The 54386-nt window shown below is 64.7% G+C and carries 56 protein-coding genes, 2 tRNA genes, 1 riboswitch and 1 other annotated feature (2 of these 60 running past the window's edge); of the genes, 31 read left to right on the forward strand and 27 right to left on the reverse strand.

All coding sequences use genetic code 11. The features are described from left to right. The 3 genes in view from argC to argF are tightly spaced (at most 4 nt apart) and all read right to left on the reverse strand, a layout consistent with a single transcriptional unit that may run on beyond the window. Nucleotides 1-270 carry the 5' portion of an N-acetyl-gamma-glutamyl-phosphate reductase gene (argC, locus tag C2847_RS06345; RefSeq protein WP_208619938.1) on the reverse strand. The gene continues 771 nt to the left of window position 1, outside the view, so only the first 270 of its 1041 coding nucleotides appear in the window; the start codon lies at nt 268-270; its stop codon lies off the left edge, out of view. Between the two features lie 2 nt (nt 271-272). Further along, on the reverse strand, nt 273-791 hold the full coding sequence (locus C2847_RS06350; protein WP_105317601.1) for a Uma2 family endonuclease: 519 nt from the start codon (nt 789-791) through the stop codon (nt 273-275). 4 nt (nt 792-795) lie between these two features. After that, the gene (argF, locus tag C2847_RS06355) at nt 796-1701 is read right to left on the reverse strand and encodes an ornithine carbamoyltransferase (RefSeq protein WP_105317602.1); all 906 of its coding nucleotides are present in this window, start codon (nt 1699-1701) and stop codon (nt 796-798) included. 79 nt (nt 1702-1780) lie between these two features. Beyond that, a riboswitch (molybdenum cofactor riboswitch) is annotated at nt 1781-1904 on the forward strand. Here argF and modA point away from each other — a divergent pair. The 3 genes from modA to C2847_RS06370 all read left to right on the forward strand — a co-directional run bounded on the left by modA (nt 1895) and on the right by C2847_RS06370 (nt 4436). Then, nucleotides 1895-2782 carry a molybdate ABC transporter substrate-binding protein gene (gene modA / locus C2847_RS06360; RefSeq protein WP_105317603.1) on the forward strand — a complete coding sequence of 296 codons (888 nt, stop codon included), beginning with the start codon at nt 1895-1897 and terminating at the stop codon, nt 2780-2782. (Overlaps the previous riboswitch by 10 nt.) Continuing rightward, nucleotides 2782-3453: a molybdate ABC transporter permease subunit gene (modB, locus tag C2847_RS06365; protein WP_105317604.1), complete on the forward strand. Its 672-nt coding sequence runs from the start codon at nt 2782-2784 to the stop codon at nt 3451-3453. Before modA ends, modB begins: the two co-directional genes overlap by 1 nt. Beyond that, nucleotides 3435-4436 carry an ABC transporter ATP-binding protein gene (locus C2847_RS06370; protein WP_105317605.1) on the forward strand — a complete coding sequence of 334 codons (1002 nt, stop codon included), beginning with the start codon at nt 3435-3437 and terminating at the stop codon, nt 4434-4436. Before modB ends, C2847_RS06370 begins: the two co-directional genes overlap by 19 nt. A gap of 477 nt (nt 4437-4913) precedes the next feature. Here C2847_RS06370 and C2847_RS06375 read toward each other — a convergent pair whose 3' ends face one another. Continuing rightward, nucleotides 4914-5258: a hypothetical protein gene (locus C2847_RS06375; protein ID WP_105317606.1), complete on the reverse strand. Its 345-nt coding sequence runs from the start codon at nt 5256-5258 to the stop codon at nt 4914-4916. 41 nt (nt 5259-5299) lie between these two features. Between C2847_RS06375 and hisS the strand changes: the two genes are divergently transcribed. The 8 genes from hisS to C2847_RS06415 all read left to right on the forward strand — a co-directional run bounded on the left by hisS (nt 5300) and on the right by C2847_RS06415 (nt 14507). Further along, nucleotides 5300-6556, forward strand: coding sequence for a histidine--tRNA ligase (gene hisS / locus C2847_RS06380; protein WP_105317607.1), 1257 nt, complete (start codon nt 5300-5302; stop codon nt 6554-6556). A gap of 24 nt (nt 6557-6580) precedes the next feature. Beyond that, nucleotides 6581-8326 carry an aspartate--tRNA ligase gene (aspS, locus tag C2847_RS06385; protein ID WP_105317608.1) on the forward strand — a complete coding sequence of 582 codons (1746 nt, stop codon included), beginning with the start codon at nt 6581-6583 and terminating at the stop codon, nt 8324-8326. After that, on the forward strand, nt 8319-9212 hold the full coding sequence (locus C2847_RS06390; RefSeq protein ID WP_105317609.1) for a PhzF family phenazine biosynthesis protein: 894 nt from the start codon (nt 8319-8321) through the stop codon (nt 9210-9212). Before aspS ends, C2847_RS06390 begins: the two co-directional genes overlap by 8 nt. Next, the gene (locus C2847_RS06395; RefSeq protein ID WP_105317610.1) at nt 9212-10027 is read left to right on the forward strand and encodes an HAD family hydrolase; all 816 of its coding nucleotides are present in this window, start codon (nt 9212-9214) and stop codon (nt 10025-10027) included. Before C2847_RS06390 ends, C2847_RS06395 begins: the two co-directional genes overlap by 1 nt. Before the next feature lie 12 nt (nt 10028-10039). Then, a complete protein-coding gene (gene asnS / locus C2847_RS06400) occupies nt 10040-11356 on the forward strand; it encodes an asparagine--tRNA ligase (RefSeq protein ID WP_105317611.1) in 1317 nt (438 codons plus the stop codon). 227 nt (nt 11357-11583) lie between these two features. Then, nucleotides 11584-12666: a TRAP transporter substrate-binding protein DctP gene (dctP, locus tag C2847_RS06405; protein ID WP_105317612.1), complete on the forward strand. Its 1083-nt coding sequence runs from the start codon at nt 11584-11586 to the stop codon at nt 12664-12666. A gap of 19 nt (nt 12667-12685) precedes the next feature. Next, nucleotides 12686-13204, forward strand: coding sequence for a TRAP transporter small permease subunit (locus C2847_RS06410; RefSeq protein WP_164835663.1), 519 nt, complete (start codon nt 12686-12688; stop codon nt 13202-13204). After that, nucleotides 13194-14507, forward strand: coding sequence for a TRAP transporter large permease (locus tag C2847_RS06415; protein WP_105317614.1), 1314 nt, complete (start codon nt 13194-13196; stop codon nt 14505-14507). The genes C2847_RS06410 and C2847_RS06415 overlap by 11 nt, the downstream gene beginning before the upstream one ends. Before the next feature lie 28 nt (nt 14508-14535). Here C2847_RS06415 and pdxT read toward each other — a convergent pair whose 3' ends face one another. The 8 genes from pdxT to fsa form a co-directional block, all read right to left on the reverse strand. Next, nucleotides 14536-15111: a pyridoxal 5'-phosphate synthase glutaminase subunit PdxT gene (gene pdxT / locus C2847_RS06420; RefSeq protein WP_105317615.1), complete on the reverse strand. Its 576-nt coding sequence runs from the start codon at nt 15109-15111 to the stop codon at nt 14536-14538. A gap of 7 nt (nt 15112-15118) precedes the next feature. Further along, complete coding sequence (gene nhaA, locus C2847_RS06425; RefSeq protein ID WP_105317616.1) at nt 15119-16354, reverse strand: Na+/H+ antiporter NhaA; 1236 nt, start codon at nt 16352-16354, stop codon at nt 15119-15121. A 14-nt stretch (nt 16355-16368) separates the two neighbouring features. Further along, nucleotides 16369-18462: a heavy metal translocating P-type ATPase gene (locus C2847_RS06430; RefSeq protein ID WP_105317617.1), complete on the reverse strand. Its 2094-nt coding sequence runs from the start codon at nt 18460-18462 to the stop codon at nt 16369-16371. Nucleotides 18463-18493: 31 nt separating this feature from the next. Next, complete coding sequence (locus C2847_RS06435) at nt 18494-18853, reverse strand: ArsR/SmtB family transcription factor (protein WP_105317618.1); 360 nt, start codon at nt 18851-18853, stop codon at nt 18494-18496. A 4-nt stretch (nt 18854-18857) separates the two neighbouring features. Beyond that, on the reverse strand, nt 18858-19739 hold the full coding sequence (pdxS, locus tag C2847_RS06440) for a pyridoxal 5'-phosphate synthase lyase subunit PdxS (protein ID WP_164835656.1): 882 nt from the start codon (nt 19737-19739) through the stop codon (nt 18858-18860). 87 nt (nt 19740-19826) lie between these two features. Further along, the gene (locus C2847_RS06445; protein ID WP_105317620.1) at nt 19827-21023 is read right to left on the reverse strand and encodes a LysM peptidoglycan-binding domain-containing M23 family metallopeptidase; all 1197 of its coding nucleotides are present in this window, start codon (nt 21021-21023) and stop codon (nt 19827-19829) included. Nucleotides 21024-21143: 120 nt separating this feature from the next. Then, a complete protein-coding gene (gene rho, locus C2847_RS06450; protein WP_015717442.1) occupies nt 21144-22427 on the reverse strand; it encodes a transcription termination factor Rho in 1284 nt (427 codons plus the stop codon). After that, nucleotides 22424-23095, reverse strand: a complete 672-nt coding sequence (fsa, locus tag C2847_RS06455) for a fructose-6-phosphate aldolase (protein WP_105317621.1) — start codon at nt 23093-23095, stop codon at nt 22424-22426. The genes rho and fsa overlap by 4 nt, the downstream gene beginning before the upstream one ends. A 137-nt stretch (nt 23096-23232) precedes the next feature. Next, nucleotides 23233-23470: a binding site (T-box leader), on the forward strand. 35 nt (nt 23471-23505) lie between these two features. Here fsa and ileS point away from each other — a divergent pair. The 5 genes from ileS to nfo are packed head-to-tail and all read left to right on the forward strand — an operon-like array spanning nt 23506 to nt 29593. After that, nucleotides 23506-26637 carry an isoleucine--tRNA ligase gene (gene ileS, locus C2847_RS06460; protein ID WP_105317622.1) on the forward strand — a complete coding sequence of 1044 codons (3132 nt, stop codon included), beginning with the start codon at nt 23506-23508 and terminating at the stop codon, nt 26635-26637. A 4-nt stretch (nt 26638-26641) separates the two neighbouring features. Then, the gene (locus tag C2847_RS06465; RefSeq protein WP_105317623.1) at nt 26642-27196 is read left to right on the forward strand and encodes a Uma2 family endonuclease; all 555 of its coding nucleotides are present in this window, start codon (nt 26642-26644) and stop codon (nt 27194-27196) included. A gap of 23 nt (nt 27197-27219) precedes the next feature. Next, nucleotides 27220-28251, forward strand: a complete 1032-nt coding sequence (locus C2847_RS06470) for a M24 family metallopeptidase (protein WP_105317668.1) — start codon at nt 27220-27222, stop codon at nt 28249-28251. Next, nucleotides 28252-28761 (forward strand): septal ring lytic transglycosylase RlpA family protein, encoded by a 510-nt coding sequence (locus C2847_RS06475; RefSeq protein WP_105317624.1) that lies wholly within the window; start codon nt 28252-28254, stop codon nt 28759-28761. It abuts the gene before it with no gap. A 1-nt stretch (nt 28762) separates the two neighbouring features. Beyond that, entirely contained in the window at nt 28763-29593 is an 831-nt protein-coding gene (gene nfo / locus C2847_RS06480) for an endonuclease IV (protein ID WP_105317625.1), read from the forward strand. Here nfo and C2847_RS06485 read toward each other — a convergent pair. From C2847_RS06485 to C2847_RS06500, 4 genes are read right to left on the reverse strand one after another with little or no spacing between them, the layout of a single operon-like run. Further along, complete coding sequence (locus tag C2847_RS06485; RefSeq protein ID WP_105317626.1) at nt 29561-29779, reverse strand: hypothetical protein; 219 nt, start codon at nt 29777-29779, stop codon at nt 29561-29563. The genes nfo and C2847_RS06485 overlap by 33 nt on opposite strands. A gap of 9 nt (nt 29780-29788) precedes the next feature. Continuing rightward, complete coding sequence (locus tag C2847_RS06490; protein WP_105317627.1) at nt 29789-30448, reverse strand: site-2 protease family protein; 660 nt, start codon at nt 30446-30448, stop codon at nt 29789-29791. Continuing rightward, a complete protein-coding gene (locus C2847_RS06495; protein WP_105317628.1) occupies nt 30445-31050 on the reverse strand; it encodes a zinc metalloprotease in 606 nt (201 codons plus the stop codon). Before C2847_RS06495 ends, C2847_RS06490 begins: the two co-directional genes overlap by 4 nt. Continuing rightward, nucleotides 31025-33511, reverse strand: coding sequence for a CBS domain-containing protein (locus C2847_RS06500; protein ID WP_105317629.1), 2487 nt, complete (start codon nt 33509-33511; stop codon nt 31025-31027). Before C2847_RS06500 ends, C2847_RS06495 begins: the two co-directional genes overlap by 26 nt. Nucleotides 33512-33567: 56 nt before the next feature. Here C2847_RS06500 and C2847_RS06505 point away from each other — a divergent pair. Further along, nucleotides 33568-33661 (forward strand) — tRNA-Ser (locus C2847_RS06505). 15 nt (nt 33662-33676) lie between these two features. On the opposite strand, the gene C2847_RS06510 is transcribed toward C2847_RS06505, so the two are convergent. After that, a complete protein-coding gene (locus C2847_RS06510; protein ID WP_164835658.1) occupies nt 33677-34708 on the reverse strand; it encodes a Gfo/Idh/MocA family protein in 1032 nt (343 codons plus the stop codon). A gap of 76 nt (nt 34709-34784) precedes the next feature. Next, a tRNA-Ala gene (locus C2847_RS06515) sits at nt 34785-34859 on the reverse strand. 164 nt (nt 34860-35023) lie between these two features. Between C2847_RS06515 and rpsB the strand changes: the two genes are divergently transcribed. From rpsB to C2847_RS06555, 8 genes are all read left to right on the forward strand, one after another. Continuing rightward, entirely contained in the window at nt 35024-35812 is a 789-nt protein-coding gene (rpsB, locus tag C2847_RS06520; protein WP_105317631.1) for a 30S ribosomal protein S2, read from the forward strand. Then, nucleotides 35809-36399, forward strand: a complete 591-nt coding sequence (gene tsf, locus C2847_RS06525; protein WP_105317632.1) for a translation elongation factor Ts — start codon at nt 35809-35811, stop codon at nt 36397-36399. Before rpsB ends, tsf begins: the two co-directional genes overlap by 4 nt. A 75-nt stretch (nt 36400-36474) precedes the next feature. Beyond that, entirely contained in the window at nt 36475-37179 is a 705-nt protein-coding gene (gene pyrH / locus C2847_RS06530; RefSeq protein ID WP_038029605.1) for a UMP kinase, read from the forward strand. Nucleotides 37180-37189: 10 nt separating this feature from the next. Beyond that, nucleotides 37190-37747 carry a ribosome recycling factor gene (gene frr, locus C2847_RS06535; RefSeq protein WP_105317633.1) on the forward strand — a complete coding sequence of 186 codons (558 nt, stop codon included), beginning with the start codon at nt 37190-37192 and terminating at the stop codon, nt 37745-37747. A gap of 93 nt (nt 37748-37840) precedes the next feature. Continuing rightward, entirely contained in the window at nt 37841-38671 is an 831-nt protein-coding gene (locus tag C2847_RS06540; protein ID WP_105317634.1) for a phosphatidate cytidylyltransferase, read from the forward strand. Continuing rightward, nucleotides 38668-39771, forward strand: a complete 1104-nt coding sequence (gene dxr, locus C2847_RS06545; RefSeq protein WP_105317635.1) for a 1-deoxy-D-xylulose-5-phosphate reductoisomerase — start codon at nt 38668-38670, stop codon at nt 39769-39771. The genes C2847_RS06540 and dxr overlap by 4 nt, the downstream gene beginning before the upstream one ends. Then, a complete protein-coding gene (locus C2847_RS06550) occupies nt 39768-40778 on the forward strand; it encodes a M50 family metallopeptidase (protein ID WP_105317636.1) in 1011 nt (336 codons plus the stop codon). Before dxr ends, C2847_RS06550 begins: the two co-directional genes overlap by 4 nt. Then, complete coding sequence (locus C2847_RS06555; protein WP_105317637.1) at nt 40779-41408, forward strand: glycosyltransferase family 2 protein; 630 nt, start codon at nt 40779-40781, stop codon at nt 41406-41408. On the opposite strand, the gene C2847_RS06560 is transcribed toward C2847_RS06555, so the two are convergent. The 6 genes from C2847_RS06560 to C2847_RS06585 all read right to left on the reverse strand — a co-directional run bounded on the left by C2847_RS06560 (nt 41405) and on the right by C2847_RS06585 (nt 45211). Then, entirely contained in the window at nt 41405-41977 is a 573-nt protein-coding gene (locus tag C2847_RS06560; protein WP_105317638.1) for a hypothetical protein, read from the reverse strand. The genes C2847_RS06555 and C2847_RS06560 overlap by 4 nt on opposite strands. A gap of 4 nt (nt 41978-41981) precedes the next feature. Then, nucleotides 41982-42767 (reverse strand): pyrroline-5-carboxylate reductase, encoded by a 786-nt coding sequence (gene proC / locus C2847_RS06565; RefSeq protein ID WP_105317639.1) that lies wholly within the window; start codon nt 42765-42767, stop codon nt 41982-41984. Continuing rightward, a complete protein-coding gene (locus C2847_RS06570; protein ID WP_105317640.1) occupies nt 42764-43963 on the reverse strand; it encodes a transcription antitermination factor NusB in 1200 nt (399 codons plus the stop codon). The genes proC and C2847_RS06570 overlap by 4 nt, the downstream gene beginning before the upstream one ends. Next, on the reverse strand, nt 43960-44232 hold the full coding sequence (locus C2847_RS06575) for a stage V sporulation protein S (RefSeq protein ID WP_014515944.1): 273 nt from the start codon (nt 44230-44232) through the stop codon (nt 43960-43962). Before C2847_RS06575 ends, C2847_RS06570 begins: the two co-directional genes overlap by 4 nt. Before the next feature lie 91 nt (nt 44233-44323). Then, on the reverse strand, nt 44324-44761 hold the full coding sequence (locus C2847_RS06580; RefSeq protein WP_105317641.1) for a type II toxin-antitoxin system RatA family toxin: 438 nt from the start codon (nt 44759-44761) through the stop codon (nt 44324-44326). A 9-nt stretch (nt 44762-44770) separates the two neighbouring features. Next, nucleotides 44771-45211: a regulatory protein RecX gene (locus C2847_RS06585; RefSeq protein WP_105317642.1), complete on the reverse strand. Its 441-nt coding sequence runs from the start codon at nt 45209-45211 to the stop codon at nt 44771-44773. Nucleotides 45212-45228: 17 nt separating this feature from the next. Here C2847_RS06585 and C2847_RS06590 point away from each other — a divergent pair, with 17 nt between their 5' ends. The 6 genes from C2847_RS06590 to C2847_RS06615 all read left to right on the forward strand — a co-directional run bounded on the left by C2847_RS06590 (nt 45229) and on the right by C2847_RS06615 (nt 52501). Next, nucleotides 45229-45915, forward strand: coding sequence for a metallophosphoesterase (locus tag C2847_RS06590; protein WP_105317643.1), 687 nt, complete (start codon nt 45229-45231; stop codon nt 45913-45915). A gap of 4 nt (nt 45916-45919) precedes the next feature. Continuing rightward, nucleotides 45920-46198 (forward strand): Lrp/AsnC family transcriptional regulator, encoded by a 279-nt coding sequence (locus tag C2847_RS06595; RefSeq protein ID WP_105317644.1) that lies wholly within the window; start codon nt 45920-45922, stop codon nt 46196-46198. Between the two features lie 11 nt (nt 46199-46209). Next, a complete protein-coding gene (locus C2847_RS06600; RefSeq protein WP_105317645.1) occupies nt 46210-46758 on the forward strand; it encodes a CPBP family intramembrane glutamic endopeptidase in 549 nt (182 codons plus the stop codon). A 122-nt stretch (nt 46759-46880) separates the two neighbouring features. Continuing rightward, the gene (locus C2847_RS06605) at nt 46881-50081 is read left to right on the forward strand and encodes a serine/threonine protein kinase (RefSeq protein WP_105317646.1); all 3201 of its coding nucleotides are present in this window, start codon (nt 46881-46883) and stop codon (nt 50079-50081) included. Further along, the gene (locus tag C2847_RS06610) at nt 50078-51121 is read left to right on the forward strand and encodes a DUF444 family protein (protein WP_105317647.1); all 1044 of its coding nucleotides are present in this window, start codon (nt 50078-50080) and stop codon (nt 51119-51121) included. The genes C2847_RS06605 and C2847_RS06610 overlap by 4 nt, the downstream gene beginning before the upstream one ends. Before the next feature lie 3 nt (nt 51122-51124). Then, on the forward strand, nt 51125-52501 hold the full coding sequence (locus tag C2847_RS06615) for a SpoVR family protein (RefSeq protein ID WP_105317648.1): 1377 nt from the start codon (nt 51125-51127) through the stop codon (nt 52499-52501). A 98-nt stretch (nt 52502-52599) separates the two neighbouring features. Here the strand turns inward: C2847_RS06615 and C2847_RS06620 are convergent, their stop codons facing one another. The 3 genes in view from C2847_RS06620 to pdo are tightly spaced (at most 1 nt apart) and all read right to left on the reverse strand, a layout consistent with a single transcriptional unit that may run on beyond the window. Beyond that, nucleotides 52600-53391, reverse strand: a complete 792-nt coding sequence (locus C2847_RS06620; RefSeq protein ID WP_105317649.1) for a TlpA disulfide reductase family protein — start codon at nt 53389-53391, stop codon at nt 52600-52602. Continuing rightward, on the reverse strand, nt 53391-53774 hold the full coding sequence (locus C2847_RS06625; protein ID WP_105317650.1) for a rhodanese-like domain-containing protein: 384 nt from the start codon (nt 53772-53774) through the stop codon (nt 53391-53393). Before C2847_RS06625 ends, C2847_RS06620 begins: the two co-directional genes overlap by 1 nt. Nucleotide 53775: 1 nt before the next feature. After that, a protein-coding gene (gene pdo, locus C2847_RS06630) for a protein disulfide oxidoreductase (RefSeq protein ID WP_105317669.1) crosses the window boundary here: on the reverse strand, nt 53776-54386 show its 3' portion. Its footprint extends 79 nt past the window's final position; only the last 611 of its 690 coding nucleotides appear in the window; its start codon lies off the right edge, out of view; the stop codon is at nt 53776-53778.

The following is a 54386-nucleotide window of genomic DNA, read 5'->3' on the forward strand; positions in this document are numbered from 1 at the left end:
GTCTATTACCCGGCTGCCCTCCTCCAGGGCCCTTGGAGCAAGCTCCATGGCAAGTCCGTTGGGCAAGGCCAAAAAGACCACCTCAGCCCGCCCCAGTACTTCCTCCAAGGTGGCAAAAAGCCCCTCATCCCATAGCTGGGGCCAGGCGGCGGAAAGGGGTTTCCCCTCGTGTTTGCGGCTGCTAAACCCCACCAGCTCCACCCCGGGGTGGGCCTTAAGAAGGCGAATCAGTTCCCCTCCCCCATACCCCGAGGCCCCGATGATCCCCACCCTTACCACGGCACCTCCAAAGGGATGTCAGGGAAGGCCAAGGGAGCCAGTTTCTCCCCAGGAGAAAGCCAAAGCTGCTCCCGGTAGTGGTCGCCCCCAGAACCCCGGAAGACCAAGAGGCGAGAGGCGTTCAAGTCCGCCACCCAGACCTCGAGGATCCCCGTCTCCGCATAAAGGGGTAGCCTCTTCTCCAGGTCATAGGCCAAGCTGGCCCCGGCCACCTCCACCAAAAGCAACACATCCCCCGGCTCAGGCAAGGCTCCTCCATAGTCCTTAGGCCGAAGCAGAAGCAGGTCGGGCTCTACATAGGTATCCTTACCCAAAGCCAAAGGGCCTTGGGGCTGTACCCAAGCTTGGGGGAATGTTTGCACCAGGAGCCGGTTGAGCCGGTTGACCATGTACGCATGCCGAGGGCCTATGGGTGCCGTCTGGTAGATCTCCCCCCTCAAAAGCTCCACACCCCGCTCGGGCAGGGGAAGCCGTAGAAACCCCTCGAGGGAGAAGCGGTAAGGCCGGACCATGTCCCTAGCTTAGCAGGCGCAGGAGGACGGCCTTAGCGGTGTGGAGACGGTTTTCCGCCTGATCAAAGACCCGGCTACGGGGCCCGTGCACCGCCTCCTCGGTGGTCTCCTCCCCGTAATGGGCGGGAAGGCAGTGGAGAAAAATACCCTCGGGCCGGAGAAGCTTCAAGAGCTCTCCGTTAACCTGAAAGCCATGGAAGTCCTGGAGCCTTCTTTCCCGTTCCGCCTCCTGGCCCATGCTGGTCCAGACATCGGTGTAAAGGGCATGGGCCCCCAGGACCGCCTCCTTGGGATTATGGGTGAAGAGGGCCCCCGCCTTTTCCACCAGGGTAGGATCCGGCTCGTAGCCCCTTGGGGTGGCCACCCGCATCCGAAGGCCCACCAAGGGGGCCACCTCCAGAAGCGAGTTCAACACGTTGTTCCCATCCCCCACCCAGGCCACCTCGAGGCCCTCCCATCCCCCGAAAGCCTCCTTCAGGGTAAGGAGGTCCGCCAAGGCCTGCAGGGGATGGGCCCGGTCGGAAAGGGCGTTGATCACCGGAACCCGGGCATGGCGGGCGAGCTCCTCCACGGTCTCGTGCCGGTACACGCGGGCGGCGATCCCCTCCACGAAGCGCTCCAGGTTCTTGGCTATGTCCCTCACAGGCTCACGCTCGCCGATGCCTACCTGTTTCTGGTCCAGGTAGACCGCATGCCCTCCCAGGCGAAGCATGGCCACCTCGAGGGTGGTGCGGGTGCGCAAGGAGGGTTTCTCAAAGAGAAGGGCTAGGACCTTCCCCTTAAGGTCCTCCCCGCGGTACCGCTCCCTTTTCAGCCTTTCCGCCGAGGTCAGGAGGGCCTCAACCCCCTGGCGATCATGGGCCGAGAAGTCCAAAAGGTCCTTGGGCCGAGTGAGGGCGTCTCCCACCATGAGGCTTATAGGATACCCCACCCTTGCAAACTTATGCAACCCCGGACTCTGGTTGACATGGGATGAGCCCGCGGGCTAGCATCCCCTTAGCCTCCGAGCCCGGATAGACCCCGTGGGCCTTCCGGGCCGGGCTTATAGCCCCGGGGTGGTGGGGGCAACCCCGCCGCCTGCCGCGGTTGCAAAGGAGGTAAAGATGAGCAAAAAGGTACTATTGCTGGCTGCGCTGGTTTTGGCCCCGGTTTGGGCGCAGAAAACGGTGCAGGTGGTGGCAGCCGCCGATCTGCAGTACGCCCTGAAGGAAGTGGCCCAAGCGTTTGAAGCCAAGAATCCCGGGATCCGGGTTTCGCTAAGCTTTGGTTCCTCGGGTAAGTTCTACACCCAGCTCACCCAGGGCCTCGAGGCGGATATCTACTTCTCGGCCGAAAAGATCTATCCTCAGCTCCTGGAAGCAAAGGGCATCGCCGAACCCAATACCCGGAGGCCCTACGCCATCGGGCGCATGGTGATCTGGTTGGACCGTAGGCTAGGCCTGCAACCTGACCCCAAGGCCCTCAAGGACCCCAGGATCACCCGGCTCGCCATCGCCAACCCCGTGCACGCCCCTTACGGCCGGGCTGCCGTCACCCTCCTGGAACATCTCGGCCTGCTTAAGCGCCGCCCCGACGCTTCCATCCCCGGTCTAAAGAAACCCTTTGCCAGCCTTTCCTGGGAAGAAATCCCTTGGGAGGAGCTTACCCGCGGGGTGGAGGCCTACTGGGACGCAAGCCCCTTAAGGCAGGGGAAGCCCAGCTTTGAGTTCGTGTACGGGGAAAACATCTCCCAAACAGCCCAGCTAGCCCTCACCGCCACCCAGGCCGGTATCCTGGCCCTGTCCCTGGCCATCAACGAGACCCTATCCCGCCCAGGGGTTTACTGGGTATCCCCCCTGGAAAACCACCTCACCCTGGAGCAGGACTACGTGATCCTGAAAGGGAGGATGCGGCCTGAGGTGGTGGCCTTTTACAACTTTGTAGGAAACCCTGAGGGCCGGGCCATCTTGAGGCGTTACGGGTTTTTGTTGCCGGGGGAAAAGCAGGAGTAATGGACCTGCTGTTTTGGACCGCCCTCCGCCTTTCCCTCGAGGTTGCCCTTTTGGCCTCCCTTATCCTTCTCCTTCTGGGCATCCCTCTGGCCTGGCTTATGGCCTTCCATCGTTTTCCAGGAAAGTACCTGCTGGAAGCCGTCTTCCTCCTTCCCCTGGTCCTGCCCCCCACGGTGCTGGGCTTTTATGTCCTGCTCTTTCTGGGCCCCGAGGGACCCTGGCTCCGAATCACAGGCCTCTCCTGGGCCTTCCGCTTTGAAGGCCTGGTCTTCGCCAGCGTTCTCTTCAGCCTTCCCTTCGCCCTCACCGCCTACCGGGAGGCCTTTTTGGCCCTGGACCGGAACCTCTTGGAGGTAGCCCGAACCCTAGGGGTCCCCCCCTGGAAGACCTGGGGACGGGTGGTGCTGCCTTTGGTCTGGCCTGGGTTGCTCTCAGGGACCCTTTTAGCCTTCGCCCACACCCTGGGGGAGTTCGGGGTGGTTCTCATGGTGGGTGGTTCCATCCCCGGGAAAACCCAGATGGTGAGCATCTATATCTACGACCTGGTGCAGGCCCTCCGCTTTGAGGAAGCCTCCAAGGCAGCCTCGGTACTCCTTTTCCTCAGCCTGGCCATCCTGGTGGCGGCAAGAACCCTGGAGGCCAAGGGGCGCGCATGGAAGTCCACTACCTGATAAGGAAGCCCATCCTCCTCGAGGCCCGCTTTCGCATCCGGGGCTTCACCGTCCTTTTGGGGGAAAGCGGGGTAGGCAAAACCACGCTGCTTAGGGCCTTGGCCGGCTTGGTAAAAGCCGAAGGTAAACCGTATGGCGGGCTTCCCCCGGAAAGACGGCCCGTGGGCTACCTGCCCCAGGACCTGGCCCTCTTCCCCCACATGACTGCCTGGGAAAACGTGGCCTTTCCCCTCAGGACCGGCCAGCGAAGGCAACAGGCCCTTGCCCTCCTGGAACGGGTGGGGCTTTTGGAGCACGCCCACAAGCGCCCGAACCAGCTTTCCGGCGGCCAGCGACAACGGGTGGCCCTAGCCCGGGCCCTGGCCAGAAATCCAGAACTGCTCCTTTTGGATGAGCCCACCAGCGCCTTGGACCCCCTCACCAAAGACCAGGTTCTGGGGGAGCTGGTGGACCTCATCCGCCGGGAAGGAATCCCTACCCTGGCGGTGAGCCACGACCCCATCCTGGCCCGCATGGCCGACTGGCTTGTGGTGATGGGGCCAGGAACCATCCTGCAAGAAGGCCCGCCCGAGGAGGTGTACTCCGCCCCAAGCCAGCTCCTGGTGGCCAGGCTGCTGGGCTACGAAAACCTGTTCCCGGCCCGCATAGAACCAGGGGGCGTGGAGGTCAACGGGATCCACCTCCGCCTTTCCCTCCCCCCTTGGGCCCGGCCCGGGGACACCGCCTGGGTGGGCATCCGGGCCGAGGAGGTCATCGTGGTGCGCCAGGACCGGCCCCCACCTGCGGAAAACGTCCTAGAGGGCGTGCTGGCAAACCTCCACCCGGAAGGCCTCGCCTACCGGGGTGTGTTCCAAGGAGCCATCCGCCTCCAGGTATTGCTCCCCAGGCACGTCCAGGCCCGGCTGAACCTGCGCCCCGAACAGAGGCTCCAAGTAGTCCTTAAAACCCATTACCTGCACCTGATGCCGGGCGAGGCGGACTAGGTCCTCCTCCCCCAGGCCGAACTTATTGACCACGCCCTTCAGAAAAAACCGGACCCGGTCCCGGGGAAGCCCGAGAGCCCGGGCCATGGGCCCTGCCTTCAGGGGAATCCCCCGACCCGCTGCCAGCAACACCGCCTGCTCCCCCGGGAGAAGCCTAAGGCCCACCTGCCCTTGGCTCAGAGAAAGGGCCCGCGCCTCGAGGCCCAGGGCCAGGGTCTTGGGATGATCCCGACGGGTGAGGAAGACCGCGCCCTTCGGGTCATAGGCCCTAAGCCCCCAGGAAGTGGTCCAGACCAGAACCTCCCCCCTCCCCAGCTGATCCAACCCTGCCAGGGCTAGACCCTGGCCCTCTTTCCAGTAAACCTTCCAACCCGCCCTACTCAACGCCCTATAAACCTGGGCGTAAATGTACAAGCTGTCCGTATGCACCACCGCTTCCAAGGCTTCCTCCTTTCGCCTAGAGACCTTTCGCCTTACTCAAGCGAAAACCCTCTGGGCAAAAGGAGGAGAGCGAGGGGAAAAAGCCCTTCCCTGGGGTTCCGGATAGCCGGGCACGGGGACAACCCTAGCCCGGAGCACCCGCACCAGCGCAGGGGGCGCCACCTCCCCTATGGGGGGCAGACCTGGAGAGACCTGCAGGCCGCAGAAGAGGGAGTGGTCCACCTCCCTCTCCTCCCCGGGAGCCTGGCAGAGATCCGTCCGGAGGCCGGGATTTTGCACCTGCATGAGGTACATCTGCAGGGCCACCCCGGTGGAGGCGGTGAGGGTGAGGAGGAGGTAGAGGAATACCAGAAACCCCCGTACGGAACCCCTAAAGGGCATGGCCAAAGTATAGCCCTCCCCCTCGGGTAAAGTGAAGGGGTATGGCCGTGCGCGGCACCAAGGATCTCTTCGGCAAGGAGCTAAGGCTCCACCAGCACATCGTGGCCACCGCCCGCCGGGTGCTGGAGGCGGCGGGGGCTTTGGAGCTCATCACCCCGGTGTTTGAGGAAACCCAGGTCTTCGAGAAGGGGGTGGGGATCGCCACCGACATCGTCCGAAAGGAGATGTTCACCTTCCAGGACCGGGGCGGGCGCTCCCTCGCCCTCCGCCCTGAGGGCACCGCCGCCATGGTGCGGGCCTATCTGGAACACGGGATGAAGGTCTGGCCCCAACCCGTGAGGCTCTGGATGGCCGGGCCCATGTTCCGGGCGGAGCGCCCCCAGAAAGGGCGCTACCGCCAGTTCCACCAGGTGAACTACGAGGCCCTGGGCTCGGAAAGCCCCATCCTGGATGCGGAAGCCGTGGTGCTCCTGTATGAAAGCCTTAAGGAGCTCGGCCTGAGGCGCCTCACCGTCAAGCTCTCCTCCGTGGGGGACCCGGAGGACCGGTCCCGGTACAACGCCTACCTTCGCGAGGTTCTCTCTCCTCACCGGGAGGCGCTCTCCCGGGATTCCCAGGAGCGCCTCGAGCTCAACCCCATGCGCATCCTGGACTCCAAAAGCGAGCAAGACCAAGCCCTCCTCAAGGAGCTCAGCATCCGGCCCATGCTGGACTTCCTGGGAGAGGAAGCGAAGGCCCATCTTAAGGCGGTGGAACGCCATCTGGAAAGGCTTTCCGTGCCCTACGAGCTGGACCCAACCCTGGTGCGGGGCCTGGACTACTACGTGCGTACCGCCTTTGAGGTGCACCATGCGGAGATCGGGGCGCAGAGCGCCCTGGGAGGCGGGGGAAGGTACGACGGGCTTTCCGAGCTCCTGGGGGGGCCACGGGTACCTGGGGTAGGTTTCGCCTTCGGGGTGGAGAGGGTGGCCCTGGCCCTCGAGGCGGAGGGATTCGGGCTTTCCGAGGAAAGAGGCCCGGACCTCTACCTCATCCCCCTCACGGAGGGTGCGGTGGCCGAGGCCTTTTACCTGGCGGAGAGGCTAAGGCCCCGCCTGCGGGTGGAATACGCCCTTACCCCCAAGAAGCCGGGCAAAGGCGTGGAGGAAGCCTTGAAACGAGGTGCCACCTTCGCCGGCTTCCTGGGAGAGGACGAGCTCAAAGCGGGGGAGATCACCCTGAAGTGGCTTTCCACGGGAGAGCAGGTTCGCTTACCCCAGACGGAAGCGCTGGGCTTCCTCCTTTCCGCCCTGGCGTGAGAATCCGTTAAGATTTGGGGGATTATGCGCCGTACCCACTTCGCCGGAAGCCTAAGGGAAGAACACCTGGGGGAGGAGGTGGTCCTCGAGGGGTGGATAAACCGCCGCCGGGACCTGGGGGGGCTCATCTTCCTGGACCTTCGGGACCGCGAGGGTTTGGTCCAGCTGGTGGCCCACCCGGAAAGCCCCGCCTACAAGGAAGCGGAACGCGTCCGCTCGGAGTGGGTGGTGCGGGCCAGGGGCACCGTGCGCCTGCGCCCGGAGCCCAACCCCCGCCTGCCCACCGGAGCGGTGGAGGTGGCCCTTACCTCCCTCGAGGTCCTTTCCGAGGCCAAAACACCCCCCTTCCCCGTGGACGCCGGCTGGCGGGGAGAGGAGGAAAAGGAGGTTTCCGAAGAGCTCAGGCTCAGGTATCGCTACCTTGACCTGCGCCGGAGGAGGATGCAGGAAAACCTGCGCCTACGCCACCGGGTCATCAAGGCCATCTGGGACTTCCTGGACCGGGAGGGCTTCATCCAGGTGGAAACCCCCTTCCTAACCAAAAGTACCCCGGAAGGGGCCCGGGATTTCCTGGTGCCCTACCGCCAGCAGCCCGGCCTTTTCTACGCCCTCCCCCAGTCGCCGCAGCTCTTCAAGCAGATGCTGATGGTGGCAGGCTTTGACCGCTACTTCCAGATCGCCCGCTGCTTCCGGGACGAGGACCTCCGGGCCGACCGCCAACCCGACTTCACCCAGATGGACCTGGAGATGAGTTTCGTGGAAGTGGAGGATATCCTAACGCTTAACGAAAGGCTTATGGCTCACGTGTTTCGGGAAGCCTTGGGCGTGGAACTTCCCCTCCCCTTCCCCCGCCTCACCTACCAGGAGGCCCTGGAGCGCTTCGGCTCGGACAGGCCCGACACCCGCTTTGGCCTGGAGCTCAAGGAAGTGGGGCACCTCTTCCGGGAAAGCGCCTTTCAGGTTTTCCGGGAAGCGGAAAGGGTAAAGGCTCTGGCGGTGCCCAAGGCCCTTTCCCGCAAGGAGATCGCCGACCTGGAGGAGGTGGCCAAACGCCACGGGGCCAAGGGCCTGGCCTTTGCCCGGGTGGAGGAGGAAGGATTCGCAGGCGGGGTCGCCAAATTCCTGGAGCCGGTGCGGCAAAGCCTCCTGGAGGCCACGAAAGCCGGCCCTGGAGAAACCCTCCTCTTCGTGGCAGGGCCCGCCAAGGTGGCGGCCACCGCCTTGGGGCAGGTGCGTCTTAAGCTGGCGGAGGTCTTAAACCTACCCAGGGAGGGCTTCCGGTTCCTATGGGTGGTGGACTTCCCCCTTCTGGAGTGGGACGAGGAAAGGGGCCAGTACACCTACATGCACCATCCCTTTACCAGCCCTCATCCCGAGGACCTACCCCTCTTGGACACCGATCCTGGGAAGGTGCGGGCCTTGGCCTATGACCTGGTGCTGAACGGCACCGAGGTGGGGGGTGGCTCCATCCGCATCCACGACCCCGCTCTTCAAGCCAGGATGTTCCAGGTGTTGGGCATCGGGGAGGAGGAGCAGCGGGAAAAGTTTGGCTTCTTCCTCGAGGCCCTCACCTACGGGGCCCCACCCCACGGGGGTATCGCCTGGGGGCTGGACCGCCTCCTGGCCCTCATGACGGGTAGCCCTTCCATCCGCGAGGTCATCGCCTTCCCCAAGAACAAGGAGGGCAAGGACCCCCTCACCGGGGCCCCAAGCCCGGTGTCCGAGGAGCAGCTTCGGGAACTGGGCCTCATGGTGATCGCCCATGGCTAGGATTCCCTACGTGATCGTGGACGCCTTTGCCTCCACCCCGGGGGCCGGGAACCGGGTGGCCATCGTGCTGGACGCCCGGGGCATGGACCTGGAGGAGATGCGAAGCCTAGCCCGGCGCCTTGGCGAACCGGAAACCGCCTTCGTAACGGAAAAGCAAGAGACCCTGTTCGCCGTGCGCTTCTTCACCCCTTCGGGAGAAGTGGAGTTCTCCGGCCACGTCGCCATAGCCCTGGGCCTTACCCTGGTGCGCCTGGGCCTGGCCCCCGAGGGCACCCAGCGGCTTTTCCTGCACACCCCCACGGGGGCCCTGCCGGTGGAGATCCTCTACGAGGCCGGTGAACCCAAGAAGGCCCTGGTGAGGGGCCCCGCCCCGAGGTTCCGGGACCTGCCCCCCTACCAGGTGCTCAAGGAGGTCCTCGAGGCCCTGGGGTCGGATGAGCGTTACCTGCACCGCGGCCTGCCTTACGGCATCGCCTACACCGGGCTTTGGAGCCTCTTCGTTCCCCTTATCGCCCCCGGGGTGGTGGATGCCCTGGAGCCAGAGATGAAGACCCTGGCCGAACTTTCCCACCAGCTGGAGGTGGTCACCGTCCATGCCTACGCCCCCATGGGCCCAAGGAGCTTCTACGCCCGGGACTTTGCCCCCATCTTGGGCATTCCCGAAGACCCGGTGACGGGCTCCGCCAACGCCGCCTTGGGCGCCCTCCTGGCCCGGGCAGGGGTGGTGCCGAGGCGGGAAGGCCGGGTAGCCCTCACCATCTACCAGGGCCACCGCCTGGGCAACCCGGGGGTGGTGGAGGTGGTGGTGGAGTACAGCCCCACGGGCCAGCCCTACGGGGTGCAGATCGGGGGGGAGGCGGTCCAGGTATCCGCTGGGGAAGTTTGATGGTGCGGCTGGTCTTCGTGGACGTGGACGGCACCCTGGTGGGCAAGGAGGGGGTGCCCGAATGTGTGTGGCCAGCGGTGGAGGCCTTGAGGGCCAAAGGCATCCGCCTAAGCCTCATCACCGGCCGGCCGGGCCGGGGACACGCCCTGGCCTACGCCCGCAGGCTCGCCCCTACGGGCCTCCACGTGTTCGAGTCGGGGGCGGTGGTCCTGGCGTTTTCCCGGGATCCCCACTCCCCTCCCGCTCACCCCCTCCTGGTGGAGGCCCTGCCCCAGGAGGCGGCCCGGGAAGCCATCCGCTTGGCCCGCAGGCTCGGGCTTCCCCTCGAGGGCTACACCGCCGAGGGCGGGTTCTACGTGGAGGGGGATAGCCCCCTGCTCCTGGCGCACCAGGAGCTTTTGGGCCTAAGGGCGGAAGGGGCCGACCTCCTCCGCCTCCAAAGCCCCCTGGTGCGCCTCCAGGTGCTGGCCGGCCTCGAGGCGCCCCTCGGCGCTCTCCTAGACCGCCTGCCCCCGGGGCTTTCCCCCCATGTGGCGGAAAGCCCGAAGATGCCTGGGGTGCGCTTCGTCTCCCTTACCAAGAGGGGGGTGAGCAAGCTCTCGGCCGCCCGCTTTGTGGCGGAAAGCTACGGCCTGACCCTGGCCCAATGCGCCATGGTGGGGGATGGGGAAAACGACCTGGAACTCCTCCGGGCAGTTGGGGTGGGAATCGCCATGGGAAACGCCCCCGAAAGCGTCCGGAGAGCAGCCCACCGGGTGGTGGCCCCGGTGGAGGCCTGTGGCCTCGCCGAGGCCCTCCTGGGCCTTCTGGGGTAGACTCCTTGAGGTATGCGGGTCTTTATTGATGAGATCGCCAAATACGAGGGCCAGGAGGTGGAGCTCAGGGGCTGGCTCTACCAAAGGCGCTCCAAGGGCAAGATCCACTTCCTCATCCTCCGGGACGGCACGGGGTTCCTTCAGGCCACCCTCTTCAAAGGGGAGGTACCGGAGGAGGTCTTTGAACGGGCGGATCACCTGCCCCAGGAAACCGCCCTGAAGGTCCATGGCCTGGTGCGGCAGGACGAGAGGGCCCCCGGGGGCTTTGAGCTTTCGGTGCGGGACCTGGAGGTGGTGAGCCTTCCCCAGGGGGAGTATCCCATCGGTCCTAAGGAGCACGGCATCGACTTCCTCATGGACCACCGCCACCTGTGGCTCCGCCACCGCCGCCCCTTCGCGGTGATGCGCATCCGGGACGAGCTGGAAAGGGCCATCCACGATTTCTTCGCCGAGCGGGGCTTCCTGCGTTTTGACGCCCCCATCCTCACCCCCAGCGCCGTGGAGGGCACCACGGATCTCTTTGAGGTGGACCTCTTTGACGGGGAAAAGGCCTACCTCTCCCAGTCGGGCCAGCTTTATGCCGAAGCCGGGGCCTTGGCCTTCGGCAAGGTCTACACCTTCGGCCCCACCTTTCGGGCGGAAAGGAGCAAAACCCGCCGCCACCTCATGGAGTTCTGGATGATCGAGCCCGAGGTGGCCTTCATGACCCACGAGGAGAACATGGCCCTGCAGGAGGAGTTGGTGAGCTACCTGGTGGGTCGGGTTCTCACGCGAAGGGCCAAGGAGCTGGAGATGCTGGAGCGGGATCCCAAAGCCCTCGAGCCCGCCGCGGAAGGCGACTACCCCCGCCTCACCTACAAGGAGGCCGTGGCCCTGGTAAACCGGCTGGCAGAGAAGGACCCCGATCTATCCCCTCTTCCCTACGGGGAGGACTTCGGCGCCCCCCACGAGGCCGCCCTCAGCCGCCAGTTTGACCGCCCCGTCTTCATCGAGCGCTACCCCGCCCGGATCAAGGCCTTCTACATGGAACCGGACCCAGAGGACCCGGAACTGGTCTTGAACGATGACCTCCTGGCTCCCGAAGGGTACGGGGAGATCATCGGGGGAAGCCAAAGGATCCACAACCTGGAGCTCCTACGCAGGAAAATCCGGGAGTTCGGCCTCCCGGAGGAGGTCTACGACTGGTACCTGGACTTAAGGCGCTTTGGCAGCGTGCCCCACTCGGGTTTCGGATTGGGCCTGGAGCGCACCGTGGCCTGGATCTGTGGCCTTCCCCATGTCCGCGAGGCCATCCCTTTCCCTAGGATGTACACCCGGATGCGGCCCTGAGAACCAGCGTCGGTTTGTCCGAATCCAGATGTCCTACCACAAGCTCACAAGCGCAGGCGTTGCCTTGTGGAGGATCACACTAGTGTGATCCCTTTTATTTCATCTTTTAAATAACCTTGTCACAGCTTGACAAATAAGGTTGCCCATGTTTTTATGGATCCGTCAGCAAACCTCTTCTCTGCCTCTAGGGTTGTCCCCGCCTCTCTAAGCTTATATCGGAGGAAACCATGAAGGAGAACCGGAGGAGCTTTATTCGTAAGTTGGCCACCGGCGCAGCAGCAAGTGCAGCGTTCAGCCCTCTGGCCATCGCCCAGGCCCCCAGGTTCCGTTGGCGCATCCAGTCGGCCTGGGACGCGGGAACCGTGGGCTATACCCTGTTCCAAAAGTTCGCCCAACGGGTCAAAGAACTCACTGACGGGCAAATAGAAATCCAAACCTTCCCTGCCGGGGCGGTGGTGGGCACCTTTGACATGTTCGATGCGGTCAAGACCGGGGTCTTGGATGGCATGCATCCTTTTACCCTTTACTGGGCTGGCAGGATGCCTGTAACTGCCTTCCTCTCCTCTTACCCCCTGGGCTTAGACCGGCCAGATCAGTGGGAAACCTGGTACTACGGCCTAGGTGGCCTAGAGTTGGCCCGGAAAGCCTACGAGGAACAGGGGCTCTTCTTTGTAGGCCCAGTCCAGCATGACTATAACCTCATCCATTCCAAGAAGCCCATCAAGAGCTTCGAGGACTTCAAGGGAGTGAAGCTGAGGGTGCCTGGGGGCATGATCGCCGAGATCTTCGCCGCTGCTGGTGCCGCCACAGTGCTCTTGCCAGGTGGCGAGGTGTATCCCGCTTTGGAGCGCGGGGTCATCGATGCGGCCGACTTTGTGGGCCCGGCGGTGAACTACAACCTGGGTTTCCACCAAGTCACCAAGTACATTATCATGGGCCCCCCCGAAACATCTTGCATCCACCAGCCCGTGGACCTGGCGGATATCACCCTGAACATCAACCGCTGGCGCGCCCTGCCCACGAATCTTCAGGAGCGCTTTGAGGCAGCGGTTCACGAGTGGAGCTGGGTCCACTATGCCGGTATCCAGAAGGCAAACCTGGAAACCTGGCCCAAGTACAAAGCGGCGGGCGTGCAGATCATTCGCCTGTCTACGGTGGATGTGCGCAAGTTCCGCCGCGTGGCCATCCCCATCTGGTTCAAGTGGGCCAAACAGGACAAGTACGCTCGGGAAGCCTTTGCTAGCCAGCTGGAGTACATGAAGGCCTTAGGGTACGTCACCGATGCGGATATCCGCGGCTTGAGCCTCTAGCCTCGAGGACTGTACCGTGATCCAAACCCTGCTGCGCCTCCTCAACCTCATTGACGCCGTAAGCCTGTGGTCAGGGCGGTTGGTCGCCTGGCTTACCTTGCTGGCGGTTCTCATCCTTACCGCCGAAGTGGTGCGGCGATACTTCTTCAACGCCCCCACCCAGTGGGCCCACGAGGTGTCCACGCTCCTCTTTGGCCTCCTGTATGTGCTGGCCGGGGCTTATGCCCTGAAGGAAAAAGCCCACGTGGGTGTGGATGTTTTCTACAGCCGTCTCCCTCGCAAGGGACAAGCCTGGTTCAACCTCCTGGGCTTCGTCTTTTTGACGCTATTTGCCGGCACCTTGGTGGTGTATGGCTGGAAGTTCTTCCTAGCTTCCTGGCAGAACCGGGAGTTTTCCCTGGCCAACCAGGCCATCCCCATATTTCCCTTTAAGTTGGCTATCTCCCTGGGTGCCGCCCTGCTGCTTCTACAAGGTCTAGCTAACGCAATCCGGGACCTTCTGGTGCTTCTAGGAAAGGAGGAAGATCGTGCCCATTGAAACGCTCACTTGGTTGATGTTCGGAAGTCTCTTCCTCCTCCTCTTCACGGGTTATCCCCTGGCCTTTCTGATAGGGGGCATTGCTGTAACCTTCATCGCCTGGTTGTGGAGCCCAGACGCCTTGGCCCTGGTACCCCAGCGCATGTGGAACAACATGACCCAGTACCTTCTAGCGGCCATTCCCCTCTTTATTTTCATGGCCTCTATGCTAGAAAAGTCTGGGCTTATTGAAGAAATCTTTGACGTCGCCTACAAGTGGCTGGGGCGGGTCCCGGGCGGTTTAGCGGTCGCTACCGTTGCTGCTTCCACCGTTCTCGCTGCCATGGTGGGGGTAATCGGCGCAGCAGTGGTAACCATGGCCCTCGTAGCCCTACCTGCAATGCTACGCAGGGGGTATAGCCCTGTGCTGGCCGCAGGTACCGTGATGGCAGGGGGCACCCTCGGCATCCTCATCCCTCCCAGTGTTCTCGCCATCATCTACGGCTTGGTGGCCAACCAGTCCGTGGGAGAGCTTTATCTGGGCTCCGTGCTCCCCGGGTTGGTCCTTTCGGGTCTATACATGCTCTTCTCCGTCGTGTATGCGCTCCTCTATCCCCAGGCTGCCCCCAGGATCCCCAAGGAGGAAATGCCTACCTGGGCGGAGCGCTGGCGAGCCCTAAGGACCATCTGGGCTCCCCTCCTTCTCATCTTCCTGGTGCTCGGGACCATTTTCCTGGGCCTGGCCGCCCCCACGGAGGCGGCAGCGGTGGGCGCCTTCGGGTCCATGCTGGTGGCCGCCCTACACCGCAAGCTTACCTGGCAAAACCTGCGGCTGGCCTTAGAGCAGACCGCCAAGGCCACTGCCATGGTGCTTTGGATCATCTTCGGGGCTAACGCCTTCGTGGCCTTCTACGTGGCCCAGGGAGGGGACCGCTTCGTCAGCGAGCTCCTTTTGGGAACCGGGCTCTCCCCTTGGGGAATCCTGATCGTGATGCAGATCATCCTCATCGTTTTGGGGATGTTTCTGGATTGGGTGGGGATACTCCTTCTGGCTGTCCCTGTCTTCGTACCTATTATCCGGAGTCTGGGGTTTGATCCCTTGTGGTTCGGGGTCCTCTATTTGGTGAACATGCAGATGTCCTTCCTCTCACCCCCCTTTGGGTATGCCCTCTTCTACGTAAGAGGAGTGGCACCCCAGATTTCCATGGGCACCATTTACCGGGCAGCCATCCCCTTTCTCCTCCTCCAGCTCACGGGCCTTATTCTGGTTATGCTCTTCCCAGAGCTCACCACCTGGTTGCCCAGTCTGGTCTACGGGAAGTAGGCTCTAGGTATTTCCTGGAGCCTACTCTTTACACCCCCGCCAGCTCCAGGAAATACTGGTGCAGCCTAGGGTCTTGGGTGAGCTCGGGGTGGAAGGCGCTGGCCAGGATCTTGCCCTGGCGCACCAACACGGGAAGGCCCTTCAGCTCCGCCAGCACCTCCACCCCTTCCCCCAGATGGCGGAAGGCAGGTGCCCGGATAAAGACCCCGTGAAACGGCCCCATGCCCCGGACCTCGAGGTTCTCCTCAAAGCTCTCCACCTGCCGGCCAAAGGCGTTCCGCTCCACCACCACGTCCAGCACCCCTAGCCGGGGTTGCTCCGGATAACCCAAAATCTCCCGGGAAAGCCATATGGCCCCTGCGCAGGTGCCAAAGAGGGCTAAGGAGCCTTCCTCCACCCGCCTTCGCACCTCCTCCTCCAGGCCGTACTCCCGGGCCAGCTTGCCAATGGTGGTGGATTCACCACCCGGCACAATAAGGGCCTTAACCCCCTCCAGGTGCTCCTTCTTGCGCACCTCCCTGGCCTCGATCCCAAGCCGCCTTAATGCCTCCTTGTGCTCGCGGAAATCCCCCTGTAGGGCCAAAACGCCAACCACGCCCCTCATCCTGGACCTAGGCCCGGCCCCTGTCAAGGGAAGCCCGCACCGCCAGGAAGCCCAGGACCCCAGCCATCAAGGAGGCGCCCAACACCCCTACCTTGGCCTGGTCCAGCGTCTCCCCCGAGAAGGCTAGCCCAGCGATGAAGAGGGCCATGGTGAAGCCAATGCCCGCCAAGAAGCCCACACCCAAGACGGACTTGAGGTTCGTTCCCTCCGGCAAGGCGCCGAGGCCCAGGCGCAGGGCCAACCAGGAGAACGCGAGGATGCCCAGGGGCTTACCCAGGAGGAGGCCGAGCGCAACCCCCAGGGCCACCGAACCCACCTGCAGGCCACCTAGGTCTACCCCCGCGTTGAAGAAGGCGAAGACCGGCAGAACCCCGTAAGCCACCCAGGGATGAAGGGCATGCTCCAGGCGGTGCAGGGGGCTTTGGACCTCGCCCACCTCCTCTTCCAAGGCCTCCAGTTCCCCTTCCCGCTCCTCAGGGTCTTCTGCCCGGGTAGCCCCCGCAAAGCGGCCGGCCCGGCGCAAGGGTACGGCCAGGGCTAAGAGCACCCCAGCCAAGGTAGCGTGCAGGCCGGACTTGAGCACGAAGTACCAAAGGGGGAGGCCCAGGAGCAGGAAGGGCCAAAGGTACCACACCCCCAGCCGGTTGAGAAGGAGCGCCAGCGCCAGGGTGAAGCCAGCCAAGAGGAGGTAGGGCTCCTCGAGGCCCCCGGTATAAAAGAGGGCGATGACCAAGACCGCCCCCAGGTCGTCCACGATGGCCAAGGCGGTGAGGAAGAGTTTGAGGCCAAGAGGGGCCCTGGGCACCAGGGCCAAAACCCCCAGGGCGAAGGCGATATCCGTGGCCATGGGGATCCCCCAACCCCGGGCCTCAGGCAGGGAGGGGTTTAGCAGGAGGTAGAGCAGGGCGGGAACCAGCATACCCCCCAAGGCCGCCGCCACCGCTAGCCCCGCCCGCCGGGGTTCCCCAAGCTCCCCCGCCAACAGTTCTCGCTTGAGCTCCAGGCCCACCAACAGGAAGAAGAAGGCCATGAGGAGGTCGTTCACCCAAAGGAGCAGGGGCTTCTCCAAGGCAAAGCTTCCCGCCCTAAGACCCACGGGCACCTCCCGCAGGCCAAAGTAGCTGGCTGCCCAAGGAGAGTTGGCGAGGAGAAAGGCCAGGATCGCGGCCCCGAAGAGAAGGATACCCCCCTTGGCCTCGCTCTGGAGGAACTGCTCCAGCAACCGCGGATAGACCCTTGGCATGGAGGCATTATAACCTACAAGCGGGTCCAGAGAAGGCGCAGGCTGTTCAGGGTCACCAAGATCAAGGCCCCGTTGTCTGCCAAGACCGCCGGCCAAAGCCCGGTCAAGCCCACCAAGGTGGTGAGGAGGAAAAGCCCCTTGAGCCCCACCGCCAGGGCCACGTTCTGGCGGACCACGCCAAGGGTCAGGCGGCTTAGCCGGAAGGCCCGGGGCAAGGCAGCAAGGCTTAGAAGTCCCACGTCCGCGCTCTGCAGGGCAGCCTCCGTGCCCTCGGCCACGGCAAGCCCCACCGTGGCCCTGGCCAGGGCTGGGGCGTCGTTCACCCCATCCCCCACCATGGCCACGCCACCCCTACCTTCCATCTCCTCCACCAGGCGGAGCTTGTCCACGGGAGAAAGGCCAGCCCGGATTTCCTCAGGAAAAAGCCCTATGGCCGTGCCCAAAGCCAAAGCAGAGGTCTCCCGGTCGCCGGTGAGCAAGAGGGGCTTAAGGCCCAGTTGGCGCAGTCCGGCCAAGGCTTCCCGGGCCTCGAGGCGGGGGGTATCCTGAAAGGCCAAGAGGGCCAGGGGAGCCCCCTCCTTGACCAGGAGGGAAAGGCTCAAGCCTTCCTCCGCCAGGGCCTTCACCTGGGCCTCTACCGCTGAGGGCAGGTCCCAGGCCTCAGGCCGCACCAAACCCACCTCCCTCTCCTCCACCCGGGCGAAGGCCCCGAGGCCCGGCACCGCCCGATGCTCCTCCGAGGGCAAGGCCTTGGGGCCCGAAGCCTCCCGCACCGCCCGGGCTAAGGGGTGGGAGGAACCCTCCGCCACCCCCTTCGCCAGGGCCAAGGCCTCCTCCGCCGATACCCCAAAGGTGACCATCCGCACCAACATAGGCTTTCCCAGGGTCAGGGTTCCCGTCTTGTCCAAAGCCACGTGGCGAACCCCAGCCAAGCGCTCCAGGGCCGCCCCGCTTTTAAAGAGCACCCCCATCCTGGCTCCCCGGGCCACCCCTGCGGCGATGGCCGCCGGCACCGAGACCACCAGGGCGCAGGGACAGGCGATGAGGAGAAGGGCCAAGGCCTTGTACACATGCCCCAGGAAATCCCCCTGGAAAAGGGGGAGGACCAGGGCCACAAAACCAGCCAGGGCCAGGACCGCCGGGGTGTAGCGCCGGCTAAAGGCATCCACCACCCGCTCCGCCTGGCTCTTCTTAAGCAACGCCTCCTCCGCCAGGCGCTCCATCTCCGCCAGGAAGCCCTCCTCGGGAAGGCGCTCCACCTTTACCACCAGGCTTCCCTCCACCACCAGGCTGCCCCCGTAAACAGGGTCCCCTGTCCCTGTGGGCCTGGGCAAGGGCTCCCCGGTGAAGGCAGCCTCTTCCACGGAGGCCTCCCCGGAAATCACCACCCCATCGGCGGGCACCCGCTCCCCCGGGGGCACGCGCACCCAGTCCCCCACCCCCAAGGCCTTAAGGGGCACCTCCTCCAACCCTCCTTCCCTTAGGCGGTAGGCCCGCCTGGGAAGAAGCTCAGAAAGGGCGTAAAGGGACCTGCGGGCCTGGGCCACGCTATAAGCCTCCAGCACCTCCCCCACGAGGAAGAGAAAGACCACCACGGCTGCCTCGGCCTCCGCCCCAATGAGAAGGGCTCCCAAGGTGGCCACCGTGACCAGGGCCTGCATGCTAAAGGGGTTTTTCCGGAAAAGGGCCACCGCCCGCCAGGCCAAGGGGAAAACCCCCACCAAGGCCGCCAGAGCGTAGCCCCAGCTGGCCCATACAGGTAAGAAATGGGAGGTCAAAAAGGCCAACAGGAGAAGCCCGCCAGCAACCAAGGCCCACCCCCAAGGTCCAGGAAGCCGGGAAACCCAAGCCCCTCCCCTATCCTGGCCTGCCTTCTCCGGCGGTTGGGAATGGGTGGGCACCAACCGGTACCCCAGGGCGGCCACCGCCATCGCGGCATCCTTTTCCGCTTGGGGAACCTCGAGGTGCAGATACGCCTTACCGCTGGCAAAGCTGACCTGGGCCTGCACCACCCCAGGTACCCCGGAAAGGGCTTTCTCCACCTTTAAGGCGCAGTCGGCGCAGTCCAGACCCTCCACCCGGAACACGCGAACCCTGGAAGCCTCCATGCCCCCAGGGTAGCATCACTTGAGCAGTTGTTCAAGTGTTCTCCAACGCGTGCTCCAGGGCTCCTTCCAGCAGCCTCTCCACGTGGTGGTCCGCCAGGCGGTAGTAGACCTGCTTCCCTTCCCGGCGAAAGGCCACCAGCCGGGCCTGACGCAGAAGCCTGAGCTGGTGGCTCACCGCGGAAACCGAAACCCCAGCGAGGAGGGCTAGATCGCACACGCAAAGCTCCCCCGCCGCCTTCAAAGCCAGAAGGAGGCGCATCCGGGTGGGGTCGGCCAAGGCCTTAAGGAGGAGGGCAGCTTCCCCCAGCACCGCCTCCTCGGGCAAGGCTGCGCGGGCTTTCTCCACCCGCTCGGGGTGGATCTCGTAGACCCTGCAGACCGCCTTGGCCATGCCCTTACCAGCCCCGCTTGGCCAGGCGCTCCTCTTCCCTCAGCTGGTCCAGGTTGATGCCCACCATGGGCTCACCCAGATCCTCGGAAACCTCGGCCAGCACCTCGGGGTCGTTGTAATGGGTCACCGCCCGCACGATGGCCCTGGCCCGCTTCCTGGGGTCCCCGGACTTGAAGATGCCGCTTCCCACGAAGACCCCATCCATCCCCAGGTGCATCATCAAGGCGGCATCGGCCGGGGTGGCAATGCCCCCGGCGGCGAAGTTCACCACGGGAAGGCGGCCGTGGTTGTGGACCCACCTCACCAGCTCCAAGGGAGCCCCGATCTCCTTGGCGTAGGCCACGAGTTCGTCCTCCCGGAGGGACTGGACGTAGCGGATCTGCTTCCACATGGTGCGGGCATGGCGCACCGCCTCCACCACGTTGCCCGTGCCCGCTTCCCCTTTGGTGCGGATCATGGCCGCCCCCTCGGCAATCCGCCTCAGGGCCTCCCCCAGGTCCCGGGCCCCATTCACAAAGGGCACCTTGAACTTCCATTTGTCGATGTGGTGCTCCTCGTCGGCAGGGGTGAGGACCTCGGACTCGTCGATGAAGTCCACCCCGATGGCCTCGAGGATCATGGCCTCCACAAAGTGGCCGATGCGCACCTTGGCCATCACGGGAATCGATACCGCGGCCATGATCTCCTTGATGATCTTGGGGTCGGACATGCGGGCCACACCCCCCTGGGCCCGGATGTCCGCGGGCACCCTCTCCAGGGCCATCACCGCCACCGCCCCCGCCTCTTCGGCGATCACCGCCTGCTCGGGGGTGGTCACGTCCATGATCACCCCGCCCTTGAACATCTCGGCAAAGCCGGTCTTGATCTGGAACGTACCCTTCTCCATCCTGTCCTCCATCCTCCAGCTTACCGCCCAGCGGGTCAAGCCAAAAGAAGCCGGGGGCCCAAAGACCCCCACGGCGCCAAGGCCCACCTAGGGCAGATAGGCCAAGGGGTTGCGGGCTACCCCGCCCACCCGCACCTCGAAGTGCAGGTGGGGCCCGGTGGACCAGCCGGTGGAGCCCACGTACCCGATCACCTCCCCGGCCTCCACCCACTGGCCCGCCCGTACGGCGATGCGGGACATGTGGGCGTAGAGGGTCTCCACCCCCCCGCCGTGGTCCAGCACCACGTGAAAGCCGTAGCCCACTGCGCTCCAGCCCGCCACCTCCACCTGCCCCGCCTTGGCGGCCACGATGGGGGTGCCGTAGGAGGCGGCCAGGTCGATCCCCGTGTGGTAGCGCTGGAACGCTCCCCTTTGGCCAAAGTAGGTGGTGATGCGGAAGCCCCCGGCCAGGGGCCAGCGCATGCCCCCCTCCTGGTAGCTCACTCGGCGCACCTGGGGCCGGTTCTGGGCCTGGGCCTGAACCTGTCGGGCCCGCTGCTGCGCCAGGGCTTGCTGGCGCCGCCGCTCTTCCGCCAAGCGCCTAAGCTCTTCTTGGCGGCGGCGCTCCGCCTCGAGGCGGGCTTGGCGCTCCGCCTCCTGCTTGGCTAGAAGGCGCTGGTACGTGGTTTTGGCCTGGATACCGGGCAGGAGGACCAGGTCCCCTGGCTTCAGGTCCAAGGGATCCTTAACCCCGTTGGCCCGGGCCACCGCCACCGGGGAGAGGCCGAAACGGGCCGCCAGGTCCACCAGGGTCTGCCCCTCGGTCAGGGATACCACCAAGCCCTTAGCCTTTCTTGGAATGTAAAGGACGCTCCCCGCCACCAGCCGGTCCAGGCTCTCTAAGGAAGGGTTGGCGGAAACCAGGTCCAGAACGCTTATACCATAACGGCTCGCCACTCCCTGCAGGGTATCCCCCGGGCGCACCCGGTACACCTCCACCCCCGGGGGTACCCGGGGGGGACGGTCCTCCACGGCCACCAAGGGGATAAGCAGCCTTTGCCCCATCTGCAAGCGATCGCTTTGCAGGTTGCTGGACCACATGATGTGCCGGGGATCCACCCCGTAACGAGCGGCAATCCCCGCCAGGGTATCCCCGGGCTTCACCTCATAGACCACCCATCCCTTTTTGACCGCCTGGCCTACCTCCACCGTGTTCTCGGGAAGAGGAAGGGGGCTAAGAGGAGGCAGCTTGGCGAAGGCCAAAGAGGAAACCAAGAGCCATAAACTTCCCCATACTCCCCGCAATACTCACCTCCCAAACCCCGCCAAAACCTCGCGGGGATTATACCAGGACCAGGCGGGGAAAAGGCAAGGGGCAAAAGGCCGTGGGGGGCGGAAAGCCCGCCCCCCAAGGGAAAATCCCGCCTAACGGGCGGCCAAGGACGCCAGAAACTCCTTGTTGTTCTTGGTGCGCCCCAGGCGGGCAAGGAGCATCTCCATGGCCTCCGCCGGGTCCATGTCCGCCAGGACCTTGCGCAGAAGCCACATCTTGTGCACCACCTCCTCGCCCAAGAGGAGCTCCTCCCGACGGGTCCCGGACTTGAGGATGTCGATGGCCGGGAAGATGCGGCGCTCCTCGAGGCGACGGGAAAGGTGGAGCTCCATGTTCCCCGTCCCCTTGAACTCCTCAAAGATCACGTCGTCCATGCGGCTTCCCGTTTCCACTAGGGCCGTAGCCAGGATGGTGAGGCTCCCCCCACCCCGGATGTTGCGGGCTGCCCCCAGGAAGCGCTTGGGGAAGTAGAGGGCGGCGGAGTCCAGACCGCCGGAAAGGGTGCGGCCCGTGGGCGGGGTCACCAGGTTGTTGGCTCGGGCCAGGCGGGTGATGGAATCCAGAAGGATCATTACATGCCCCCCTTCCTCCACGATGCGCTTAGCCCTTTCGTGCACGAACTCCGCCACCCGGATGTGGTTCTGGGGAGGTTCATCAAAGGTGCTGGCGATGACCTCAGCCCCCTGGACGCTTTCCCGGAAGTCCGTGACCTCCTCGGGGCGCTCGTCGATGAGGAGCACGATCACCTTGATGTCGGGCTCGTTTTTCAAGACGGCGTTGGCAATCTTCTTGAGAAGGGTGGTCTTGCCCGCCTTGGGCGGGGCCACGATCAGCCCCCGCTGGCCCCGACCAATGGGAGCCAGCAGGTCGATCACCCGGGTGGAAAGCTCATCGGGGGTGGTTTCCAGCTTGATCTGACGGTCGGGGAACTGGGGGATGAGCTCGTCAAAGCGGGGCCGGTTCTTGGCAGCCTCGGGATCCAGGTCGTTCACCGCCTCCACCTTGAGGAGGGTTCCGTAGCGCTCGTTCTCCCGCGGAGGCCGCACCCGGCCCACGATGTAGTCCCCGCTCCTCAAGGCATACTGCCGGATGAGGCCCGCAGAGACGATGGCCACCCTGGATTCCAGGTTGTACAGGTTCTCGGTGATGAACCCGTACCCATCCGGGCTGATCTCCAAATAACCCTTGACCAGCTGCAAGCCCTCCCCCTGGGTCTGCCTCTCCAGGAGGGCCATGATGAGCTGGTCCTTCTTCATGCGCTTGTAGTTCTCGATCCCCGCCTCCTGGGCCAGCAGGTGGAGCTCCGGAAGGATCTTGGCCGAAAGCTCCTGGTAGGTGAGGGGCGCTTCCTGTTGGGTATCCGCTTTTCTTCTCATGGCTTGACCTTCTCCCAGTCCTCCATAAAGCGTCTAAGGCCTATGTCCGTCAAAGGATGCTTAAGAAGCTGCTTGAAGACCGCATGGGGCATGGTGGCGATGTCCGCCCCCAGAAGGGCGGCCTCCGTCACATGGCGGGGATGGCGGATGGAGGCGGCGATGACCTTGACCGGCAGGTTCTGGACCCGGATTAGCTCCACGATCTCCCGCAAAAGCTCTCCCCCGTCCCAGGAGATATCGTCCACCCGCCCCAAAAAGGGGGAGACATAGCTTGCCCCTGCCCGGGCCGCCAGAAGGGCCTGGTTGGCGGAAAAGATCAGGGTCATGTTGACCTTAACCCCTTCGGCGGCCAGCCGCTTACAGGCCTTCAAGCCCTCCTCGGTGGTAGGCAGCTTGACCACAATCTGAGGGTGGATGGCCGCAAGCCGCCGCCCTTCCGCCACCATGGCCCCTGCCTCCAGCGCGGTCACCTCCGCCGACACAGGTCCCTCCACCACCTCGCATATGGTCCGTAGGTGGGCGAACAAAACCTCCTCCGTTAGCCTCGCTCCGCGGCCCGCATACTCCTTCGCCACCAGGGTAGGGTTGGTGGTCACCCCCGAGAGCACCCCCCAGGCGGCGATCTCCCGTATCTCCTCCAAGTTAGCGGTATCCAAGTACAGCTCCATGGGCGCTCCTTTTGTCAGGAAGAGGACCGGCTTAGCTCGATTCTAGCAGACCCAACCGGGGCGTTGTCAAGGAAAGGGAGGGCTGCTAGCATGGGCTTAGCCGCCAACGGGGGATTTTACCCCAGGGGGCATGAGCTGTAAAGGCGAGGATGGGGAGAGTACCCCTTTCCAATAGCCCCAAGCGAGCCGGGGAGGGTGGAAGCCCGGTGGTGAGGAAAGGCGGGAAGATCACCCCGGAGCCGCGGGAGGAAAGGGGCTAAGGGCCTCGAGTAATGCCCGCCGGGTGCGCCCGTGATCGCGCGGAAATGAGGGCCTGGAGGCTATCTCCAGGAAGCGCGGTGGTACCGCGGAAGCCTTTGCGCTTTCGTCCGCGCCCAAAGGGCGCGGGCGTTTCTTTAAGGGAGGAGCGTATGTTCAAGGAGGTCGGTGAACCCAACTTTCCCAGGCTGGAAGAGGAGGTTCTGGAGTTTTGGAAGCGGGAGAGGATCTTTGAGAAAAGCGTGGAAAACCGTAAAGGCGGGCCCCGCTACACCATTTACGAAGGCCCCCCCACCGCCAACGGCATGCCCCACGTGGGCCATGCCCAGGCCCGAAGCTACAAGGACCTTTTCCCCCGGTACAAGACCATGCGGGGCTACTACGTGCCCCGCCGAGCCGGCTGGGACACCCACGGCCTGCCGGTGGAACTGGAGGTGGAGAAGAAGCTCGGGCTAAAGAGCAAACGGGAGATCGAGGCCTACGGCATCGAGCGCTTCAACCAGGCCTGCCGGGAGTCGGTGTTCACCTACGAGAAGGAGTGGGAGGCCTTTACTGAGCGCATCGCCTACTGGGTGGATCTCAAGAACGCCTACGCCACCCTGGACCCCACGTATGTGGAAAGCATCTGGTGGAGCCTGAAGAACCTCTTCGACCGGGGGCTTCTCTACCGGGACCACAAGGTGGTGCCCTACTGCCCCCGGTGCGGCACCCCCCTTTCCTCTCACGAGCTTTCCTTGGGTTATAAGGAGATCACCGACCCCTCGGTGTACGTGCGCCTTCCCCTTAAGGAGCCGGGGAGGCTGGGCCTGGAAAAGGCTAGCCTCCTCATCTGGACCACCACCCCTTGGACCCTGCCCGGGAACGTGGCCGCGGCGGTGCATCCAGAGTTCACCTACGCCGCCTTCCAGGGGGATGGAGAGGCCCTCATCTTGGAGGAAAGCCTGGGGAAGAAGCTCTTGGGCGAGGAAACCCCCATCCTCAAAACCTTCTCGGGGAAGGAGTTGGAGGGCCTCGCCTACGAGCCCCCCTACCCCCAGGAGGTGGAGCGGGGGTACTTCGCGGTCCTGGCGGACTACGTGAGCCGGGAGGACGGCACGGGCATCGTCCACCAAGCGCCTGCCTTCGGGGCCGAGGACCTGGACACGGCTAGGGCCTACGGCCTTCCCCTCCTCAAGACGGTGGACGAGGAAGGGAAACTCCTGGTGGAGCCCTTTAAGGGGCTCTTCTTCCGCGAGGCCAACCGGGCCATTCTGAAAGACCTCCGCACCCGGGGGCTCCTTTTCAAGGAGGAAAGCTATCTGCACAGCTACCCCCACTGCTGGCGCTGCTCCACCCCCCTCATGTACTACGCCACGGAAACCTGGTTCATCAAAAACACCCTCTTCAAAGAGGAGCTCATCCGCAAGAACCAGGAGATCAACTGGGTCCCACCCCACATCCAGGAAGGACGCTACGGGGAGTGGCTTAGGAACCTGGTGGACTGGGCCCTAAGCCGCAACCGCTACTGGGGCACGCCCCTTCCCATCTGGGTCTGCGGCTCTTGTGGAAAGGAAGAGGCCATCGGCAGCTTCCAGGAGCTGAAGGAAAGGGCCATTCAACCCCTTCCCGAGCCCTTTGATCCCCATCGTCCCTACGTGGACGGGGTGGAACTCCAGTGCACCTGCGGGGGCACCATGCGCCGGGTTCCCTACGTGATCGACGTCTGGTACGACTCCGGGGCCATGCCCTTTGCCTCCTTGCACTACCCCTTCGAGAACGGGGAGGAGTTCAAGGAGGCCTTCCCCGCGGACTTCATTGCGGAAGGCATCGACCAGACCCGGGGCTGGTTCAACTCCCTGCACCAGCTTGGGGTGATGCTCTTCGGCTCCATCGCCTTCAAAAACGTCATCTGCCACGGCCTCATCCTGGACGAAAAGGGCCAGAAGATGAGCAAGTCCAAGGGGAACGTGGTGGACCCCTGGGACATCATCCGGGAGTTTGGGGCGGATGCCCTGAGGTGGTACATCTACATCTCCGCTCCCCCGGAGGCGGACCGCCGCTTCGGACCCAACCTGGTGCGGGAAACGGTGCGGGACTACTTCCTCACCCTCTGGAACGTGTATAGCTTCTTCGTCACCTACGCCAACCTGGACCGGCCGGATCTTAAGAACCTGCCTCCCGTGGAGAAGCGCCCCGAGCTGGACCGCTGGCTTCTTGCCCGGCTCCAGGATCTGATTCAAAGGGTGACGGAGGCCCTCGAGGCCTACGACCCCACCCAAAGCAGCCGCGCCCTCCGGGACTTTGTGGTGGAGGACCTCTCCCAGTGGTACGTGCGCCGGGGCCGGAGGCGCTACTGGAAAAACGAGGACCCCTTAGACCGGGAGTCCGCCTACGCCACCCTGTACCAGGCCCTGGTTACCGTCAGCCAGCTTTCCGCCCCCTTCACCCCCTTCCTGGCCGAGGTGCTTTGGCAGAACCTGGTGCGCTCGGTAAACCCCGAGGCCCCCCTTTCCGTGCACCTTTCCGACTGGCCCGAAGTGGACCCCCATCTGGTGGACGAGGAGCTGGTGGCCAAGATGCGGGCGGTGCTCAAGGTGGTGGACCTGGCCCGCTCCGCCCGGGCTAGAAGCGGGATCAAAACCCGCATCCCCCTTCCCCTTCTCCTCATCACCGCTCCCACCGCCCTCGAGCGGGAGGGCCTGAGGCACTTCGCCCCCGAGATCGCCGAGGAGCTCAACGTGAAGGAAGTGCGGGTCTTGGAACCAGGGGAAGAGGTGCTCCGCTACCGGGTCCTGCCCAACCTGAAGCTCCTCGGCAAGAAGTACGGGAGGCTTCTCCCCAAGATCCGCGAGGCCCTGGAAAGGGAGGCCTCGAGGGTGGCCAGGCTGGTCCTAAGGGGGGAAACCGTGACGCTAACGGCGGAGGGGGAAATCCTGGTCCTCGCCCCGGAGGAGGTGCTCCTCGAGGCCCAGGCCCCCGAGGGGTACCTGGCCTTGGAGAAGGACGGGTACGTGGCTGCCCTGGAGGTGCGGGTCACGGAGGAGCTTAGGCTTGAGGGCCTGGCCCGCGATCTCATCCGCCACCTGCAACAGGCCCGCAAGGAGATGGGCCTCAAGGTTTCCGACCGCATCTGGGTGGGCTACGAGGCGGAAGGCACCTACCTGGAAGCCCTGAAACGGCACGGCCGCTGGATCGCCGGGGAGGTCCTGGCCCTGGAGTTTGCCGAAGGCCTCTTCCCCGGCCACACCGCCCTGCTGGAGGACGAGGAGGGCCGGGTGCGCTTCAGCCTGGAAAGGCTAGGATAGGGCTATGGGCCAGCCCGCCCGGAAGCCCCTCAGCCTCGAGGCCTACCTAAGGCTGGAGGAGAAAAGCCCCATACGGCATCATCTGGTGGAGGGAACCCTATGGGCCATGGCGGGAGCAGGCCGGGCCCACAATCAGATCCTGACCCGGTTGCTCCTAAAGCTGGGGCCCAAGGCCCTAGAGGAAGGGTGCGAGGCCTTTGCGGTGGACCGTAGGCTTAAGGTGTCGGAGGATACCGTCTTTTACCCCGACCTCATGGTGGTGTGCGGTCCCTCCCCTTCCCTTTACGAAGAAGCCCCCTGCCTTTTGGTGGAAATCCTCTCGGAGAGCACGGAGGATCTGGATCGGGGGAAAAAGCTATGGCACTATCTGCGCCTACCCTCGCTGCGGGCGTACCTCCTGGTGGATAGCCGCCGGGTAAGCCTCGAGGCCTACCTTCGGGAAGAAAACAACTGGACCTACCTCCGCCTGGGGCCGGGGGAGGGCCTTCCCCTCCCCTGCCCCACCCTGGAGTTGGCCGTGGACGACCTATATCGGGGCGTGAACCTAGAGGAAGGTTAACGGGTGGTATAGTAGGCCCCGTGCTGGACCCGATGACCCTCCTCGAGCCCTTGGGGCTAGACGCCTTTTACGTGACCCGTCCGGAAAACGTGCGCTACCTATCGGGCTTTCCCCACCCCGAGGACGCCCAGGTCCTGGTCACCCAGGAAGGGGCCTTCCTTCTCACGGATCCCCGCTACCCCGAGGCGGAGCAGGAAAGCCGCATCCCCGCCAAGGTTCTGAAGCGTGAGGAAAAAGAGGAAGCCTTCAAGGCCTTAAGAGGCCGGGTAGGTTTTGAGGCCGAGCACCTTCCCTATGCCGCCCTGGAGGGCCTACGGGAGCTTGCCCCCGCGGAGTGGGTGCCCACCAAGGGGGTCATAGAACGGCTTAGACTCAAAAAGACGCCGGAGGAAGTGGAGAGGATCCGTAAGGCCCAGGCCCTTTCGGAGGAAGCCTTGGCCCATGCCCTTACCCTTCTGAAGCCTGGGGTTTTGGAGTGGGATATCGCCTTGGAAATAGAGTTCTTCCTGAAACGGCGGGGGGCAGGGGTGGCCTTCCCCCCCATCGTGGCCTCGGGGGTGCGGGGAGCCTTACCCCACGCCGGGGCCTCGGAGAAACCCCTAAGGGCGGGGGAGCTCGTCACCTTGGACCTGGGGGCCAAGGTGGCGGGCTACCACTCGGACATGACCCGCACCATAGCCCTGGGAAGGGTGGACGGGGAGCTCAGGCGGGCCTTTGCGGCCACCCTGGCCGCCCTGGAAAGGGTCTTGGAGGCCATAGGCCCAGGCAAGAACACCAAGGAGCTGGACGCCCTGGCCCGGGAGGAGCTGAAGCGCTTTGACCTGGACCGCTACTTCGTCCACTCCCTAGGGCACGGGGTGGGCTTGGCGGTGCACGAGGGGCCCGCCCTCTCCCCGTACCTCGAGGACACCCTGGAGCCCGGCATGGTGGTGACCCTAGAGCCGGGGGTCTACCTGCCCGGGATGGGTGGGGTGCGTATAGAGGAGCTGGTGCTTATCACGGAAACCGGCGTGGAGCTCCTCTCCCGCTTCCCTCGAGGCTGGCAGGAGGTGTAGGTGCGCATTCTGGTCCTTGCCGTTTTCCTGACCACCGCCCTGGCCCAAACCTACACCGTGCAGAAGGGGGACACCCTCTTCCGCATCGCCAAGGCCCACGGCCTCAGCGTGGCCGAACTCAAGCGCCTGAACGGACTCCAAAGCGACCTCATCCGCCCAGGGCAGGTTCTCCGGGTAGCCCCTGGGGAGCCCCTCCGCGATCCCGGGGGAAAGGCCGGGGTGTTCCAAGAGGGCCTGGCGGTCTGGTACGGCCCCGGCTTCCACGGCAGGCGCACGGCCAGCGGGGAACGCTACGACATGCACGCCCTCACCGCCGCCCATCCCTCCCTGCCCTTCGGCACCCGGGTGCGGGTCACCAACCTGAAAAACGGCAAGAGCGTGGTGGTGCGCATCAACGACCGGGGGCCCTTTGGGGGCAAGTACATCATTGACCTCTCCTACGCCGCCGCCAAGGCCATCGGGGCCCTTTCCGCCACCCGGGTACGGGTGGAAATTGTGGAGGAGGAATAGCATGGTGCGCTACGGCTTCCACCTCTCCATCGCCGGGAAAAAAGGCGTGGCCGGGGCCGTGGAGGAAGCCCAGGCCCTGGGCCTTTCCGCCTTCCAGATCTTCGCCAAAAGCCCCCGAACCTGGAAAACCCGAGCCCTCTCCCCAAGCGAGGTGGAAGCCTTCCGGGCCCTCCGGGAGATGGCCGGGGAGCTTCCCGGGGTTATCCATGCCTCCTACCTGGTGAACCTGGGGGCGGAAGGGGAGCTTTGGGAAAAGAGCGTGATGAGCCTGGCGGACGACCTGGAAAAGGCCCGCCTCCTGGGCCTGGAATACGTGGTGGTCCATCCCGGCTCCGGAAGCCCCGAGCGGGTGAAGGAGGGGCTCATGAAGGCCCTTCGCCTCGCCGGGGTGTGGGATAGGCCCCAGCTTCTGGTGGAGAACACCGCTGGGGGCGGGGAGAAGGTGGGGGTGCGGTTTGAGGAGCTGGCCTGGCTCATAGAGAACACGCCCTTGGGGATCTGCCTGGACACCTGCCATGCCTACGCCGCGGGCTACGACGTGAAAGGGGCTCCGGAAGCCGTTCTCTCCGAGCTAGACCGCACCGTGGGCCTCGAGCGGGTGCCCGTGGTGCACCTGAACGACTCCCTAGGGGGCTTAGCCAGCCGCATAGACCACCATGCCCATCTTCTCCAGGGCCAGATCGGGGAAGGGCTTAAAAGCGTGCTCCTGGACCCCCGCTTAAAGAACAGGGTCTTCATCTTGGAAACCCCAAGAAGCCCCGAGGAGGACGCCTGGAACCTGAAGGTCCTGCGCAGCTGGCTAGAGGAGGCCCCCACCCAAAAAAAGGCGTAAAGCGGAAACGATCATCACCAAAAGCCCCAGCTTAAAGGCTCGCTCCTCTCCGGCTAGCACCCCAAGCCCGGCGGCCAGAAGGGCGAGGGGCAGGACCACCCAGTTAAGCCAGCCCAAGAGGGGCAGAAGGGCAGGAAGGAGAAGAAGGAGGGCAAGCACGGCCAGCACCAGGCTCAGGATGCGCATGGCCCCAGTCTAGCCGAAGAAAAAGCCAAAAAACACCCGCCGGGCCAACCGCAACACCTCCTGAATAGGTCCCCGAAGCACCGTGAGGATGAGGAGGAAGGAAAGCCAGGCGTACTGCTCCAGGCGCCAAAGAAGGGGTTGCCAGGAAAGGGGTAGGAGGCTTTGCAGGATCTTGGAGCCGTCCAAGGGGGGGATGGGCAGAAGGTTGAAGACCGCCAGGACCAGGTTGACGGAGCTGGCGAAGAAGGCGGCGAGCGCCAGCAGGCCTAAAGGCGTCTGCCCCTCTCCCCTAAGGGTCAGCACCACCCCCAAGGGGTCTAGGGCGTAGAGCCCCCGCACCAAGAGGGCGAAGAGCACGGCCAAAACCAGGTTGATGGCAATCCCCGCGATGGAGACCACGAAAAGCCCCAACCGGTAGCGGCGGAAGGCCGGGGGATAGATGGGCACGGGTTTGGCCCAGCCGAAGCCCACGAAGAGGAGGAGCACCGTGCCCAAGGGGTCCAGGTGCTTTAAGGGGTTCAAAGTAAGGCGGCCCGCCCGCTTGGCGGTGGGGTCCCCGAAGAGGTAAGCGGCATAGGCATGGCCCAGCTCGTGAAGGACCAAACTGAAGACCAGGACCGAAAACGTCAGGAGGAAGGCCAAAGGGTCCCGTTGCAGGAGAGGGATCATAGGCCGATAGCCCGGTACAAGGCAGCGAGGAGCCCGGCCAGCCCCTGGACCACGGCCCCCGTCACGCCGGTATAGGAGAGAACCAGGAAGATGAGGAGGAAGCCCAGGGGCCCGTAGGCCGCCAGCTGGTCCAAAAAGCGCCGGGCCTCATACCCGCCCACCGCGTAAAGGGCCTTGGCCCCATCCAGGGGCGGTACGGGAAAGAGGTAAATGGCCGCATGGAGGAGCATGAGGCGCTGGGCCACCAGCAACCCCTCCCCGAAGGGGTAGGGCAGGAAGCGGGCCAAGAGGCCGTAGAGGAAAGCGGCGGCGAAGAAGCCTAGAGGCCCCATGAGGGCCACCGCGGCCCCCTTGCGCCCCGGGAGGCCAGTGGGCACAGACCGGGGCCACCCGAAGCCCAGGAGAACCAGGAAGACCAGGCCCAAGGGCTCGAGGTGGGCCCGAAGGTCCAGGGAAAGGAAACCGTAGCGCCGGGGGGCCGTCTCCCCGTACCGGTCTGCCAGGTAGGCTTGGAAAAGGTTGTGGATCACGAGGCCAAAAACGGCAAAAGCGAAGACCACCAGGAAGACCGGGGGGTCATTGAGGTACGGAAACAGACCCATCGCCTATCAGTCTACGGGCTAAGGCCAGCTCCTCCTCAAAGGTCCTCACCTCGCCTCGAGCCCGGGCCTCAGCCACCTGGCGCAGGATCTCCCCCACCCTGGGACCCGGCTTAAGGCCCAGTTGCAAAAGATCCCGCCCCATGAGGACCCGCCTCTTTTCCGTAAGCCACCCCTCCTTTTCGGGAAATAGAGCCAGAAAAACGCCACGCAAGGGCTCTTTTCCCAAAGCCTCCTTGTCCGCCTCTTCCCAGGAGCCTTTGAGAAGCAGGGCCAAAGCCTCCTGCAACCTCCTGGGAAGCCCCAGGAACAAGGCCCTTTCTAGAGGACTTTCCTGGAAGTAAAGGAGAAGGAGGAGGCGGGTTTCCACCCTCGCCCGCCCAGGGGGCAACCCTTCCTCTTCCAGGGGCCCCCACTTAAGCCGTAGGAAGGGGTCCTTGGGGGGAAGCTTTAGCCCGTAAAGGGGGCCCAAGGCCCCGAGCTCCTCCAAAAGGGAAAGGGCTTCCAGGAAGGTGTCCTCCTCCAGGGTCAAGAAAAGCTCGTCGCGGAGGCGGCTTTTGCTGGCACCCTTGAGGACCTCGGGAAGAAGGGCTGGAGGCAAGGCTTTTAGGGCCTCCTCGGAAAAGCGGAAGGCCAACCGGGCGGCCAAGCGCGCCCCTCGGACGATGCGGCTAGGGTCCTCCACGAAGGAGAGGGGGTGAAGGGGACGGAGTAGGCGGGCCTTGAGATCCTCGAGGCCCCCATAGGGATCCAAAAGCTCTAGAGTAGCCAGGGACAGGGCCATGGCGTTCACCGTGTAATCCCGCCTCTCCAGGTCCTTGGCGATGGGGGCCGGACGCACCTGGGGTAAGGCGCCGGGATAGGGGTAGACCTCCTCCCGGCTTTCCGCCAGGTCCACGGTAAGGCCGAAACTCAGGTGCACCCGGGCGGTGCCGAAGGCATAGTGGAGGCCAAAGCTGCCCCCGAAGCGCTCCACCAAAAAGCGGGCCACCTCCCCCACCCTGACCCCCGGTTCGAGAACCAGGTCCAGGTCGGGGCCCGACCGGTCCAAAAGGGCATCCCGCACCGCTCCCCCCACCAGGTAGATCCCTTGCGGGAACGCCTCCCTAAGGGCCAGAACCACCCGCCTGGCCCCTTCCGGCAAGGCTTCCAAGATCCGCTCCCCCAAGGGCTTCTCCAAAGCGGGCTTCTTGCGGTAGAGGTCGGTACGGGTGAAGATTCCAAGAAGCTTAACACCCTCCCCCAACCTCTCCCCCACCAGGACCCTTCCCCCTCCCGCCTTCAAGTGGGGCTCCACCTCGGAAAGGGGGGTCTCCGGGGGAAGGATAAGGGCCCGGGCCAAAAAGCCCTCCACGGGATGTTCCGCCAGGCCGAGCCTTTCCGCCTTCCTGAGATCCCTTCTCCGGGCCAGGCCCAAGACCCGCACCCTTCCCCCCTCCAGGGGCTCCACCACCGGCATGGCCCCGTACCCCCGCTCCTCCAGGATCCGCAAGGCTTCCCGCACGGTGGTGGAGCGCAGGGTTTCCACGGGCGCGGACATGACCTCGGCTAGGGTGGGCTCGGGTTCCAGGTACTGGGGAAGGCTTTCCAGAAGGCGCCGCACCGCGTTGCGCACCCCCCGCACCCGGGCAAAGGCCGCCCGGGGGTGCCCCCCGCCTCCCACCTGGGAAAGCCAGCGGCCCACATCCAACCGCTCCCGGCTCCGGGCGATGAGGAGGACCTCCCGGGAAAGCCGGAGCACCAGCAACACCCCATGGGCCTCGTGCAGGTCCAAAAGAGCATGGGCGAGGGGGGCCAAGGCCGGCACATAGCCCTCCTCCTGAGCCCGGGCGAGGAGGAGCCGAAACCCCTGCCGTTCCACCACCTTGGCGGTGCGGACAAGGCTTTTCAGGACCTCGCGGGCCTCCTCCCCCAACTGGGGTCGCACCCACTGCCGCACCCGGGGGATCTCCGCCCCTTGTTGGGCCAAAAAGTGGGCGGCCTCGAGGTCCTGGGGCGTGGTGGAGGGAAAACTGAACCCCCCGGTATCCTCCCAGATCCCCGCATAGGCCAAGGTGGCCTCCAAGGGCGTGAGGACAAGGCCCCGCTCCCGGATCAGGGGAACCAGGAGGCTCACCGTGGCCCCCACCTGGGCCACCCTCCCCCCCACCGCAGGCACGTCCCCCGGGGCCCGGGGGTGGTGGTCATAGACCAAAAAGGGCACCCGGCCCACCAAGGCCCTGAAAGGGCCGATGCGCTCGGGACGGGCGTTGTCCACCAGGACCACCTCGGTCACCTTTTCCACGGGGATCTCCGCGGCCGGGACCAGGTCCAGCCGGTCCTCCAAAAGGGGGGCGATCTCCTTTAGGGGCCCCTCGAGGCCCCCAATCAAGGCCAGAACACTTCCCGGAAAGAGCCTTCCCGCCAGGACCATGGAGCCCAGGGCGTCAAAGTCCAGGTTCTCGTGGGCCACCACCACCCGCACACCTTCAGCTTACTTGACGATAAAAACGGGCCTTGTTAAACTCAGGCTTGGCACTTGGAGAGGTGCCCGAGTGGCTGAAGGGACACGACTGGAAATCGTGTAGGCGGGCTTAAACCTGCCTCGCGGGTTCGAATCCCGCCCTCTCCGCCAAAAATCCCCTGCCCTTCAGGGCAGGGGATCGTCTACTTGAATCACCCGCCCCTTCCTCCTGGCCTCCTCCGCCAGGAAGGTGAGCCGGTGGGCCTGCACCGCCTCGGCAAAGGGCTCCAAAAGGCCCTCATCCCCCTTGGCCACCGCCTCCAAAAAGGCCCGGGTAAGCCCCAGGTCCCCGCCCCCGTGCCCCGTGCGGATGGAACCCTCCCGCTCCGTCTCCAGGTCAAAAACCCTCTCCCCCTCCCCAAACCGGTAGACCCGCAGGTACCGCCCATCCCCAAACAGCTCCCCCTCCGTACCAAAAATGCGCGTCTCGCGAAACCGCATCCGGCTTAAGCCCTCCGCGTGCAGGCTGGCCGTGCGCCCGTCCCGGTATTCCAGCATCACCACCTGGTGGTCCATAACGTCGTTCCGCCCCAGGTACACGCACTCCCCGTAGGGACCCTCCGCCAACGCCTTCTCCAGGTTCTCCCAGGTCACCGGGTAGGCCACCACGTCCAAGGGCCAGCCCCGTTCCCCCCTTTGGTAGGCCTCCAGGTAAATTCGCTTGGCCGAAAAAGGACAGGCCCGCTCCACCTCCTCCGGGCAGAGGAGGCAGCGGTCGGCCGCCCCCTTGGGCCTCCGCTCGGGGCGGAAGTGGTAAAGCCCCCCGAAGGAGGCCACCCGGCTCACCTCCCCAGGCATCACGAAAAGCAGCCAGTCCAGGTCGTGGACGCTCTTGGCCAGGAGGAAGGGGCTGGACTCCGCTTCTCTTCGCCAGTTTCCCCGCACGAAGCTGTGGGCGTAGTGCCAGTGGCCCACAGGTTCCAGGTGTTGCACGGAAACAGGCTCGCCAATGGCGCCCTCCTGCAGGAGCCCCTTCAGGGCCCGGGCATAGGGGGTATACCGGAGCACATGGGCCACCGCCACCATCCGTCCGGTGCGCGCCTTGGCCTGGGCTACCTCCCATACCTCCTCCCAGGTGGGGGCGATGGGCTTCTCCAAAAGGAGGTGGTAGCCCTTCTCCATCAGGGCCACCGCTGCCTCGGCGTGGAACCAACCCATCCCACAAGCCCTCGAGGAGCAGTAAAAACCACCCCCCGGCCATGCTACCGGGGGGTAAAGCATTGTGTCCTGGACTTGGTGGAGCGGAGGGGATTTGAACCCCTGACCTCCCGCTTGCAAGGCGGGTGCTCTCCCTCTGAGCTACCGCCCCAAGCCTAGGGGAGTATAGCCCAAAAGGGGGGGTTACGCAAAGGCCCTCTTCCCCCTATAATCGGAGAGGTGTGCCGGGCCAGCCCGCAGGCAGGGGAAGGTCCTGCGGGAACGAGGACGGCGCACAGGAAACGCCAAGCCCAACCTTCCCCGAACGGGAGGAATATGCCTGTAAACATCAGCATCAAGGAGCTTCTTGAGGCGGGGGTTCACTTCGGCCACGAGCGCAAGCGCTGGAACCCCAAGTTCAGCCGCTATATCTATGCGGAGCGCAACGGCATCCACATCATCGACCTGCAGAAGACCATGGTGGAGCTGGAGCGCACCTTTCGCTTCCTCGAGGACCTGGCCATGCGGGGAGGCACCATCCTCTTCGTGGGCACCAAGAAGCAGGCCCAGGACATCATCCGCATGGAAGCGGAGCGGGCGGGGATGCCCTACGTGAACCAGCGCTGGCTGGGTGGGATGCTCACCAACTTCAAGACCATCTCCCAGCGGGTGAACCGCCTGGAGGAGCTGGAGAACCTCTTCGCCTCCCCGGAGATCCAGGACCGGCCCAAGAAGGAGCAGGTGCGCCTGAAGCACGAGTTGGACCGCCTGCAGAAATACCTTTCGGGCTTCCGCCGTCTGAAGCGCCTTCCTGACGCCATCTTCGTGGTGGACCCCACCAAGGAGGCCATCGCCGTGAGGGAGGCCCGCAAGCTCTTCATCCCCGTGGTGGCCCTGGCGGACACCGACTCCGACCCCGAGCTGGTGGATTACATCATCCCCGGCAACGACGACGCCATCCGCTCCATCCAGCTCATCGTCTCCCGGGCCGTGGACCTTATCATCCAGGCCCGGGGCGGGGTGGTGGAACCCTCCCCCTCCTACGCCCTGGTGGAGGAGGCCGAAAGGGCAGAGGCCCAGGTCCAGGGGGCATCCGACTTCGGCGAGGACGAGGTGGAAGCATGAGCCAGATGGAACTCATCAAGAAGCTGCGCGAGGCCACGGGGGCCGGCATGATGGATGTGAAGAAGGCCCTCGAGGACGCTGGCTGGAATGAGGAGAAGGCTGTCCAGCTCCTCCGGGAGCGGGGGGCCATGAAGGCGGCCAAGAAGGCGGAGCGAGAGGCTCGGGAAGGGGTCATCGGCCACTACATCCACCACAACCAGCGGGTGGGGGTCCTGGTGGAGCTGAACTGCGAGACCGACTTCGTGGCCCGGAACGAGATCTTCCAGAACCTGGCCCGGGATCTGGCCATGCACATCGCCATGATGAACCCCCGCTACGTCTCCGCTGAGGAGATCCCCGCTGAGGAGCTGGAGAAGGAGCGCCAGATCTACATCCAGGCCGCCCTCAACGAGGGCAAACCCGCTCAGATTGCGGAGAAGATCGCCGAGGGGCGCCTGAAGAAGTACCTGGAGGAGGTAGTCCTTCTGGAACAGCCCTTCGTCAAGGACGACAAGATCCGGGTGAAGGAGCTGATCCAGGAGGCCATCGCCAAGACCGGGGAGAACATCGTGGTACGGCGCTTCTGCCGCTTTGAGCTGGGGGCGTAGGCCATGGGGCAAACCGGGGCCCTTACCCAAAGGGGCCCCGGTTTTGTTAAATCCGGTTGGGGGACCAGTCAAGCCATGAAGTATAAGAGGGTTCTCCTCAAGCTTTCCGGCGAGTTTCTGACCGCAAACGGCTTCGGCATCGAACCCGAGGCCACCAAGGCCCTGGCCAAGGAGATCAAGGCCGCCTACGACACGGGAGTCCAGCTGGCCATCGTGATTGGGGCGGGGAACCTCTGGCGGGGAGCAAGGCAGGGGGTGGGTATGGACCGGGCCACCGCCGACTATATCGGCATGCTGGCCACCATCATGAATGCCCTAGCCCTGCAAGACGCCCTGGAGTCCCTGGGGATCCCCACCCGGGTCCAGACCGCCCTCACCATCACCCAGGTGGCCGAGCCCTACATCCGCAGGCGGGCCCTGCGCCACCTGGAGAAGGAACGCATCGTCATCTTCGGCGGAGGGACGGGCAACCCCTTCTTCTCCACGGACACCGCCGCCGCCCTAAGGGCCCTGGAGGTGGGGGCCGAGGTGGTCCTCATGGCCAAGAACAAGGTGGACGGGGTTTATTCCGACGACCCCCGGAAGAATCCCAACGCGGTGCGCTTTGACGAGCTCACCTACCTGGAGGTCCTGAACCGGGGCCTGCAGGTCATGGACACCACCGCCATCACCCTGTGCATGGAAGCGGGGCTTCCCATCGTGGTGTTTGACATCTTCAAACCCGGCGCCCTGGTGGGTATTATCCAGGGGGAAAAGGTGGGTACCCTGATCCACACCTGAAGGAGGTACCATGAGCCTGAAAGAGCTTTACGCGGAAACACGGGCGCACATGCAAAAGAGCCTCGAGGCCCTGGAGCACAACCTGGCGGGCCTTCGTACCGGGCGGGCCAACCCCGCCCTTCTCCTCCACCTCAAGGTGGAGTACTACGGCACCCATGTGCCCCTGAACCAGATCGCCACCGTAACCGCCCCCGACGCCAAGACCCTGGTGGTGCAGTCCTGGGACCAAAATGCCCTAAAGGCCATAGAGAAGGCCATCCGCGACTCGGACCTGGGCTTGAACCCCACCAACAAGGGGGATGCCCTGTACATCAACATTCCCCCCCTCACCGAGGAACGGCGCAAGGACCTGGTGAAAACCGCCCGCCACTACGCCGAGGAGGGACGGATCGCCATCCGCAACGTCCGGCGCGAGGCCTTGGAAAAACTCAAGAAACTCTCCAAGGAACTCCACCTCTCGGAGGACGATACCAAGCGGGCGGAAGCCGAAATCCAGAAGATCACCGACGAGTTCATCGCCAAGGCCGACGAGCTTCTGGAGAAGAAGGAGCAGGAGATCCTAGGTTAGGAAGCCCCTTAGGACCCACCTTTTGTCTGCTGTGGACGGCTTGTCCAAACCTTATGGGCCCCTTACGTGGGGGCCCACGGGGAAGGAGGGGTGATGGAGGGCAGGGACGACCTGCCCACCCGGGTCCTTTCCGCCCTGGTAGGGGTTCTTTTGCTCCTATGGGTGCTCTGGGGGGGGCTCGCCTTAATCCTGCCCACCCTGGTTTTCGTCCTGTGGCTGGGGAGCCTGGAGCTTAGGGACATGCTGGCCAAAAGGGGCATCCGCTTGAATCTGCCCTTCCTGGTGGGCGGGGGGGTACTCCTCTTCCTCTTCTCCTTGCCCCAGCTCTACTGGCACTTCCCCCAGGTGCCCTGGCGGGAAGTGGCCCTGGGGCTTTTCCTATTGGGAAGCTTCAGCCATGAGCTGCTCAGGGGAGCCGACCTCACCCGCTTCGCCTTCACCCTCATGGCCTTCTTGTACCTGCCCTGGAGCCTGGGGTATGTTCTCCTCCTGCGGGAGATCCCGGACAGCACCCTGGGCTTTTGGACCCTTTCCCTGCCCCTGGTGGCCAGCTTCGCCACCGACATCGGCGCCTACTTCGTGGGCCGGGCCCTGGGCCGGCAAAAGCTGGCCCCGGAAATCTCCCCCGGTAAGACGGTGGAGGGCTCCTTGGGGGGGATTGCGGTAAGCTTTCTGGCCCTGGCCCTCTACACCGGGCTGGTGCGGGAGGTCTTCCCCTTCGGCCTCCTGGAACTTTGGCTTTTCAGCTTCCTCCTTTCCTTGGCCGCCCAGCTTGGGGACCTGGTGGAGTCCATGTTGAAGCGGTACTGTGGGGTGAAGGACTCGGGGCACTTCCTTCCCGGCCACGGAGGGCTTCTGGATAGGATCGACAGCCTTCTCTTCACCTTCCCCCTCACCTACTTTTTGGTGGTGCTCTTCACATGAAACGGGTGGTGATCCTGGGTTCCACGGGTTCCATAGGGCGGCAGGCCCTCGAGGTCTGCCGCTGGCAGGGCTTTCGGGTGGTGGGGCTCGCCGCCGGGAGAAACCTGGAGGCGCTCTCCCAGCAGATAGCCGAGTGGCAACCCCTCCTGGTGGCTGCAGACCCAAGCCTGCGCGGGGAACTGAAGGCCCGCTTCCCCTGGTTAACGTTAGGTACCCCGGAGGAGGTGGCCGCCCTGGAGGCCGAGGTGGCCGTGGCCGCCATTCCCGGTCTTGCGGGCCTTTCCCCCACCCGGGTGGCGGCCCAGACGGGCAAGCGCATCGCCTTGGCCAATAAGGAAGCCATGGTGGCCGCAGGGCCCCTCCTCTGGCAGGAGGTGGAGGCTCATGGGGCTGAGATCCTCCCCGTGGACTCGGAGCACTCGGCCCTCTTCCAGGCCCTCTTGGGGGAGAAGCGGGAGGGCGTGGCCGAGCTCATCCTGACGGCCAGCGGCGGACCCTTTTTAAGGGAGCCTGGGGACCTCTCTCAGGTCACGCCGGAGATGGCCCTCAACCACCCTCGCTGGCGCATGGGCCCCAAGGTGACGATAGACTCGGCCACCCTCTTCAACAAGGGCCTCGAAGTCCTCGAAGCCAAGGAGCTCTTCCGCTTTCCCCTGGAGAGGATTAAAGTTCTGGTCCACCCCCAGGCCTACGTGCATGGGCTTGTGCGCCTCATTGACGGTAGCCTTAAGGCCCAACTGGGCCCCACGGACATGCGCCTTCCCATCCAGTACGCCCTCACCTACCCCGAAAGGGCGAAAACCCCTTTGCAGAACCTCCCCATCCCCGGGGTGCTGGAGTTTTTCGAGCCGGACCTAAAGCGCTTCCCCGCCCTGGCGGTGGCCTATGAGGCGGGAAGGCGGGGCGGGGTGGCCCAGGTAGCGGTTTCCGCCGCCGACGAGGTGGCGGTGGAGGCATTTTTGGCTGGCCGAATCCCCTTCACCGATATCCCCAAAATCCTGGCCCAGGTCCTGGAAAACACCCCTTCCCTTCCCCTAACATGGGAGAACCTCTTCGCCGTGGATGCCTGGGCCCGGGAGGAGGCCAAGAGGTGGGCATGAGCTTGATCTGGTTTCTCATCATCATCGGGGTCAGCATCTTTGTGCACGAACTGGGGCACTACCTGGCAGCGCGGGTCCAAGGGGTGCGGGTCAAGGCCTTCAGCCTGGGCTTCGGCCCCATCCTATGGAAACGGCAGGCCTGGGGCACCGAGTGGCGGCTTTCTGCCATTCCTCTGGGGGGGTACGCGGACATCGAAGGCCTCCTCCCCGAGGAGCGGGGCCGGGGATACGATGCCCTTCCCTTCCCGGGGAAGCTTTTGGTCCTGGTGGCCGGGGTCGTCATGAACGTCCTCATGGCCTGGGGACTCCTCGCCTACCTCTTCAGCGTCCAAGGGGTGCCGGAGGCCGCGGGAAGGGCGGTGATCCTGGAAGTCCTCCCGGGGAGCGTGGCGGAAAGAGCGGGGCTACGGGCCGGCGACATCCTGGTGGCCGTGGACGGTACCCCCCTCGCCCAGGCCCAGGGGATTGAGCGGGTGAAGACCCCAGGGGAGCACACCCTCACCGTGCGCCGTCAGGGCCAGGAGCTCACCCTCTCCCTCACCTGGCAGGAGGGCGTGGAACGGCTTGGGGTGGTGTACCAACCCGAGGTGGCCTTCCGCCGGGTGGGGTTCTTGGAAGGACTGGGGCTAGCCGTGGGCCGTACCCTGGCCTTCGGACCCCAGATGGTGAAGGCCCTGGTGGGAGGGCTTTTGGGCGTGCTGGCGGGAAATCCCGACAACGGGGTCATGGGACCGGTGGGGATCGTGGCGGAAACAGGCCGGGCAGCCCAGGAGGGCCTTTTCCGCCTGTTGGAGCTTACCGTGGCCATCAACCTCTCCCTGGCCCTTTTCAACCTTTTGCCCATTCCTGCCCTGGATGGCGGGCGTATTCTCCTCCTCTTCCTCTCCCGTTTCCTCCGCATCCGCCCCGAGCAGGAGGCCATGGTCCACTACCTGGGCTTCGTCTTCCTCATCCTTCTGGTCATCCTGGTCACCTTCCAGGACCTAAGGCGGCTTCTCGGGGGCTAGATGGAGGCCACGGTCCTCATCCCTGCCTACAATGAGGAGGCCACCATCGCAGGGGTGGTGCGGGTGGCCAAGGAGGCAGGTTTCCCCGTGGTGGTGGCCGACGATGGCTCAGAGGACCGCACCGCCCAGGAAGCCGCCAGGGCTGGAGCCCAGGTGGTGCGCCTGCCCCACAACCGGGGTAAGGGCGGGGCCATCGCGGAAGGGCTCAAACGGGTGAACACCCCCTTGGTCCTCCTCCTGGATGCGGATCTTCTGGGTCTTGCCCCGTACCACTTGGAGTCCCTGCTGGACCCTGTGGCAAAGGGGAAGGCGGAGATGACGGTGGGCGTCTTCCGAGGGGGAAGGCTTTCCACGGATCTCGCCATGCGCCTCACCCCCTTTCTCTCCGGACAGCGAGCCCTGAAAACGGAGGATTTGCGAAGGGTGCGGGGCCTCGAGAACGCCCGATACGACCTGGAGCTCCTCCTCACCCGCCACGCCAAAAAGGCGGGCTGGCGGGTCCTCTACCTGCCCCTTCCGGGGGTGAGCCAGGTGATGAAGGAGGAAAAGCGGGGGCTCATTCCCGGTTTTGCTCACCGCCTTCGCATGTACCGGGAAATCCTCCGCTACTACCTCAAGGCCAAGGCCTAAGGCCCTTGCCGGGGCGTGAGGGCCTGTGGGAGCCTTAAAAGCTCCACCCAGGCCTCCCCGGTGCGGTAGGCCACCACCCCGAGGCCCGGAACCAGGAAGATCTCCTTGAGGTCCGTACCCCCCTTCTCCGTGGTGTAGGCCACCCGGACCCGGTAGGCGTTGAAGGCCCCGGCCTTTACCCTTACCCCTTCTATCCCCTCCACCCGGGCGGAGAGAGCCACTCGTTGCCCACGGAACTGGGCGCTTCCCCCCCAGGAAAGCCCCAGGTCCAGCCTCGAGGGGTAGAGAAGGAGGGGGGGCGTAAAGGGAAAGTACCCCTCGGGCAGACCCACCCCCAGGAGAAAAAGCCCCTCGGCACCCCCTTTGAGCCGGTCCTCCCGGAACACGCGCCCCTCCTTCCCGTAGCGGAGGCGATACCCCTCCTGGGTGGGAAGAAGCTCCTGCTGGGTGCCATCGGAGTACAGGTACCGTCCCCCTCCCTGGGGAAAGACCTGGCCAAGAGCCAGGGAAAGGAAAACCGGCACCGCCCAGAGGAACCGCCAAAACCCCCCGCCCTTAGAGCCTCCCATACCCTTACTCCGCCTCTCCCAGCTCGTGCCCCCGCCGGGTGGCGGCCTCCACCGCCTCGTAGAAGGCGGCTCTTAGGGAGCGGGCCTCGAGGGCGTGGAGGCCGTGGATGGTGGTTCCCCCGGGGCTTGCCACCTCGTCCTTGAGTTGGGCCGGATGGCGGCTTTTCAAGAGCTCCCCCGTGGCCGCCAGGGCCTCCGCCGCCAGGCGCAGGGCCAGGGCCCGGGGCATACCCATCTTCACCCCGGCATCCGCCAGGGCCTCGGCCACCACCGCCAGATAGGCGGGAGCAGAGGCGGACATGGCGGTGAAGGGGTCAAAGAGGTGCTCGGGGATCTCGTACACATCCCCCACGGTGGCGAAAAGGGACCGGGCAAAGTCCAGGTCCCCTGCCTCCCGGGCCTCCCTCAAAGCGGTAAGGGCGGTGGAACTCTCCCCAATCACCGCCGCCAGGTTGGGCATGGCCCGCACCACCCGCCGGGTGTCCAGCCTGCGGGAAAGCACCGCCGTGGATACCCCGGCCATGATGGAGATGTATCCCACCCCGGGGTGGGCGATCTCCGGGGCCAGATGGGGAAAATCCCGGGGCTGGACCGCCAAAAGCACCCGCTCCGCCTGGACGAGTTCCTTAAGGGCTAAAGGACGAAGGCCAAAGGCCTCGGCCAGCTCCCGGGTGCGCTCCGGGGTGCGACCCACCACCCCCACCTCCCCAGGCCTGAGGAAACCCCGGTCCAAGGCCCCCTTCAGGATGCTTTTCCCCATCTTGCCCAGGCCCACGAACACCAGCTTCATGTTCTAGAGTTTACCTTCCGCAGGCGCAGGTAATAAAACCCATCCAGGCCTCCCTCCGGGGCCACATAAACACCCAGGCCCGACCGAAGCACGGGAAAGGGGCAGGCTATGGGCTCCGGCTCAAACTCCGGATGCCGGGCGAGAAAGGCCCGGGCCATCCCCTCCCCTTCCTCCTCCGTCAGGGTGCAGACGCTATACACCAGCACCCCCCCTTCCTCCGTGGCCCGGGCAGCGGTCTCCAGAAGCTTAAGCTGCAACTCCGCCATGCGACTCGGGTCTTCTGGGGCCAGGCGGTAGCGGAGCTCGGGATGGCTCCGGAAAGTGCCGGTTCCGGTGCAAGGAGCATCCAGAAGAACCTTTTTGGCCTTCTCGGGAAGGGGTTCCGTCAGGTCCTGGGTGCGGTAGGCTACCCTCAGGCCCAGCTTCCTCGCCGTCTTCCCCCCCGCCTCCTGGCGCCTGGGGTTCAGGTCGTAGGACACCACCTCCGCCCCCTTGGCGGCCAGGTAAAAGGCCTTAAGCCCCGCACCCCCGCACAGGTCCAGCACCTTTTCCCCGGGGACAGGGTTAAGAAGCTGGGCGGCAAAGAGGGAAGCGGGGTTCTGAGGCTGGAGGCCTAAAGCGGAAAAGTCGGTTTTTCCTCCCTCCCAGAGGTAGCTATCGGGGATGGGTCCTGGCTTCAATCCCTCCACGGAGCGGTAAGCGGTGACGAAGAGGGGAGCGGGCTCGTTGAACCCCTCGGCGAAGGCCACCTGGCCAAAGAATCTTCGCCAGGCTTGGCAAAGCCAGTCGGGCAGGCTGAGGCGCACGCACTCCGGGGCCTCCCGCAGGCTCAAACGACGGAGTACGGCGTTGACCAGGCCGGCGAGGCGAGGGGAAACCTTTTTGGCCTCCTCCACCCAGGGGCTCACCCGGGCATGGTCGGGCTTGCCGGAAAGCCATTCCCAGGCCCCCAGGCGCAGAATCCAACGCACCATGGAAGGGAGTCTCTCCGGCCTCTTGAGGTAAGGCTCCAAGAGAAAGTCCAGAAACCTAAGGTGGCGCAGGACCCCGTACACCAAATGGGTGGCGTAGGCCCTGTCCCGCTCGGGCCAGAACAGGTGGTCCAAAGCCCGGTCCAAAAATAGTTGGGCCCTGCTGCCCCGCTCCACCTCGAGGAGGATGCGAACGGCGAGGGCCCTGGGGCTTTCCGGCCTCAAGACTCCAGGGGATGGGCCTTGATGCTGAACTTAAGGGCGGTCCGCTCCTCGTTCTCCAGGTCCAGCTTGACGAAGGCCGGCTTGACCACCAGGTCCAGGTTGTCGGGGGCGATGTACCCCCGGGCGATGGCGATGGCCTTCACCGCCTGGTTCACCGCCTGGGGCCCGATGGCCTGCACCTCCACCTCCCCCTTGGTGCGCAAGAGCGCCGCAATGGCGCCGGCCACGGAGTTGGGGCGGGACTTGGAAGACACGCGCAACGTTTCCACTTTGACCTCCTGAAAGCTCCTGGGCCACCCCGCTTTGGAAGGGCATGGGCGGCTTCAGGCCCATGGTAGAGCAAAAGGGCCCCACGTGCAACTAGGAAGCCAGAACCCGTTCCTCCAGGCCCTTAAGAAGGCTTTCTATGTTCTCCTGCATGAGCTTTTGCACCAGCTTCTGCAAAAGCCCCCCGAAGATGGGGATGGTGAGTTCATAGGTCAGGCTCAGGACCACCCGGGTCCCCTCCTCCTCCGGCAGGAAGACCCAGGTGCCCTCGTACCGGTCAAAATCCCCTTCCGGGGAGTAGAAGCGGTTCCTTAGGTTCTGGTCGTCCCACTCCTCCTCTTCCAGCCAGCGCACCTTCTTGCCCATGGCCACCGCCACCCATTCGCTTCGGGTGCGGTTGCCCTCCTGGGAGAGCACCTTGAGGCTTTCCACCTCCTTGAGGTAGGGCTTCAAGCCCTCCAGGTCCTTGGCCAGGGCATACACCTTTTCCGCTGGCGCCTTGATCAAGCGTTCCGCGCGCACCTCAGGCATGGGCTCTTTTTACCCGCTTTCCTCCTCCTTGACAAGCCGGTAGGCCTCTAGTGCCACGGAAAGGGGAAACCCCCGGCCCTGAAGGAAGCGCACCGCCTTGGCCTTGTCCTGGCGGCGGGAGTAGCGGCGAAGAACCCTTAGAGCTGCCTCCAGGTTCTCCTCCTCCCCATAGGCGGCCAGCGCTTCCTCCACCACCTCCTCCGCCACCCCCTGGGCCCTTAGGAGGTGGCGGAGCTTATGAGGACCGTACTTCCGCCTGGCGGCCACGAAGGCTTCCGCAAAGGCCCGGTCGTCCAAGTAGCCCAGCTCCTCGAGGCGGGCCAAAACCCTTTCCACCTCCCCTTCGGGAAAGCGGCCCAGAAGCTTCTCCCGCAAGCGGGCCCGGCTCATGGCCCTTTGGGAAAGAAGCCTTAGGGCATAGGCCAGGGCCTCAGCCTTTTCCATACCCATAGGGTACGCTAAAGCCCATGCGGGTCTTCGCCATCGCCGACCCCCACCTCTCCCGCCTGCACCCCAAGCCCATGACCGTCTTCGGCCCCAACTGGCAGGGCCACCCGGAGGCCTTCTTCCGGGGCTGGCGGGAGGTGGTGGCGGAGGGGGACCTGGTGATCGTCCCCGGGGACATCTCCTGGGCCATGCGCCTTTCGGAGGCCCTGCCGGACCTTTTAGACCTGGCCGCCTTGCCGGGGAAAAAGGTGCTTCTGAAGGGGAACCACGACTACTGGTGGCCCTCCATAACCCGCCTGAGGGCTGTCCTACCCGAAGGCATGTACGCCCTGCAAAACGATGCCCTGGTCCTGGACGGGGTGGCGGTGGCGGGGAGTAGGGGCTGGCAGTACCCCCCCGCTACCCCGGAGGACGAGCGGATCTTCGCCCGGGAGGTGGAGCGGCTCAAGCTCTCCCTACAGGACCTCAAGGGCAAACCCTACCGCCATCTGGTGGTGGCCTTCCACTTCCCCCCTTTCGGCCCCAAGGGGGAGGCCACCTCCCTTCTGGAGCTGGCCGCGGAGGCCAAGCCCCAGGCCATCGTCTACGGCCACCTGCACGGGGCCGACCCGGAAAAGCTTCCCAAGGAGTACCGGGGCATCCCTCTCCACCTGGTGGCCGCCGATGCCCTGGCCTTCCGTCCCAAGCTGATCCTGGAGGTAGGATAAAGGGGTGATCACCGCCTTCGTACTCATCCGTGCCCGCGGGGACCGGATCGCTGCCCTGGGCGAGGCCATCGCCGAACTCCCCCAGGTGGCCGAGGTTTACTCGGTTACGGGCCCCTTCGACCTGGTGGCCCTTTTGCGCTTAAAGGACCTCGAGGAACTGGACGATGCCGTCACCCAGGGGATCCTGGCCCTGGAAGGGGTGGAGCGCACGGAAACCCTCCTGGCCTTCCGCGCTTACCCCAAGAAGCTCCTGGACCAGGGCTTCGCCCTGGGCGGGGAGTAGGCCTTAAGGCCTTGGTTCCCCCACCCCTGGGCTTCCTCCTAGCCCTGCAAGGAGGGCTACTCCTCCTTGGGGCTTCTGGCATGCTCCTCTTGGGCCTTCCCTTTGGCCAGGCGGGCCCCAAGGAGCTTTTCTATGCCCTGGGCCTCTTCCTGGCCTTGGCCGCTTTGGAGGAAGCCTTCCGGCACCTTTTCCCCGCCTCCTTCCGGGAGGCGGAAAGCCTCCACCGGGCCTTGGGAGAGGCCCTGCGCCGGGCTGGGGTAGGACCCGCAATCCTCCTTCTCCTCGCCCTCCTTTCGGGGGTGGCGGAGGAGGTCTTCTTTCGGGGCCTTTTGCAGAGCCTCCTGGTAGCCTGGCTGGGGCCCTGGGGCCTCCTCCTCCAGGCCCTGGTCTTCGCCCTCCTTCACCCCGCCCCCAGGCGGGCCCTTGCCTACCCGGTTTACACCGGGCTTGCCGGGCTCCTTTTTGGGCTCAGCTACCTTCTCACCGGAAGCCTCCTCCCCGGCATCCTGGCCCATTTCCTTCACAACGCCCGGGGGTTCTACGAGATCTCAAGAGGCTAGAGAAGCCTAGCGCAAATCCCCTTCCCCGGCTAGAACCGGGGCCACATTCTTCGCCCAGAACCTGCTACAATAAAGGCAGAGCTATCAAAACCCTTTCCTAGCCGGTATGAAGGAGGGCTTCCATGAACGAACTGGAGCGCATCCGTCGCCGTCAAGACCTCGAGGCCTACCGGGCCCTGAGCTGGGAGGGCTCCTTCGGCGACTACCTAAGCCTTCTCAAACAAGACCCCAGGCCCTTGAGGACCAGCTTCCAGCGGGTGCACGACATGATCCTCTCCTACGGGGTGGAGGAGTATACCCTCTTCAGGGAGAAGCTCCTCCATTACCGCTTCTTCGAGGACCCCTTCGAAGGGGGAAAGGATGCCATCTTCGGCCTGGACAAACCCCTCATGCGCCTGGTGGCCACCTTAAAAGCTGCCGCCCACCGCCTGGGGCCCGAACGGCGGATCCTCCTCCTCCACGGTCCCGTGGGCTCGGCCAAGAGCACCATCGCCCGGCTCCTTAAGAAGGGCCTCGAGGCCTACAGCCGCACGGAGGAGGGAAAGCTCTTCACCTTCTATTGGAAGACTAAGGAAGGCCCCCTTCCCTGCCCCATGCACGAGGAGCCCCTCCTCCTCCTGCCCAAGGAGATCCGAAACGAGTTTTTGGAGGAGCTTAAGCGCCTCCATCCCGAGTACCCCTACCCCCTCGAGCTGGAGGGGGATCTCTGCCCGGTATGCCGCTTCCAGATGCGGGAGGCCTTGGCCCGTCACGGCGGGGATCTGGCCAAGGTGCTGGAGGAGGAGATCGTGGTGAAGCGCCTGGTCCTCTCGGAAAAGGACCGCATCGGCATCGGCACCTTCCAGCCCAAGGACGAGAAGAACCAGGACTCCACCGAGCTCACCGGGGACATCAACTACCGCAAGGTGGCCATCTACGGCTCCGACTCCGACCCCAGGGCCTTTAACTTCGACGGGGAACTCAACATCGCCAACCGGGGCCTGGTGGAGTTCATCGAGATCCTCAAGCTGGACGTGGCCTTCCTCTACGACCTCCTCACCGCCAGCCAGGAACACAAGATCAAGTCCAAGAAGTTCGCCCAGACGGACATCGATGAGATCATCCTGGGGCATAGCGTCTCCGGAGACACGCCGATCCTGTACCGCTACCGAGGCATCCCTGGGTGGACGACACTCCAAGGCCTCTGGGAAAGGTTCGGCCACGACCCCACGGGACTCGAAGTGCTCGCACACGACTTCTCGTCGGGTAAGACGCGATGGACCCCTGTCCGGTCCATCTTCCGGCACCGGTTTACAGGCGAGATGCTCACCACCTCCCAGAAATGGGGCGTGGTGGAGACGACCCCCAACCACTCCCTATACGACCGCCACGGGCGGACTTTCTACCCGGAGGAGCGGCGCGAAATCGCGGCGGTGCGCCGGATCGATGTGGATCTCGCCTTACAGGAGCAAGAGGCACTTGTGGATGTGGTGGAGGGTGTTGACGGCTTCATCCGCGAAGGCGTTCGTGCAGCGGTGGGAAGCGGACCCCTGACGCGCCCCGCCCGTCCCGGGTGGGCAAGGCTCGCCCTCCCACGGCACGCAACGGAGATCCGAGCGGTTTACCACCCGGTTCGGGACGAAAGCGCCCTCAAGGACCTCCTCACCGTCCTCATCTGGTACGCCACCGAGGGCCACGTGAACGGCAAAAACGGCGGCATCGTGATTAGCCACGGGGACCGGAACGAGTTGGAACGGGTCCGTGGGGCTTACGCTCGCATCACAACCGCACACGGCTACATTGATGCCGGCGCCAAGACCGATTCGGCATGGCGACTCTACCTTGGTTCGCAAGCTATCGCCGCGCTTGCGCGCCACCACTGCGGTGAACACGCAGCCTCCAAGAAGCTCCCGGACTTCCTCTTTCGGTTGCCAAAGCCCTTCCTCCAACACACCTTTGACGAACTGATGCGCACCGACGGCTCCCGTAAGCTCTCCGCAGAGCTCAACCGGACCGCATCGGCCGATTACCGTGCCCGCTTCTTTGAATTCAAGACGATCTCGCCGATGCTGGCAGCTCAAGTGGGCACCCTGGCGACGTTACTCGGTTACGACTATGGCGTCTACCGACAGGAACGGCCTGGTCGGCTCCCGGCTTACCGGATTCGGTTTGTTTCGGGGGATGGCAAGCGCGGGGGCCGCCACCGCCGCTTCCAGGCCCGAGTGCACTCCCGGAAAGCGTTCGCGGAGTGGGTCTACGACATTGAGTGCGAGGGCCTTCACAACTTTGTCTGCGGCGTCGGAAACGTTGTTTGTCACAACACCAATGAGCCCGAATACCGCAAGCTCCAGGCCAACGAGTACATGGAGGCCCTCCGGGACCGCACCATCAAGATCGACGTCCCCTACATCCTGCGGGTTTCCGACGAGGTGAAAATCTACCGGCGGGACTTCAGCAAGGTCAGGGCCAAGCACATCGCCCCCCACACCCTGGAGATGGCCGCCACCTGGGCGGTCCTCACCCGGCTAGAGCCTCCCAAGCGGGCGGGGCTCACCCTCATGCAAAAGCTCAAGCTCTACGACGGCAAGCTCCTTCCCGGCTGGACGGAGGAGGCGGTGCGGGAGCTCATGGCCGAGGCCAAGCGGGAGGGCCTCGAGGGCATCAGCCCCCGCTACATCCAGGACAAGATCTCCAACGTCCTGGTCACCTCGGAGGAACCCTGCATCAACCCCTTCATGGTGATGAACGAGCTGGAAGAGGGCCTCAAGCACCACTCCCTCATCTCCGACGAGAAGACCCGGGAGCGCTACAAGGCCCTTCTGCAGGAGGTGAAGGCGGAGTACGCGGAGATCGTGAAGAACGAGGTGCAAAGGGCCATCGCCGCCGACGAGGAGGCCCTAAACCGCCTCTTCCACAACTACATCGACCACGTGAAGGCCTACGTCCTAGGGGAAAAGGTGAAAAACCCCTACACCGGCGCCCCCGAGCCCCCCAACGAGCGCCTCATGCGCTCCATAGAGGAGCGCATCGAGATCCCCGAGTCCCGCAAGGACGACTTCCGCCGGGAGATCATGAACTATATCGGCGCCCTGGCCCTGGAAGGGAGGCAGTTCACCTACAAGGACAACGAAAGGCTCCGCCGGGCCCTGGAGCTCAAGCTCTTCGACGACCAGAAGGACACCATCCGCCTCTCCGCCCTGGTCTCGGGGGTGGTGGACCCGGAGACCCAGGCCAAGATCGACGTGGTCAAGGCCCGCCTCATCCGCGACCACGGCTACTGCGAGCACTGCGCCAGCGGGGTTTTGGAGTTCGCTGCCTCCATCTTCGCCCGGGGTGAGCGATGAGGCCCATTGAGCGCGACCTTCTGCGCTTTAAGGAGATCGTTCGCGGAGAGGTGAAAAAGCGGGCCCGGGAGTTTTTAACCCGGGAGGAGCTCTTCGGCCAGGTGGAAGGCCGCCTGGTCTCCATCCCCCTGCCCCAGCTGGAGCTCCCCAAGATTGTGTACGGGGAGCCCCTGGGGGAGGACCTAGGCCTTGGGGGGCCGGGGACGGAAAGCCTGGGCCCTTCGGGCCACGTGCCTGTGGCCGAGCTGGAGCTGGAGGAGTTTTTAGACCTCATGGGCGAGGCCCTGCGGCTCCCCCGACTCAGGCCCAAGGGGGAAGGGGAGGTCACCGAGGAGGCCTTCCGCTACACCACCATTGCCCGCAAGGGGCCGAGGGGCCTGCGCCACGTGCGCCGCACCCTTAAGGAAAGCCTCAAGCGGGCCCTCATCACCGGAGAGTACCGCCCGGAGGCGCCCCTTTTGGTCCCCGAGCGGGAGGACCTCCGCTACAAGGCCCCGAGGAGCAAGCCTAGGCCCCACGCCCAGGCGGTGGTCCTCTTCGCCCTGGACGTTTCGGGGAGCATGCGGGAGGAGGAGCTTAGGCTGGTGAAGACCCTCTCCTTCTGGATCACCCTCTGGATCAAGCGCCACTTCCCCCGCCTGGAAAGGCGCTACCTCCTGCACGACGCCGAGGCCTGGGAGGTAACGGAGGAGGAGTTCTTCCGGGCCCGGGAAGGCGGGGGTACCCGGCTTTCCAGCGCCCTCCTGCTGGCGGAGGAGATCCTGAAGCGCTACCCGGAGGCCTTTTACAACCGCTACCTTTACCACTTCTCCGACGGGGAGAACTGGCAGGGGGACACCCCCCAGGCCCTCGAGGCCCTAAGGCGCCTCCTCCCCACCTTGGCCCTCTACGGCTACGCCCAGGTGCAGGGGCCCTACGGCCAGGGACGGTTCCTCGAGGACCTGAAGGAAGCCCTGGGCAAGGAGGAAGGGCTCGCCGCCACGGAGGTACACGGCAAGGAGGATCTGCCCTTGGCCCTTAGGCGGCTTTTGGGAGGCTGAAGGATGCGCAAGGAACTGAGGCGCTGGGCCGAGATCCTGCGGGAAAGAGCCCTGGCGGAAGGGCTTTCCTTTCCCCCGGTGCTCTTTGAGGAGGTAGGTCCAGAGGAGATGGCCATGCTGGCCGCCTACGGGGGGTTCCCCCGGCGCTATTCCCACTGGCGCTTTGGCAGCGAGTATCTGCGCTACCGGGAAACCTACCGCTATGGCCTCGGGCGCATCTACGAGCTGGTGGCCAACACCTACCCCGTGCACGCTTACCTCCTCAAGGGCAACACCCTTCTCGCCCAGAAGCTGGTCATGGCCCACGTCTACGCCCACGCCGACTTCTTTCACCACAACCTGGCCTTCAAACCCATCCCCAAGGACATGGAAGCGGAGATGGCCCACCATGCGGCCTTCGTGGAAAAGGCCATGGAGCGGCATGGGGCGAGAAGCGTGGAGGAGTTTCTGGATCTGGCACTTTCCCTGGAAAACCTCATTGATCCCCACGCCCTCTACATCCAAAGGCAGGCGGGGGAGGATAAGGAGGAAAGACCCCCTGACCGCCTCCAGGTACGCCCCTACCTGGATCCCTACGTGAACCCTCCTCCAGCGCCTCCCAAGGAAGCCGAGGAGGGGGCAAGCCCCATCCCCCTCCCCCCCAGGCCCACCCGGGACATCCTGGGCTTTCTGGCCCGACACGCCCCCTTGGCCCCCTGGCAGAAGGGCATCCTGGAGATCATCCGGGAGGAGAGCCTGTACTACGTCCCCCAGGTGGCCACCAAGATCCTCAACGAGGGCTGGGCCACTTACTGGCACACCCGCCTCCTCCTCCCCCTCCTCTCCCCGGAGGAAGCCTTGGAGTTCGCCGAGCTCCAGGCAGGGCTTCTCGCCCCCCACGGCTTTAACCCCTATCGCTTGGGCTACCTGCTCCTAAAGGAAGTGGAGGAACGCTGGGATAAGGGGCGGTTCGGCCCGGAGTACGAGGCCCTGCCCCTAGGGGAGCGGCTCACCTACGAGAGGCCCACCGGCCTGGGGCTCAAGCAGCTTTTCCAGGTGCGCACCGTCCACACGGACCTGAGCTTCCTGGACAGCTTCCTGACCCCTGAGTTCGCCCTCCGGCAGAGGCTCCTCAACCCCGAGGAGCTGCCCCGCTTCCCCGAAGCCAAGAAAGCCCTCCTCTTCCGCCTCACCAACGGGAGCTACCCCATCGTGGAGCTGGTGGACGCCAACTACGGGAATCGGGGAGAGATCCTTCTGGAACACGCCTACGAGGGCGTGGAGCTGGACCTGAAAAAGACCCAGGCGGTGCTGGAGAACCTCTACCGCCTGTGGGGCCGGCCGGTGCACCTGAAGACGGTGGTGGGGGGGAAGGAAACCCTGCTTTCCGCTGGGAGCTAAGTACCCCGTTGGGGCTTGCGCCCCAACGGGGACCCCCAAAGGGCCATGGGCAAGCCACACTCGCCCTTGTCGATGGGGCCACCTCCGTGCATGGGCACTCAGCGCAACGCCCTGAGGTAGCCGAGGAGAAGGGCCTCGGACAACTCGCCCAGATGGCGGGCCACCAGACGCCCTTCGCTGTCAAAGAAGAAGGTAGTGGGCAACCCCTGGACCCCTAGGGCCTGGGAAAGCTGGGTCTCCGGGTCCAGGAGCACCCACTCTGGGGCAAGCCCCTGCGCCTCCAAAAAAGCCCTCACCGCCGCAGGGCCTTCCCCCTGACTCACAAAGGCGAAACGGACCTCCTTGTGCTCCTGGCTCAGGCGCACCATCATGGGCAGCTCCCGCCGGCAAGGGGGGCACCAGGTGGCCCAGGTGTTGAGCACCAAAGGCTTGCCCCGAAAGTCTTGCAGGTTCACGGGCGTCCCCCCCAGGGAGGACAGCTCCAGCTTGGGCAGGCGCGCCTCCTGCCCCCCGCCACCCCGGGTGAAGAGCACCCCCGCCGTCAGGCCGGCCAGCGCCACCGCCACCAAGGCATAGCGCCAAAGATGCTTGGGCACCACCATCAGCGCATACCCTCCTCCAACCAGGATACCCCAGACGGGGTCAAACCCCCCCTGCCAGACGTAGAGCATCGAGAGGGGCTCCTTGGCGAACGTGGAAAGGTTTTCCAGAACGAACCCCAAGCGCGCCCCCACCAGGCCCAGGAAAACAGCGTTGTAGGCCCAGGGGGAGAACCTGCGGTCCACCTTCCGGGCCAGGAACTCCGCCGTCCCCACCAGGACCAAAAGGACCAAGGCCACCTGGATCCTCGTCCAGGGAATGGCCAAAGGCCCCACCTGTACGGCGTCCATCAGCGGACCAGCGGATACCCCGCCCGCTCGATGGCCAAGACCCCGCCCTCCAGGTTGTAGAGGTTGGTGTACCCTTTCCGCTTCAGGTACTCCGCCGCCTGGCGGCTGCGGTTGCCGCTACGGCAATAGAGGTAGACCGGCTTGTCCTTGGGAAGGGTATCCGCCCACTGGGCAACGGCCTCCACCGGTAGGTTGATGGCCCCAGGGACGTGCCCCTCGGCAAACTCCTGGGGGGTGCGCACGTCCACCACCACCGCCCCCTGGTCCACCGCCTGGTAAAGCTCCTCGGGGCCTATGTTCTGGTAGCTTCCCTTAGGCCCGCAGGCCGCCAGGGCCAGGAGGGCAAAAAACCCAAGTAGCGCCAGTAGCGCCCGCCGGGTCATGTTAGGCGCTCACCCCCACCGCCTTGCGGATGGCCTGGAGGAACTGGGAAAGGGGCTGGGCCCCGAGGATCCTCTCCTTGCCGTGGTTCACAACGGTGTCCGGCACCCCGTGGATGTGGTAGCGGCTGGAGAGCTCGGGGAACTCGTTGGCCTCAATCATCTCGCCCCAGACCTTGGGGGAGGCGTAGGCCATGCGGTGGGCGGTGCGCACCGCCTGCGGGCAGTAGGGGCAGGTGGGGGTTACGAAGACCTGGAGCACCACCTCCTCGCGGAGGTTGTTGAGCTCCTGGACCACGTTTTCCGGCAAGCCATGGCCGTCGCGCCCCAGCATCTCGATGTCCTCGAGGAGGCTTGCAAACTCATACCCCGCCGGGATGCCCCGGTAGCGCAGGTTGATGGCCTCTGAACCCTTCTCCCGCAGGATCAGGGTGGGGGGATCCTCCACCTTGTACTCCTTGGCCTTCTCCTTGCCCTCGGGGGTGGCCAGGTCGTAGACCACCAGGTGAAGCTTGTCGGAAAGGGCCGCCAGCTCCTCCAAAAGCTGCTTGGTTTCCTTGCAGTACAGGCAGGGCTCCTTACCCGGGGCGATCAGGGTGGAGGTGTCGGTGAAAA

It is taken from the genome of Thermus tenuipuniceus, from assembly GCF_002964845.1.
In the GTDB taxonomy this organism is placed as follows: domain Bacteria; phylum Deinococcota; class Deinococci; order Deinococcales; family Thermaceae; genus Thermus; species Thermus tenuipuniceus.

Bases quoted from the DNA above. Each gene is read 5' to 3' on its own strand.
- C2847_RS06350 (WP_105317601.1), bottom strand. From the start codon at position 791: ATGGTCCGGCCTTACCGCTTCTCCCTCGAGGGGTTTCTACGGCTTCCC.
- argF (WP_105317602.1), bottom strand. From the start codon at position 1,701: ATGGTGGGAGACGCCCTCACTCGGCCCAAGGACCTTTTGGACTTCTCG.
- modA (WP_105317603.1), top strand. From the start codon at position 1,895: ATGAGCAAAAAGGTACTATTGCTGGCTGCGCTGGTTTTGGCCCCGGTT.
- modB (WP_105317604.1), top strand. From the start codon at position 2,782: ATGGACCTGCTGTTTTGGACCGCCCTCCGCCTTTCCCTCGAGGTTGCC.
- C2847_RS06370 (WP_105317605.1), top strand. From the start codon at position 3,435: ATGGAAGTCCACTACCTGATAAGGAAGCCCATCCTCCTCGAGGCCCGC.
- C2847_RS06375 (WP_105317606.1), bottom strand. From the start codon at position 5,258: ATGCCCTTTAGGGGTTCCGTACGGGGGTTTCTGGTATTCCTCTACCTC.
- hisS (WP_105317607.1), top strand. From the start codon at position 5,300: ATGGCCGTGCGCGGCACCAAGGATCTCTTCGGCAAGGAGCTAAGGCTC.
- aspS (WP_105317608.1), top strand. From the start codon at position 6,581: ATGCGCCGTACCCACTTCGCCGGAAGCCTAAGGGAAGAACACCTGGGG.
- C2847_RS06390 (WP_105317609.1), top strand. From the start codon at position 8,319: ATGGCTAGGATTCCCTACGTGATCGTGGACGCCTTTGCCTCCACCCCG.
- C2847_RS06395 (WP_105317610.1), top strand. From the start codon at position 9,212: ATGGTGCGGCTGGTCTTCGTGGACGTGGACGGCACCCTGGTGGGCAAG.
- asnS (WP_105317611.1), top strand. From the start codon at position 10,040: ATGCGGGTCTTTATTGATGAGATCGCCAAATACGAGGGCCAGGAGGTG.
- dctP (WP_105317612.1), top strand. From the start codon at position 11,584: ATGAAGGAGAACCGGAGGAGCTTTATTCGTAAGTTGGCCACCGGCGCA.
- pdxT (WP_105317615.1), bottom strand. From the start codon at position 15,111: ATGAGGGGCGTGGTTGGCGTTTTGGCCCTACAGGGGGATTTCCGCGAG.
- nhaA (WP_105317616.1), bottom strand. From the start codon at position 16,354: ATGCCAAGGGTCTATCCGCGGTTGCTGGAGCAGTTCCTCCAGAGCGAG.
- C2847_RS06430 (WP_105317617.1), bottom strand. From the start codon at position 18,462: ATGGAGGCTTCCAGGGTTCGCGTGTTCCGGGTGGAGGGTCTGGACTGC.
- C2847_RS06435 (WP_105317618.1), bottom strand. From the start codon at position 18,853: ATGGCCAAGGCGGTCTGCAGGGTCTACGAGATCCACCCCGAGCGGGTG.
- pdxS (WP_164835656.1), bottom strand. From the start codon at position 19,739: ATGGAGAAGGGTACGTTCCAGATCAAGACCGGCTTTGCCGAGATGTTC.
- rho (WP_015717442.1), bottom strand. From the start codon at position 22,427: ATGAGAAGAAAAGCGGATACCCAACAGGAAGCGCCCCTCACCTACCAG.
- fsa (WP_105317621.1), bottom strand. From the start codon at position 23,095: ATGGAGCTGTACTTGGATACCGCTAACTTGGAGGAGATACGGGAGATC.
- ileS (WP_105317622.1), top strand. From the start codon at position 23,506: ATGTTCAAGGAGGTCGGTGAACCCAACTTTCCCAGGCTGGAAGAGGAG.
- C2847_RS06465 (WP_105317623.1), top strand. From the start codon at position 26,642: ATGGGCCAGCCCGCCCGGAAGCCCCTCAGCCTCGAGGCCTACCTAAGG.
- nfo (WP_105317625.1), top strand. From the start codon at position 28,763: ATGGTGCGCTACGGCTTCCACCTCTCCATCGCCGGGAAAAAAGGCGTG.
- C2847_RS06485 (WP_105317626.1), bottom strand. From the start codon at position 29,779: ATGCGCATCCTGAGCCTGGTGCTGGCCGTGCTTGCCCTCCTTCTTCTC.
- C2847_RS06490 (WP_105317627.1), bottom strand. From the start codon at position 30,448: ATGATCCCTCTCCTGCAACGGGACCCTTTGGCCTTCCTCCTGACGTTT.
- C2847_RS06495 (WP_105317628.1), bottom strand. From the start codon at position 31,050: ATGGGTCTGTTTCCGTACCTCAATGACCCCCCGGTCTTCCTGGTGGTC.
- C2847_RS06510 (WP_164835658.1), bottom strand. From the start codon at position 34,708: ATGGGTTGGTTCCACGCCGAGGCAGCGGTGGCCCTGATGGAGAAGGGC.
- rpsB (WP_105317631.1), top strand. From the start codon at position 35,024: ATGCCTGTAAACATCAGCATCAAGGAGCTTCTTGAGGCGGGGGTTCAC.
- tsf (WP_105317632.1), top strand. From the start codon at position 35,809: ATGAGCCAGATGGAACTCATCAAGAAGCTGCGCGAGGCCACGGGGGCC.
- pyrH (WP_038029605.1), top strand. From the start codon at position 36,475: ATGAAGTATAAGAGGGTTCTCCTCAAGCTTTCCGGCGAGTTTCTGACC.
- frr (WP_105317633.1), top strand. From the start codon at position 37,190: ATGAGCCTGAAAGAGCTTTACGCGGAAACACGGGCGCACATGCAAAAG.
- C2847_RS06540 (WP_105317634.1), top strand. From the start codon at position 37,841: ATGGAGGGCAGGGACGACCTGCCCACCCGGGTCCTTTCCGCCCTGGTA.
- dxr (WP_105317635.1), top strand. From the start codon at position 38,668: ATGAAACGGGTGGTGATCCTGGGTTCCACGGGTTCCATAGGGCGGCAG.
- C2847_RS06550 (WP_105317636.1), top strand. From the start codon at position 39,768: ATGAGCTTGATCTGGTTTCTCATCATCATCGGGGTCAGCATCTTTGTG.
- C2847_RS06555 (WP_105317637.1), top strand. From the start codon at position 40,779: ATGGAGGCCACGGTCCTCATCCCTGCCTACAATGAGGAGGCCACCATC.
- C2847_RS06560 (WP_105317638.1), bottom strand. From the start codon at position 41,977: ATGGGAGGCTCTAAGGGCGGGGGGTTTTGGCGGTTCCTCTGGGCGGTG.
- proC (WP_105317639.1), bottom strand. From the start codon at position 42,767: ATGAAGCTGGTGTTCGTGGGCCTGGGCAAGATGGGGAAAAGCATCCTG.
- C2847_RS06580 (WP_105317641.1), bottom strand. From the start codon at position 44,761: ATGCCTGAGGTGCGCGCGGAACGCTTGATCAAGGCGCCAGCGGAAAAG.
- C2847_RS06585 (WP_105317642.1), bottom strand. From the start codon at position 45,211: ATGGGTATGGAAAAGGCTGAGGCCCTGGCCTATGCCCTAAGGCTTCTT.
- C2847_RS06590 (WP_105317643.1), top strand. From the start codon at position 45,229: ATGCGGGTCTTCGCCATCGCCGACCCCCACCTCTCCCGCCTGCACCCC.
- C2847_RS06605 (WP_105317646.1), top strand. From the start codon at position 46,881: ATGAACGAACTGGAGCGCATCCGTCGCCGTCAAGACCTCGAGGCCTAC.
- C2847_RS06610 (WP_105317647.1), top strand. From the start codon at position 50,078: ATGAGGCCCATTGAGCGCGACCTTCTGCGCTTTAAGGAGATCGTTCGC.
- C2847_RS06615 (WP_105317648.1), top strand. From the start codon at position 51,125: ATGCGCAAGGAACTGAGGCGCTGGGCCGAGATCCTGCGGGAAAGAGCC.
- C2847_RS06620 (WP_105317649.1), bottom strand. From the start codon at position 53,391: ATGGACGCCGTACAGGTGGGGCCTTTGGCCATTCCCTGGACGAGGATC.
- C2847_RS06625 (WP_105317650.1), bottom strand. From the start codon at position 53,774: ATGACCCGGCGGGCGCTACTGGCGCTACTTGGGTTTTTTGCCCTCCTG.